This window comes from Pedobacter sp. CFBP9032 (assembly GCF_034045265.1).
Classification (GTDB): Bacteria; Bacteroidota; Bacteroidia; order Sphingobacteriales; family Sphingobacteriaceae; genus Pedobacter.
On record NZ_JAXCWE010000003.1, the window covers coordinates 288,357 to 346,027 of the forward strand.

The following is a 57,671-nucleotide window of genomic DNA, read 5'->3' on the forward strand; positions in this document are numbered from 1 at the left end:
GCTGGCAGAAAAAACTGCAGATAAACTGGGCGATACGAGTTTGCAGAAAAGTTCGATCTGTAATCACCTCGGGTTAATTTATTTCTATTTACGCAATGATAAGAAAGCCCTGGAGTATTGGACAGAAGCGAGGCGGATTGCCGAAGTTTATCATGACAGCGGTTATTTGCAAACGATTATTGCAAATATTGCCACTGTTTTAATCAGGATGAAAAAAATTGAAGAAGGCATTGAAACGCTGCAGGAAATGGCGCGAAAATACCCTTCAACGGATACTTATATGAAACTTCGGATTCCGTATATTTTATTTAACAGTTACTACGATTTACATCAATATGCGAAAGCATCGCCATATTTTAAGGTGCTGTTAAACTTTCATCAAGAGCTGCCTGATGATGATCCCAATCAAACTTTGCTTTACAGAAGTATCATCAGAAAGCTGATATATGAGCGGAAGTTTGTAATGGCTGATGAGTATTTAAAAGCACATGAAAAGCAAGCTGCTACTCAGGGCAACGTCATTGTGCTTTCTCAGGTACATCGGTTATGGTTTGCAGTAGATTCTGCATTGAACAAGCCATGGTCTGCCATTGCACATTATAAGGAATACAAGCGGTTGGCAGATTCTATATTTTTTAACGATAAAAATAAGCAGCTTTCGGGTTTGGAAATTGAATATCAAACGGAGAAAAAAGATAAAGACATTGCTTTATTGAGTCAGAATAATCAGCTGCAAAAGGTTCGGATTGAGCGTGAAGGGCATGTTCGGTACATTTTTATCGCTGGCCTTTTAGTCGCGATTATTTTTGTGGGATTGATTTATAACCGATACCGCTTAAAGAAACAGAGTAATTTAATTTTGGAGCAAAAGCAGAAGGAAATTAATGCCCAAAATGATTTACTTAAGAAAATTTTAGGCGAAAAGGAGTGGCTTCTTCGGGAAATACATCATCGGGTTAAAAATAATTTACAAATCGTAATCAGTTTGCTGAATACTCAGTCGGCATATTTGGATAATGATGATGCATTGGTCGCCATAAGAAATAGTCAGCACCGCATGCATGCCATGTCGCTCATTCACCAAAGGCTTTATCAATCTGATAATCTGGCAGAAATAGATATGAAATGGTACATCAAAGAGCTGGTAGATTACATGATAGAGTGTTTTAGTACCGATAGAAAAGTACAATTCACACTTGAAACCGAATCCATTAAACTGGATGTTGCTCAGGCCGTTCCACTAGGTTTAATTTTAAACGAGGCCATTAGTAATACCATAAAATATGCTTTCCCTCATGAGAGAAAAGGCACGGTTCATATTTCATTTTTAATGGCTGAAGGTGAAATCTGTGAACTAAAAATAGCAGATAATGGGATAGGCTTGCCAGATGGTTTTGAACCTGAAAATACCAAATCACTGGGAATGAGTTTAATGACAGGTTTAACCGAACAGTTAAACGGCCAGATAAAAATGTGGAATGATAATGGGTTAATCCTTGATGTTCGCTTTAAAAAACACAACGAACTGGCACAAAAATCTACTGATAAATTAAGTTAGTTATACAATAAATAAAATTTAAACGATATGAATAATACTATTTTAGGACTGCACCACATTACCGCAATTGCTGGAAATGCACAGCAGAATTTCGATTTTTATACTAAAACCATGGGTTTACGCCTGGTAAAAAAAACCGTAAATTTTGACGATCCGGAAACCTATCACTTATATTACGGAGATGAAACTGGCTCCGCCGGAACGATTTTGACTTTCTTCCCCTGGGATGGCATTGGGCAAGGGACGGAAGGCGTTGGAATGGCCACAGAAATCGGATACGCTGTACCACAGGGAAGTTTAGATTTCTGGCTCGATAGATTAGGCCAAGCCAACATCAAAACCAAAGATATAGCAGAACGTTTCGGTGAGCAGTTCCTGGCCTTTAAAGATCCGGATGGCTTATCATTGAGTTTAATCGTGCCGAAAGCGGAAGATCTGCGCAAGCCCTGGGAAACGGATGAAATCAAGAACAATACGGCAACAAGGGGTTTCCATAGTACCACTTTAACCCTTCAGAAAATAGAGGAGACCGCTAAAATTTTAACTGATATTTTTGGTTATCGTTTACTGGCGCAAGAGGGAAATCGTTACCGGTTTATTACCGATGCTGTAGAAAATGCATCAATTGTAGATTTGTTGGAAACACCTGCTGGTATTCGCGGTAGAAATGCTTCGGGAACTAATCATCATGTGGCCTTCAGGGTTAAAGATGAAGCCACTCAAATGGAATTCAGGGAGAAAATTTTGAGTAAAAACCTTAACATTACGCCTAAAATAGACAGAGATTATTTCTATTCCCTGTATTTCCGAGAACCCGGAGGCGTACTTTTCGAAATCGCTACAGAAAACCCGGGTTTTACTGTAGACGAACCATTAAACGAATTAGGTACACACTTAATGTTGCCACACCAACACGAGCATTTACGCGAAGGTTTAGATAAAATACTCCCAAAGTTAAGTTAAACAATCATGGCAGAAGTAAAATTAAACATTCAGGAAGGTGAGCCAAGTTCATTTGATCTTTATGACGAAGATGGAAAAGTTGGCGAAATGATTTTCGATATCGAAGGGAAAGATTTAACGGTTTATCATACCGAAATAGCACCTGAAAAGGAAGGTAAAGGTTATGCTAAAATGCTGTTAGATGCGATGGTAGCCTATACCCGTGAAAATGAATTAATGGTTATTCCCATGTGCCCATACGTACACGTGCAGTTTAAGCGGCACGAAGAGCGCTACCGGGATATCTGGAATAAAAGTAACGAAAATTAAAAATTAAGAAAATGCAGGAAATCATAAAATCAGGCAAAAGCCTGGCTGTTGCAGAAAAAGTACTGGTGATGATTCATGGTCGTGGCGGTTCCGCACGCGACATATTATCACTTTCAGCCGATTTGAATGTCGATTCATTCGCATTGGTAGCGCCGCAAGCACCAGGAAATAGCTGGTACCCACAATCGTTTTTATCGCCAAGAGCAGAAAATGAACCATCTTTATCTAATGCTTTAAAATTGATAAAAGATGTGGTTGTGGATTTGGAAAAAGAAGGTTTTTCCAAAGAACAAATTTACTTTTTAGGCTTTTCTCAGGGCGCTTGCCTGGCTTTAGAATTTGCGGCATCGCAGGCTGCGCGCTATGGTGGTGTGGTGGCTTTTACGGGAGGCGTAATTGGTGATCAGGTAGACCATAGAAATTACCATGGCGACTTCGATGGGACACCAATTTTTATCGGGAGCAGCGATCCGGATTTTCATGTTCCGGTAAGCCGGGTAAAGGAAAGTTCCGCTTTGCTGGAAGAAATGGGGGCAAACGTTACTGAAATTATTTATGAAAATATGGGTCATACCATTAGCCGGGCAGAAATAGCACAGGTAAATAAATTAATTTTTAATGATTAAGAAAAACACTAAAAATGGAAAAAGAAACGGCCAGGATTGAAGCTTTTAGTGATGGTGTTTTTGCAATTGCGGTTACTTTACTGGTACTTGAACTTCATGTGCCCGAATTTAACGTGGGCAGAAACCCTGCCACACTTATTAAAACGTTAATCAGTCAATGGCCAGCATATATTGCCTTTGTCATTTCATTTTTTAGTATTTTCATCATTTGGGTTAACCACCACAAAGTATTTAAACAAATCTACAAGCGAAACACAGGGTTAATGTTTGCCAATGGCTTTATCCTTTTCCTGGTTTCGCTTGTTTCCTATCCGAGTGCATTGCTCGCCAGATTTTACCTCAGCGATGCTAAACAATTTTCGGTAACCATTTACACCGGAATTTTTGTTTTGGTTAACATTGCCTTTAATTTATTGTGGCAACAAGCTACGAAAGATAAAAGTTTATTGCGGCCAGGAATCAGCGACCAGGCAATTAAACAACTTCGGAATAATTATTTATATGGTTTTCCAACCTATCTGATTGCCTTTGCCAGTTCTTTTTTCTATCCGGATGCAGCACTTTTGATCTGTATTCTACTTTGGATTTACTGGGCAATCTCCTCCAGGAAAATTAATTTTACATCAGCACCAATTACATAAACAATCAATTAACCAACAAAAAAATGAAACTCAGATCTATTCACAAAAACGTTTTACTACCCGTAATAATGTTGTTTTTTGCTATAAGTGCAATGGCACAGTTTAAAAACTCAGAAGCAGCTAAAAAATTAAATGTACTTCAGCAACAGTTTGTCGATTTACGTTTTGGGATGTTTATCCACTATAATATTCCAACTTATGCCAATGCCGACTGGCCCGACCCTGATGCCTCTCCAAAATTATTTAACCCTAAAAAGTTAGATGCGAACCAATGGGCCAAAGCTGCAAAATCGGCCAATATGAGTTACGGTTGTTTAACCACAAAACACCATAGTGGTTTTTGTATCTGGGATACTAAAAGTACCGATTACAACGTCATGAATAGTCCTTATGGTAAGGATGTAGTGAAGCAGTTTACAGATGCCTTTCGCGCAAACGGATTAAAAGTGATGCTTTATTATTCGATCCTGGATACGCACCACAAGCTTAGGCCAAATCAGATTACGCCAAAACATATTGATATGATTAAGCAGCAAATAACTGAACTGTTAACCAAATATGGTAAAATTGAGGCGTTGATTATTGATGGCTGGGATGCACCATGGTCTAGAATTTCTTATGATGATGTGCCATTTGAAGATATCTACACCTTGATTAAAACCTTACAGCCCGATTGTTTGGTCATGGATTTAAATGGTGCTAAATACCCTGCAGAGGGACTTTATTACACTGATATTAAAACCTATGAAATGGGTGCAGGTCAGCGGATGGATAAGGAAAGTAAAGTAATGCCATCTTTAGCTTGTTTGCCAATTAATACTTCGTGGTTTTGGAAAACAGATTTTCCTACCGTTCCGGTTAGAAAGCCACAAGAAATTGTAGACAACCTCATTAAGCCTTTAAATATGGCAAGTTGTAACTTTATTCTAAATGTTGCCCCCAACCGGGATGGTTTAATTGATGATAATGCGATTGAATCATTAAAAGAAGTTGGCAGGTTATGGAAGAATGAGGGCGCTACAACTCCATTACCACCGCTCGAACTTCCAATAATTTCCAGCAACCTGGCTTTAAAACAGGCTGCAAATTCGACCTGGAGTGATGATATGGATATTATGGATTTTGCAAATGATGACAGTTACAAATCTTCCTGGCGATCTAATAAAGAAGTCCAAAAAAGCTGGTACGAAATTGATTTTAAAAATGAAAAGGGTATTAACATGATTGTTGTTGCCGAACAAAAACCGAACATCGATAGTTATGTACTTGAATATTGGAACGGCATAGAATGGAAGAAGATTGTTGATGGCACAAAGACTGATAAAATAAAAATTCATAGGTTTGACCGCTTGTGGGCGAATAAGGTTCGGATTAGAATAGAACATTCAAAAGATACACCTGCTATAGCCGAATTTCAGGTGTTTAATGAAAGAGGGTCTTAAAAATTATAAATATGTCACGATATAAAATTGCCATACTTGATGATTATCAGGATGTAGCTAAATCATTTGCAGATTGGAATGCGGTAAAAGCGCATGCTGATATCGAAATCTTTGATAATCATCTTCATGAAGAAGATGAAATCATAAAGCGTTTGATGCCTTTTGATATTATCTGCGTGATGCGGGAAAGAACGCCATTAACAGCCGGTTTATTAATGAATCTCCCTAACCTGAAGCTGGTGGTTTCTACCGGAGCCAGAAACCGCTCTATTGATGTAGAAGGCGCTCAAAAATTAGGAATAGAAGTGCAAAATACGGGCTATCTGGGGCACGGCGCTTTAGAACTTACCTGGGCATTATTAATGGCGCTGGCTAAACACATTCCGCAAGAGAATGCCAATTTACGCGCGGGCAGATGGCAGCACATGGTGGGAAACGATTTAAGAGGTAAAACGCTTGGCATATTAGGCCTTGGTAACTTAGGGGGGCAAGTTGCCGCTGTTGCTAAGGCATTTGATATGGATGTGATTGCCTGGAGTGAAAACCTCACGCCAGAAAAAGCCTTAGCAGGTGGAGCCAGGTACGTAGATAAGAAAACCCTTTTTCAGGAGGCAGATTATTTAACAGTTCACATGGTGTTAAGCGATAGGAGTAAGGGAATTGTGGGCGAGGCAGATTTGGCATTAATGAAATCTACAGCCTATTTAATTAATACTTCGCGTGGCCCTCTAGTTGACGAAAAAGCGCTTATAAATGCCTTGCAAAAACATCAAATTGCTGGCGTAGCTTTAGATGTTTTCGATAAGGAACCACTTGATGCAAATCATCCATTCAGAACATTCAAAAATGTTTTGGCTACCCCACATATAGGCTTCGTAACCGAAGATACTTACCGTCTTTTCTTTACCGATACGGTGGAAATTCTATCGAAGTGGTTGCAGGAAAATCCTAAAGAATAAGGTAGATCAATTAATATTTCGCCCTGAGTTTGAAAAATAACTCAGGGCTTTTTTTTGCGCAATCAATTTGTTCGGTTACACTTATAGGCTGGCCAGAAGGGATAATCAATCAACTTATCTAATTTCCAGAGTCCATGTGTTGAATAATTTCGCGAATTTGATCACAATACCATACTTTCCAAGTATTTCACGCAACAAAGGCCACCATAACATCTTCCGTTATTTTTTATAGCTACTGTATTTCGTTTTCAATAATCGCTATTTAGCGAAATATCGCTAATGGAAAAACGCCCGATGTAGCTATTAGATGCATTAAGGCTATTTTATTGAATCTGGCATGTTCTTTGGATTCGCGGGGAGCGCGTGTAAGAATATTCATCCCTAAGAAAGCTGCTTTTTATTATTTCAAATTATCTGAATAAGATGTTTTAAATAGGTAGTTGATTGGGATTAATTATCAAGATTTAATCACCTTTTGTTTCCATTAAAATTATAGAGACAAATCTATTTAAGCAAAGATGAGCGAAAACCAGACAGATTCAGATTCGATTCTAAAGCATTTTGAAGCGCCTGATAAAAAGGAAATTCCTGGATCTTATTTTGAAGATTTAGCTTCCATGCATGCTGAAAATGAAAAATGTTTTAGCTTGTCAGAATTATTTCAAGGTGTATTTTCTAAACTGCATCCCTTATTTTCAATTGATTGTGGTGTACTCGTTCTCTATAACGAAGAAATGAACCACATCACACGGGCTTATCTTGCCGAAGTAAATTCTGGAGAAATTTCCTGTACAGAAACGGTTTCTGATCCGGTAAGTCTTTCACTCATTACCAAACAAATTGCTGAATTTGATTTTCCTGTTCTTAAATCCAGGCAAAACTGGGTCGAAGATTTTGGCGAAAATCACTGCTTAACTAATCATTCAACAGAATATCATTTTCACTGCTACATTCCATTAGAGCGCAACGGCCGAACATTCGGGACTTTTGAACTCCATAACCACGACCGCGAATTAAGTGCAGACGGTTTAACCTTTTGTTGTAACATCGCCGAATTTCTGGCTGGTTTACTCCAGGTGATGGCTGAAAGAGAAACTCCGAAAAATCAGCAAACAGGAGCTAAGGTAAAACGAGGTGGTGATCCGGATATTTCCAAATCACTTGATCAGCTTGTGAATGATTTATCAGGTATTAAAGCGCATGATCAAATCGCAAATTTTATTGAGCGCTATTTTTGCGATGATTTTAATGCCGGTTATTGCAAGCTTTTAATTAAACCACATCCGGATTTTTTAATCAATTTAACATCAATAAATACTGATTTTCAGCTTTTAGATTTAAGTACAAAAGGCGAGCAAATAGCAAAAAAAGAGCAGCTGGATTTATGGAAAAAGATGGAGATAAAATACATCCTAGCCCTTCCGTTAACGCAACAGAAAAAGCTTTTCGGTCAGGTTTTAGTTGGGTTTAAGCAACCTTTAGAAATGAGCCATGAAAAAGCAGAAGTTTTAAAGGCCGTATCAAGCATTATAAGTTGGCCAATAGAACAGCTGCTTGCCGAAGAAAGAATCAAACAGCTACAAATGGAGCTCGCTATCCAGTCAGCACAACTTTCTGCCTATGCCATTCATAAAACCGAAGAGACCGATCAATTTTATACGCACCCTGTTATTGTTGGAAACAGTGTGGAGATGCAGCAAGTTTTTAAATTGCTTGATCTGGTATCGTCATCAGAAACAACGGTGTTAATTTTAGGTGAAACAGGAACAGGAAAAGAACTTATTGCTAAAGCTGTTCATGATGCATCTGGCAGAAAGCAGAAACCAATGATCAAAGTTAACTGCGCAGCTATTCCGCCAAATTTAATTGAATCTGAACTCTTTGGTCACGAACGAGGAAGTTTTACCGGAGCTACAGAAAGGCGGATTGGTAAATTCGAACAAGCCCACAAAGGCACCATTTTTTTAGATGAAATAGGGGAGCTATCATTAGATTTACAGGTTAAATTATTAAGGGTTTTACAAGAAAAAGAACTAGAACGGGTTGGTGGAAAAACAACTATTCCGGTTGATGTGAGGATAATTTCTGCTACAAACCGCAACCTTTTAGAAGAAGTAAATGCAGGAAGATTTAGGCAGGATTTATTTTACAGGTTAAATGTTTTTCCGGTATTATTGCCTCCATTAAGAAACAGAAAGATGGATATACCTGTCTTGGCTCAGCATTTTCTTAACAAGTTCGCTCAGAAATTAAACCGAAAGTTGCAAGGGTTTTCTAAAAAAGCAATTGCCGCTATGGTAGGTTACAGTTGGCCTGGAAATGTGAGAGAATTAGAACATTTAATCGAAAGGCAAATTTTAATCACAACGGGCAACATCATTAAAGAAGTGGAAATTCCGGGTAGTTCAAAGGCAACAACACCAACAACGATGACGGCCGTTAAAACTATTTTCGAAAATGAACGTGATCATATTTTTGCGGTTTTACAATCATGCAATGGCAAAATTTCTGGTCCGAACGGGGCCGCGAGGTTGCTGGGCGTTCCGGCTACAACGCTGAATTCGAAAATTAAAAAATTAGGTTTGGCTAAAAGGCATATGTTCTAGCCCATAGCATTCATTGGTTTTATCTGCTCGTAAATTAGCGAAATAAAGTAATTTATGTTTTTTAATTTTAGCTTAAGGTGTTGGAATACAATTTGTTGTAAGTAGGTATTGTTCTTGCTAAATTAATTATTGTAGGTGGTAACCATTAATTTAATGAGGAGTACTAATCGATTGAGAAATAAGATATGAACAAGCTTAAACTTTACGGCAAACCAGATTCACCTGAAATATATCCAATAAGAGATTTTTTAAAGCGCAGCGTTGTCGATTTCGAGTGGATTGATATTTCTTTTGATCACCTCGGCCGGGGCCAGGGGATTACTTCTTTCAACAATCCTGATAAACATCCCGTTATCGAGTTTCCTGATGGAAAAGTAATTATTAACCCAAGTTTAGCACAAATTGCCTGTAATCTAGGGTGGATTACCCAACCTAAATACACGGAATATGATCTTTCGATTTACGGTGCGGGTCCGGCCGGCTTAAGTGCTGCTGTTTACGCCGCATCTGAGGGTTTAAAAACTATTTTAATTGAGCGCGAGGCTATTGGCGGACAAGCAGGTACCAGTTCTTTAATTGAAAATTATTTAGGCTTTCCAGAGGGAATCTCTGGTGCTAACCTGGCCGAAAGAGCAAGGCAACAGGCTTTAAAGTTTGGTGTCGAGATTTTGCTTTTAAAGGAAGGAATTAAGGGAACTTTTTATGATAATAAAATTCATGTTGATTTTGCCTCTGGCGAAAAATTAGTTGCCAAAACAAATATTTGTGCCACCGGGGTAGAATACGCAAGATTAAATCTTCCTGATGAAATTCAATTTTTTCACAAAGGCGTTTATTATGGTGCAGGTGCAAGCGAGGCGGCTTTCTGTGAAGATAAAGATTTGTATATTGTGGGTGGCGGTAATTCCGCAGGGCAGGCAGCTACCTATTTTTCTGGCTTCGCCAGGCAAGTGTTTATGGTGATCAGAAAAGGGAATCTTTCTGAAACACTTTCCCAGTATCTGATCACCAGGATTGCCAACATTAAAAATATTCATGTGTTGTATTATTCGGAGGTTACCGCACTCCAGGGCGATGATTATTTACAACGGATTAAAATCTTAAACAGCGAAACCGGGGCTGAAAACTGGCACGAAACTTCGAAATTGTTTATCTGCATTGGGGGAAAACCCAATACCGAATGGGCCTCAGAAACGGCCATTTGCAGAGATAGAAACGGTTATCTTTATACGGGGAATGATTTGATAAACCTGGATCAATATAAAATGTGTTGGGAAGCAGACCGTCCTCCTTATCATTTAGAAACCAGTGTGCCGGGTTCTTTTGCCGCAGGCGATGTTAGATTTAATTCTGTTAAAAGAGTGGCATCAGCAGTAGGCGAGGGGGCAATGGCAGTTACACAAGTTCATCAATATTTATCAAAATTATAATTATGGAAAGCACTGGAATTTGTAGCCATATCGCGGCGATAAAAGAATTAAAACTTGCTCAAAAACGAGTTTGTGAGGAATGCATAAGGCTGGGCACCGAGTGGGTTCATCTACGAACCTGTCAAACCTGTGGGCATACTCTATGTTGCGATTCATCTCCGGAGCAGCACATGTCTCATCATTGCAAAGCCGAAATGCATCCGGTTGTTATCTCTTCCGAACCAGGTGAAAGGTGGTTGTACTGTTATCCTGATGATGAAATGGCTGAATATTAATCTGCTAACTTACGGGTTGATGGCTCACCAATCACCCTAAGTTATTTCCCTACTCTATTGTTTTTTAGTTAGTGGATACCAATATGCAGATGAAGTGGTTACTGTGCTTTAGCCCGTCTATTCGAATTCTATATCTTTAACCTATTGGTTGGTATCTCACCAACCACCTTAAGTTATTTCCCTAATCTATTATTTATTAGTTGGTGGATACCAACATGTCGACGAAGCGGTTGCTGGTGCTGGCCAGACTATTCGAATTCAATATTGTTTTCTATATTAGTGTTTTTTCCAACAAGCCGTTTTAATGCCTAATTTAAAAAGCCATACCGATGAAGCGCTGATCACTATGTTAAAAGACGGTGCAGTGTCAGCCTTTGATGAGCTCTATAATCGATACTGGGAAGCATTGCTGGCAAAGGCATTTGATCGGGTAAAAAGCAGGGAAGATGCACAGGAGATTGTTCAGGAGCTTTTTATCAAAATATGGAAGCACAGTCCGCATATAAAACTCCAGTACACTTTCAAAACTTACATCTATGCTGCCCTCAGGTATGAAGTCTATCATTTCATAGGCAAACATCAATTTCGCAAGGACGATATCTCTTTAGAATCGTCAGAACATTTTGAACTTTGGGCACAAGACGATGAGTTTCATTCTATAGAAATGAAAGAATTGCAATCGCAAGTTGATTTAATTGTAGATAGTTTGCCTGAAAAGTGTAAGATTATCTTCAAAATGAGTCGGAATGAAGGTTTAAGTTCAAAGAATATTGCCGATCAGTTGAATTTATCGCCAAGAACAGTAGATACCCAGATTGGAAAAGCACTTCGGGTACTTAAAACAGCGCTTAAAGATCCAAAACTCACCTTTTTTTTATTGTCATCTGGCTTACTGCGGTAAAAAAAATAAATAAATATTATTTATTTTCAGTTTGCGTACGTAATTGCTTAAAAAAGATACTCTATTATATTATGGTAATTAGATATTATTAATAATGGAGGTTCCTGAACACATAAAATCCCTCATTTTAAAATGGCGGAATCAAAACTTATCTAAAGCTGAAAAGGCTGAACTTGATGCCTGGTACGAATCTCCTCTGCCAGAGGAGATTTATATAGATGCGGAGGGACGTGAACAGGTTAAAAACCTTTTACTGAGTAATATTAAAAGCGAACTCGGTCATTCCAGAAAAAAAGCGGTTAAGCTGTTTCCTACATGGATCAAAATAGCCGCTGCTGTCCTGCTCTTTATGGGAATCAGTTTCCTATGCTATCAATATTTTGAAGGCGTAAACAGCCCGGTAGTGATCCATACCGTTCAAAGCAAGGCGCAGATTAGAAGAATTATCCTTCCAGACAGTAGTATTGTATGGTTGAAGAAAAACAGCCGCCTCTCTTACCCGGAAACTTTTGGAACCCGCTCCCGTGAGGTAAAGCTAACAGGAGAAGCTTTATTCGAAATCGCCCATAATAAGCATTGGCCTTTCAAAATCCGCTCGGGTAATTATACCACTACCGTACTTGGCACTAGTTTTAACCTCAAAACCGGAGCAGAGGATAAAGATTTTTCCATTACCGTTCTAACCGGAAAAGTAGAAGTGGTTAGGAAAGACCAGTCTTTAGGACCACAAAAAATTCTGGTTGCGGCTCACCATTCTTTTCATGGAACTGCCCAAAAAGCAGAGTCTTTTAATTCTGAAACTAACGACACCAAAATTACTCAGCTCCTGGAAGGTACTCAGTATGATATGTCATTTTCAAAAGTACCTTTCGAAGAAATAATGGAACGCTTTGAAGAAAAATTTGATGTGAAGTTTGAAGGTTATACCGGGGAATACAATGCTTGTTTGATTACTGCAGATCTGACCAATCTTCCTTTGGAAAAGTCGCTTCAATTACTTTGCCTTTCTATCAATGCTACCTACAAAATCGACCAGCATAAAATTAAACTAACGGGAGGAGGCTGTTTTTGATGAAGATATAGATCTACTTCCTATAACTAAGATCGGAGGTGCGCTAACACCCCCGATTTACGGTTTTAAATTTTTCATTTCTCAATATTTAAACCTTTCAAATGTATAAAAAATATTTGACATGGGATTTCCATGTCTTACTGAACCAAAGTGCCCAAGACTGTGTTAACCTACACTTCAGGGGGATAAAAACAATACAGATTTGTATCATCGCTGTCCTGTTATTCGCAGGTAATTATGCGCACGCCCAATCTGCAAATGAACCAAAAATTGATATTTCTTTTGTCAATTCTTCCCTGGAAGAATCTATCAGGCTTCTTGAATCCAAGACCAAGATTAAATTTATTTACAATGAGGCGCTACTAAACAAATCGAAAAAGCTTAACCGTAATTTTAAAGATAAAGCTGTAAGTGAAATACTGGCTCAAATTTTAAGTGAGTATAGCATTGACTATGAAATGGTAGACAATGAGTATATAATTTTAAAAAGTATTCCACGTAAACCATTAACAGATAAGCAAGACCGGACAGCACAAAAAATAAACACGACCGGATTTTTGCAGTATGGAACGGTAACTGATGAAGCTGGCAATAAACTTCCCGGCGTATCAGTTAAACTTAACAATGCACCAAATGTTGCCACTACCGATCGGGAGGGCATGTTTCAGATTGGAATTCCAAAGGATGAAACGATTCTTATCTTTTCTTATGTAGGATATAAAAATGTCCAGCACCGCGCATCAAGAACCCAGGAACTTGAGCTGACTATGGAGCCCGATCCGGGCCGGTTGGATGAGGTAAATGTAATTGGTTACGGAACCTCCTCAAAAAGAACAAGTACTGGCTCAGAAATGGGTGTTTCTGCAGATGATTTATTTAATACACCCGCAGTTAACCCGGCATCTGCACTTCAGGGAAGGGTAGCTGGTGTATATGTTCAGCAGGGCAATGGACTGCCTGGAAGCCCCATGAATTTTACCATTAGGGGTACAAATTCTTTGGCAGGGAGAAATAATCCACTCTTTATTGTAGATGGTGTACCTTATCTGGCAGAGGCCGTCAACGCACAGTCAGGAAACTCACTTCATGCAGCAAACGGAGCAACTAGTCCGCTCAATAGCCTCAATCCGGCAGATATTGAAAGCATTAATGTGCTTAAAGATGCCGATGCGACCGCTATTTACGGATCACGCGGTGCAAATGGAGTGGTATTAATTACGACTAAAAAAGGCAAAGCCGGAAAAACTAGCCTCGAAGGCGCTGTTAAACATGGTGTATCTGAAGTGAATCATTTTGTGAAAACACTTAGCACAGCGGAGTACCTGGCTATACGCAGAAAGGGTTATGAAAATACTGGCGATGATCCGGTAACGGATCAAGCTTATGACCTTACTAATTGGGATCAGAATGGTTATACCGATTTTCAAAAGCTCCTTATCGGGAACAGTGCGAAGATGACAGATGCCAACTTGGCCTTAAGCGGTGGCGATGAACGCACCAACTTCCGCCTGAGTGGTACTTTTCTTGATCAGGGAAATGTGTTTACCAATCAACAGGGCTACCAACGATCTGCTGCCAACCTCAACATTGGTCATAAAACCTTAGATCAAAAATTTGAAATCAGCCTTTCTGCGATTTACAGTGCTGAAAAAAATACGGTCTCGGTACTAGATCAGACTTCGGCTGCCTATAGCTTGCCACCAAATTATCCCCTTTACAATGCTGACGGAAGCTTTTACTGGAGTGGTATCGATTTTGGGATTCCTCGAAACCCCCTGGCACAGTTAAATCAGAGACAAAAAAATATTTCGACGAGCTTGATTACCAATTTAGTGATGAGCTATAATATTATGCAGGGCCTGACATTCAAGACATCACTAGGTTTTAACCGTTCTGATATGGATCAGTCCAGATTTTATCCAATGTCATCAATGGACCCTGGGGTAGTTTTTAATGAATCTAGAAGTATATTTGCTTATGATGTAACCACCAATTACATTGTAGAGCCGCAATTAACCTATACTAAAAATATAGCAAAAGGGCAGCTGAATGCATTGATTGGTGGAACCTGGCAATCCCAAAAATCTAAACAGCCGTTTTATACCTTGGCTAATGCCTTTCCTTCTGATGACTTTTTAGAAGATTTAAGATCTGCCAGAGATGTAAGTACCAGTAGCAGCTCAAGCCAATATAAATATGTATCTGTCTTCGGTCGCCTGAATTACAATTGGGAAAGTAAATACATCTTAAACCTGAACTTTAGAAGGGATGGATCTTCAAGGTTCGGCCTGGACTCCAGGTATGGTAACTTCGGATCTGCTGGTGCTGCATGGGTATTCTCTGAAGAAAGTTTTGCCAAAAATAGCAGCTTTTTAAGTTTTGGGAAACTGCGGGGCAGTTATGGAATTGTAGGTAGCGATCAGATTGGGGATTATCAATATCTGGATTCTTATGTATCAGTTCCATATGTGTATAACGGCGTAAGTGGCCTTGATGCAATTCGTATTGCCAACCAGAATTATCGCTGGGAAGAAACCAAAAAACTGGAAGCCGCAATAGATCTGGGCTTTTTCAAGGATAGGTTGTCGTTATCAGTTGCTTTCTATCGAAACATTACTGGCAACCAGTTGGTGAATTTCCCTTTAAGTATCCAAACAGGCTTTACCAGCTATCAGGCAAATCTTCCGGCAAAAGTTGAAAACAAAGGTTGGGAATTTACCCTGAATTCACAGAATATCAAAAGCAAAAATTTCAGTTGGTCTACCAATTTTAATATTTCGCTAAACCAAAATAAATTAAAGGAATTTCCAGATATCGAAAAAACTTCTTACTATTCTCAGTATCAAATCGGCAGACCTTTAAATAGCTTTTATGCATTTCAATACACGGGCTTTAATCCTCAAACGGGTTTGCCTACAGTTGCAGACCTGAACGGAAACGGGTCCGTGAACTTCGGTTTTATAGATACCGGACGTGGCGACCGTTATTTTGCCGGCGCTATCCAGCCGAAATATTATGGTGGCTTTTCAAATACGGTAAGCTACAAGAAAATAACGCTGGATTTCTTGTTTCAGTTTGTTAAGCAAAAAGGCAGGAATATTTTGTCGCAGTCCTTTTATCCTCCAGGTTACCTGTACAACAGTGCAGCTGAACCAATTTTAGCCTATATCAATGCAGGATTGCCAACACAGCCTCAGGTAACCAGCAGTTTTAATGATGCATATGAAGCCTATTCTGATTATATCAGCTCTGATGCTATATTAACAGATGCTTCTTTCATCAGGCTAAAAAATGTAAATCTGTCTTATGACTTTGATGGTAACTGGCTAAAGCGCATTAAGCTACAGCGGCTGAGGATTCAACTTCAGGCACAAAATTTATTTACGATAACCAATTATCTGGGCTTTGATCCTGAATCGCAGGGGGTAAACCTTCCTCCGTTAAGAACAGTTGTTGGTGCACTTCAATTTACCTTTTAATAGATGAGCAATGAATAATATAGCAAAAATTTTAACTATGGCTTGCTTTCTGGCCTTTGGACTGGCCAATTCGGGTTGTAAAAAAATACTCAATATCGATGCACCCGTAAATGAACGGCCTACTTCAGTTGTATTTTCCTCACCTGAAACAGCTAAAGCCGCATTGTCTGGTGCTTATAGTAACATTTCTTCCTCTCAAGCCTATGGGGTAAATATGACGTTGGCAAACGCGATTGCTGCGGATGAAATCCGTGCAGTTGCAGCACCTGCACGTTATGCACCCTTGTTTAATAATTCTTACAATGCCATTGCAGGTTCATTAACTACAGATATATGGAATGATTCGTACGTTTCGATTTACCGTTTTAATGCGATAATTGAAGGGCTGAACAACAACGCTGCCATTAGCGAATCTGTTTCAAGACAATTGATGGCAGAAGCGAAAGCGATGCGTGCATACCTGTATATGCAACTGGTTGCGCTTTATGGAGATGTTCCATTAGTGATTACTACAAATGTAGAAATAACTGCAACGCTTCCCCGAACTGCTGCAACCTCAGTTTATGCCCAGGTTATTCAGGATTTGACCGAAGCGAAGGCTGCTTTGAGTGATGCTTATCCATCCAATTCAGGCACAAGCAACAGGCAGCAGGTAAACAAGGCTGCAGCAACAGCCATGTTGGCAAAAGCCTATTTAGCAACAGGTAACTGGCAGGAGGCTTCGAGAAATGCATCTGAAGTTATTGCCAACACCAGCTTATACCAATTGCTGCCCGGAAATCGATTAGCTGATATTTTCCTGGCTAATTCAACAGAGGCTATTTTGCAATTGGGATCTGCACTAAATGCAACCAGTGGTTACACGAACGAAGGGCAAAACCTGCAAAGCGGACCTTTTGCTTCAGCATCTCCGTTTAGTTTAACGCAAAGTTTGCTCTCGGCATTTGAGGCGGGGGATCTTCGTCGGGATGCATGGGTAAGAACAGTTACCATACGTGGAATTACAGCTTATGAACCCTATAAATATCGCAATGTGGATACCGATGCTGCCACTGCAGCCGGACGTGCTGAATTGCCAACCTTACTTCGTTTAGCTGATATGTATCTTATTCGTGCAGAGGCCAGCCTCGCGCTCGGTAATGCGCAAGCTGCCCTGGATGATGTGAACCTGATTCGCCGCCGTGCCGGATTAACAACACCTTTAACAACATCAGTTAATGTTGCCCTGGCCATAGAACATGAACGGCAGATTGAACTATTTTGCGAACAAGGTGACCGTTGGTTAACACTCAAAAGAACCGGTCGGATAAATGCAGTAATGTCTGCGGCTAAGCCAAATACCTGGCGTCCATTTGCGCAGTTTTTTCCACTACCGCAAACCGCAATTGATTCAAATCCAAATTTGATTCAGAACCAGGGATATTAATCATTCACGACTGAGGCTGATACTGCTGAATTTTCAGGGTATCAGCCCAGTAAAAGCACTATAAATTGATGGATAACAGTATAGTAAAAATCAGCAATCTTTGGCATCGCTATGGAACCTCCTGGGCAATCAAGGATATCAATTTCGAAATTAGCGAACTTGGTGTAATGGGCCTTCTCGGATCAAATGGTGCAGGCAAATCCACTACCATGAATATTATGTGTGGCGTACTAAACCAAACCGAAGGCCAGGTTGAAATTGGGGGCTTTAATATGAACCAGCAACCCATAGCGGCGAAGAAGCTAATCGGCTTTCTGCCGCAGAACGCACCACTCTATATGGAGTTAACCGTGCAAGAATACCTTACGCAATGTGCCTACCTGAGACTTATTGATGGTAAAAAAGTATCAGCTTCAGTTGATAAGGCAATGGCGAAATGTGGGGTATCACATTTTAAGAACCGATTAATTTCCAATCTTTCTGGTGGATATAAACAACGAGTGGGGATTGCACAAGCCATCATTCACGAACCAAAGCTTGTGGTACTGGATGAACCCACAAATGGCCTAGATCCGAACCAGATTTTTGAGGTGCGTAAATTAATTAAGGAAATTGGCGAAGAAAAAGCTGTAATCTTTTCATCCCATATCCTTTCAGAAATTCAGGCTACCTGTACCCAGGTAAAGATGATTGAAAATGGCATAATGGTATTTTCTGATACCATGGATGCCTTTAACGATTACATAGAGCCTGATACCCTGGTGATGTCGCTCATAAATCCGCCGGTAATCGAGATTATAGAAGCTTTAGAAGGCGTGAAAAAAGTTGAGGCCATTAATGCTACAAAATTCCGGGTTCACTTTACCCCCGGAGATGAAATTAGTGAGCGCCTGATTGAGATCAGCGGCAGGCACGGATGGCGGATGCGGGAGATCACGTTAGAGAAAAGTTCTCTCGACCAGATTTTTGCACAACTTTCTAATAAATAATTATTCAAAAAAAGCTGTTGGCGACCAAAAATCATATACCCTTCCTGCTTTTTTATCCTAAAGAAAATAATAATGAAAAACATATTAAGGATTGCCCGTATTGAGCTAAGCCTGCTATTTTATTCTCCCGTTGCCTGGATTGTATTAATAGTTTTTGTGGTACAGGCCGGATGGCAATATACCTCACTGATTGAACGAATGGAAACGGCGCAGCAGATGGGGCAGGTAATGGATGACCTCACCAGTACAGTTTTTACCGGATTTTTCTCTCTTTTTCCAAAAATGCAAGAGTACCTCTATTTGTATATTCCCCTTTTAACCATGGGGTTGATTAGTAGAGAAATACACAGTGGATCCATAAAGCTTTTGTATTCTTCTCCAATCCGTATGATTGATATTGTGGCTGGAAAATATCTGGCTATGATTACCTACTGTTTTGTGCTGATGAGCGTTTTGCTGGGCACAGGTTTGATCTCTCTTTTTACCATTGATCACGTTGATCTCCTGTTTGTACTCTCCGGGACGATAGGCCTGTTTCTACTTACTTGTGCCTATTCTGCAATTGGTTTATTCATGTCTAGTTTAACCAGTTACCAGGTTGTTGCAGCCATTAGTACACTTGTTGTATTGGCTGCACTTAATTTTGTTGGTGGGCTTTGGCAGGATATAGATTTCGTTCGCGATATCACTTATTTCCTTTCCATCTCCGGCAGGGCAGAAGAATCAATAAATGGGCTGATAGGATCCAATGATATCCTTTACTTTATAATTGTGATTTTGCTTTTTCTGGGGCTCACAATACTTAAGCTCCAGTTTGAACGCAGAACCATATCTTTTTTGGGTAAATTCTTGCGCTATACCTTGTTCATTTCTGTAATGTTGCTGGCAGGCTATATAAGCGCAATGCCACAGTTTATGGGCTATGTAGATATGACCCGGAACAACAGGCGGACACTAACAGATTCCAGTAAAAAGGTGATTAATAAGTTTACTGAACCAGTGCTGATTACCACTTATGTAAATCTTTTGGATGAAAATTATTTTCTCGGCCTTCCTTCTTATCAAAACGATGATAAAAAGCACTTTGATATGTATTCCAGGTTTATGCCCTATATGAAATTTGAATATATTTTATATTGGGATCATTCGCAGAATGAGCGGTTATACCAGGAGAATCCAGGATTGAATGATGAACAAATAGCCATGAAAATGGCAAAGATTACCGGAATAGATTTTGAAAAATTTCTTCGCCCTGAACAGATTAAAAATATTATTGATTTAAAGCCAGAACGGAACAGGTTAGTCAGGGTAATCTCTTATAAAAATAAGAAGGTAACCCTTAGAATGTTTGATGATTTATTCAAGAACCCTGCAGAAAAAGAAATTACTGCCGCGTTGAAAAGATTAATTGTTAATGCGCCCAAAATCGGTTTTGTAGATAGCCATGCAGAACGTAGTATCAACCGGTCTGGAGATAAGGATTACCAGATCGCCACTAATGAAATTTCCTTCCGGTACTCACTAATTAACCAGGGCTTTGAGGTAAACACCATAAAGTTAGACCAGCCTGCACTTAAAAAGAAAGTTGATGTCTTGGTTATCTCCGATCCAAAAATTAAATATGATGCACAGGAACTGGAAAATCTTGCCACTTACATTAAAGATGGAGGTAATTTGATGTTAGCCGTAGAGCCTGGGAACGGAGCAGTTGCAAACCCGATACTATCCCTCACCGGAGCATCAATAGGGGAAGGCATGCTGGTTCAGAAAAGTAAAGATTATGAGCCATCTTTTGTAATCAGTGGTCTATCGGGTAAAAACTGGAAACAATTAATGCCCGCCAGCAGCTTTATAAAACTAGACAGTCCGTTTGTGATTACACCAACGGCCACACCTATTAAAATTGATTCATCAACAATCTTCGATGCACTTCCGGTTTTGGTTACCCAGGCTGCGAATACCTGGCAGATTAATGGCTACGAAATAGATCCATCTGCTGAACTGAAAGATGCCAGGCAAAATCAGGATAAAAAATCATATCCTGTTGCATTTGCCCTCCGCAGGAAGCACCAAAATAGTGAGCAGCGTATTCTTTTGATCGGAGACGCCGATTTTATGAGCAATAAGGAAATGTCCAGATCCAAGCCAAAAGCCATTAATTTTTCTTTCGTAACCGAATTGTTCGGGTGGTTTAGTCATGGACAATTTCCGATAGATACCACGCGCGAGGAGCCGATAGACAATAAAATCCTGTTAAATAGTACGCAGGTGGCCTGGATGCGATGGACCTTTCTAGGATTTCTCCCTGCGCTGATCGCTTTGACGGTATCCTGGATGTTAATCAGAAGAAAAAGGCGTTAATAAAACCTTAAATATGAAAATAACAAACGGGCTGCTTTTAGGCCTGACGATGATAATTTCCTTAACCTCCCGAGCGCAACAATCGCCCTTAAATAATGATCCTTCAGTTAAGACAGGTATTTTAGGGAACGGATTTCGCTATTATATTAAGCAAAATCAGGAGCCTGCAAAACGGGCTACTATTTACCTGGCTAATAAAGTTGGATCAATACTTGAAAGCGCTGAAGAACAAGGGATAGCTCATTTTATTGAGCATATGAATTTTAATGGAACCAGGCACTTTCCTAAAAATGAGCTTATTGGTTACCTCGAGCGTTCTGGCGTAAAGTTTGGCGCAGACCTTAATGCGTTTACCTCATATGATGAAACTATCTATCAACTCCCAATTCCTACAGATAGCGCTGCGCTTTGGAAAAACGGTCTGCAGATTATGCGCGACTGGGCCGCCGATGCCACTATAGATGAAGAAGCATTTAATCAGGAACGTGGCGTAATACTGGAAGAGAAAAGACAACGTAGCGATGCGGCGAGCAGAATGGCGCAGCAATATCAGCCTCTTCTTTTTGATCAGTCTTTATATGCAGAACGAATGCCTATCGGAAAAACTGCAGTGATTCTGCATGCTCCTGTAGACCTGGCCAGGAATTTCTATAAAAGGTGGTATAGACCCGATTTACAAGCTTTGATTATTGTTGGTGATATTGACGTGGAGGAAGTAGAAAAGCAGGTTATTCATTTGTTTTCTGATTTGAAACCGCCTGTGCCGCTGGTTCCCCGCCAGCAACAAACGGTAACACTGAAAAATTCAAAAGACTTTATGAAGCTGACCGACCCGGAACTTGGACAATATTATTTCCGGTTTTACTTTAAACGTTCAGCCCTGTCTATGAAAACCAATGAAGATTTTAGGGAAAGTTTGGTGAGGCAATTAACCAATATGCTATTTCAAAATAGGATGAAGGAAATCTTTAACAGCGAAAAACCCCCTTACTTGCAAGCCAGTGGCGGAATCAGTCCGCTGATTGCAAATGTAGATGTACTGGGGCTGGCTGTTTCCTTAGATCCCGAAAAACTAAAGGCAGGCTTTGATGCTTTCTGGCAAGAAGTGACACAGATGAAGCGGTTTGGCTTTACTCCTGAAGAGTTACAATCTGTAAAAGAACGACTCACTGGCTCAATGGAACTTCAAATGGCTGAAAAAAATAAAGTTAAATCTTCCAATTATGCGGATGAATACGTTGATCATTTTATTAAAGGCGATGCTTTCCTAAGTGTGGAAGATCGGAGTAGGCTGTTTAATAAGTACATCGACAGTATCACAGAACAGGAAACGCAACAGTACCTGGGCACATTCTTAGGGAGTGAAAGCAGTACCATATTGGTTTTCGGTCCGGAAAAAGGAAAGGCTTTGTTGCCCGATCAGCAACAACTGAAAGATTGGATGGATACCGCTGAAAAATTAGCCGTAAAGCCTTATAAATCGGAGGTTGTTGCTTCTGCTTTGTTAAAAGCTATTCCTTCAGGTGGCAAAATAATTAAAGAAGAGCAGATAAGGGAAGCAGGTGTTTATCATTGGAAGTTAGCTAACGGCGTAGCTATTTATGCCAAACCAACTGAATTCAAAAACAGTGAAGTGGTATTCTCCGGATTTAGCAAAGGAGGGAGTTCACTTTATAATCAGGCAGATTATTATTCTGCAAAATATGCAACTACTTTTATTGTAAACAGTGGCTTGGGCGACTTTAACGCCAATCAGCTGGATCATATTTTAAATAAAAAGGCTGTTAATGTTATTCCATACATCTCCTCTGCAACGGAAGGCTTTACAGGTTATAGTGCATCCAAAGATTTATCAACCGCGCTGGAAATGGTTCATTTGTACATGAGTGCACCCCGGTTGGATACTGCACGGTTTAACAAGATTATTGAGCAATCAAAATCTGCCTTTAGAAATCGAAGCCCGAATGCAGAACGAGACTTTACAGATACCATTACGTATGTGCTCTCCAATTATCATCCACGCCGTAAGCCAGTTTCCATTACTGATTTCGATCAGATTAATCCGGTAAAAGTTAAATCTATATTTTTAGAACGATTTGCTAATCCTGCAGATTTTACATTTGTTTTTACAGGAAATTTTAAGGTAGATTCCTTAAAAATGTATACCCAGCGTTATTTGGGTTCTCTTCCACAAAAAGGGAAAATAGAGGCGCCGAAAGATTTACAGATTCGGGTTCCTCAAGGATACCTCCGGAAAGATTTAACCGGAGATAAATCCAATAAAGCAACTGTGCAAATGGTCATCAGCGGAATGTATAAGTATTCGGGGAAAGCAAATCTGTATTTAGAATTGTTGAAGGCTACGTTGCAACTCCGGCTCACTACCCGGTTAAGGGAAGTAGAAGGAGGCACCTATTCTCCAAGTGTATATCTGACTAAGGATAAATGGCCGGTTAATTTCTACTCGCTATCCATCTCTTTTGAATGTGATCCATTAAGAATGGAGATGCTAATCAAGGCGGCAAATGACGAATTTGATAACTTAGCCAAAAGTGGTGTTTCAAACGAAGAACTACAGAAATTTATTATGGAACAAACCAGGGCAAACGAACTGGATTTAAGATCTAACCAGTTTTGGACAAGCTATCTGGAAAATAGCCTTCAAGAAAAGGAACCCCTGGGCAGTATATTCAGTTATCCGGGCGAATTATTAAAAATCAATACGAACGAAAGTAAGGTGTATAGCCAGCAATTTTTGGTTAGGAAAAATGAGATTATCTTTACCCTGCAACCATAGTAATTGGGTTTAGTTACAGGAAATTCCGATATCTGTTGGTGTTTTACCAACAGAAAAATTCATGCCTTTAGCTCCCATGATATTAGCAGATTAATGAGGAAAAGTTTTGGATGATTGAAGCATCACCAACCCGTGGGTTAGGTTAATAATCTTTACGAAACTTAGTTTAAATGAAAAACGGGACCTAATCCGAAGATTAGTTCCCGTTTAATCTAAATTAACGCTCTCGATTATATAAACGGGAGAAATGAGGAATTGTTTTATTTATTAAAAATATTTTTATTTAAAGTTCGTTTTTTTTAAAATTATTGATGATTAAATAGAACTTGTCTATTATCTAATTTATTGATATTTAGGTTTTTAATTAATGAGTTGAGGATGGTACAGCGCATTAAATAAATATTTTTCATGTTTAATTTTATTGCTGAAAAGCGCACTTTTTTTCCATCTATTGGGCATGGCAACCGTGTGATTAAGGTTTAATTTCATTAGGCATTGCCGCACCTTTAACAAAAGCATCGGCGTTTGCGAAGGTAATCTCGGCAATTTGCTGCATGGCTTCCCGGGTAAAAAAGCCCTGGTGAGCGGTAATCAGTACATTTGGAAAAGAGATGAGGCGGGTAATTAGATCATCCTGGATAACCTCCCCGGAAAGATCCTGAAAAAACAACCCCGATTCCTGTTCATATACGTCAAGCCCGAGATAACCAAGTTGCCCCGATTTTAAGGCCTGGATTACGTCTGGTGTATTTATAAGTGCGCCCCTGCTGGTATTGATGAGCATAGCACCTTTTTTAAAAAACTTTAAAGTTTGCGCATTAATCATGTGAAATGAATGATCGGAGAGGGGGCAGTGCAGGGAAACGATTTCTGCGTCACGAAGTGTATCTTCAAGACTGGCATAGCTTAATCCTTCTGCAATAAGATTTTGGTCTGGATAAGGATCAAAGGCTACAACATGGCAACCAAAACCTTTAAGAATTTTATAAAATGCTTTACCAATATTTCCAGTGCCAATCAGTGCAACCTTGCAACCATTTAAATTAAATCCCATTAACGACTCCAGCGAAAAATTACCTTCCCTGATTCTGTTGTAGGCCTTATGGGTTTTACGATTTAAAGTAAGAATCATGGCTAAAGTATGCTCGGCAACTGCTTCCGGAGAATAAGCCGGAACCCTCAAAATACGTATGCCTACTTCCTCTGCGGCCTCAAGGTCTATATTGTTAAACCCAGCGCAACGTAAGAGTATCAACGTTACACCATTATCTTTTAACTTATCCAGCACTTTTGCGTTAGCCTTATCGTTTACGAATAAGCAAACTGCATCGAAGCCCTTCGTTAAGCCTACGTTTTCAAAATTTAAGGCTTGTTCAAAATAGACAAGCTCATGGCCGGTATTATATTTTTCTAAAAATTCTTGATCATACACACAAGTACTAAAAACAGCAATTTCCATAGGGAGGATAGGTTTGATGTAAGGTAGTCATTATAAGCGTGTAGATAAAGATTATCTAAAATCATATTTTGAGAAGGTCGTTTTAGCTGGTTTAAAGATATACTTTGCATGGGTGCTTACTGAGGTAATTGCTTCAAGAATCTACCAATAAGTTATGAAGAGAATTAGCCTGCTAAAAATATTTGAAATAAGTTTTAAATTAATTTCAATGTATCTATATTTTTACTAAATTGTGCCTACCAAATTAAATATCGTTTTAACTAGCGAATCAACAACTATTGCCAATTTTAATCTTTAATTACTGCTCTAATTGATGAATAACTAAATCAATTACAGAAAGAACAAAATTTTGAATAATTAGGTAAAACGTTTTATGGTTTTTATGCATAAACCTCAGATTACCTCCTTATAAATGAGATTGCTTTACCATCATCTTAAATAGATTAAAAAGAATTATCAACTAAACAAACCAATAAATGTATGAAAATGAGGAAAATTTATTCTACTATCGGTGCCATAGAAATAACATTTTCTAGCATGAACAGAAGCGTACTAAAACTCGCACTCCTGGGAGTTGCCGCGCTGGGCTTACAAAATACCGCTAACGCCGGGGGCTTGGTAACAAACAAAAATGTTATTCGAAACCGGTTCACTGCTGTAGATAACCTGAATAGTTTCAATCGGAAATTTGCTAAACCCATCACTGGATTGGTAACCGATGATACCGGAATCCCGCTTCCTGGTGCTACCGTTGTAGTTAAAGGTACTAATGTTAAATCCCTTACCGGGGCTGATGGTAAGTTTACCTTAAACATTCCGGATGATGCTACTACGCTGGTGGTTTCGTACGTTGGAATGGAATCTCAGGAAGTAAATATCACCAATTTAAGTACGGTAACCGTCAAGCTGAAATCATTCGGTAATTTATCTGAAGTAGTGGTAACCGCTTTGGGCGTTAAAAGGGAGAAGAAGGCACTAACCTTTGCTGCACAACAAATTGGCGGCGCAGAACTTACCAAAGCTGGAAGCCCTAATTTTATGGAAGCTTTAAGTGGTAAGGCAGCCGGTATTGATATTGGAATTAGTAATTCTGGTGTGGGTGGTTCCACTAAAACAGTACTTAGGGGTTCTAAATCAATTGCCGGAAGTAGTGAAGCGCTTTTTGTAATTGATGGTGTTCCGGTAGTAAATAATAAGGGCGGGCAGCCTGGTTCTTACGGAGGAACGGATAGTGGTGATGGTCTTTCCGCACTAAATCAAGATGATTTTGAATCGGTTACAATTTTAAGAGGGGCAAACGGAGCCATTTTGTATGGTAGTCAGGGTGCAAATGGGGTAATTTTAATTAACACCAAAAAAGGCCAGGCCGGAAAAATTGCTATTGCTTTAAATTCTACAACAAATTTTAGCAGTGCCGCAACGATGCCAGATTTTCAGTTTAATTACGGAGCTGTTGGTGGAAATGATAGAAGCTGGTCTAAAACAAAAGGAGATTATCAGAATAATTACATCGATGATTTTTTCCAAACAGGTGTAAACACAATTAATACTGTATCTGTATCTGGCGGAAATGAAAGAACAACTACTTATTTTTCTTATGGAAATAATTACGCAACAGGTATTGTACCCACCAGTACTTATAACAAGCATAATGTAACCTTAAGTCAGGAAACAAAATTATTTGATGATAAGCTTACCTTGAGTGGAAATGTGAGGTTTTCTTATGAAAGGTCGAAAAATCGTCCTGGTGCAGGTTACTACAATAACCCATTAACAGGCTTATATCTATTTGCACGGGAAAGAAACTTTGAGGATTATAAAACGAATTATCAGATTTTCGATGCCACCCGAAATTTAAACAGGCAAAACTGGTATTCTTCGGAAGAAAAACAAAACAACCCTTATTGGGAATTAAATAACGACCCCAAACTAACGACTAGTAGCAGGGTAATCGCTACGGCAAAAGCATCTTATGCCTTTTTACCACATTTTAAGTTTGATGTACGTGGAAATATAGATTATAACGATAGACTGTTGGATTATCGTTATGCTGCAGGCGGTAATTCTGTAAGTGTAAGTACTAATGGAACCTGGAATTATACCAAGTATAATGATAAAGCCCTATATGGTGATGCGATTTTAAGCTATGATAATAGTTTTGGGAAATTCAGTTTAAACAGTGTGTTGGGCGCCAGCATCCAGGATTATACCTTTAATGATGGAATGACTTTTGGCAATGGAACCATACCTCTTCAGTACCCTAACTTTTTTAGTTTTGCCAACCTGCCCTATAATTTAGTGGTTAACCAAACCTATAGCAGGGTACAAAAACAGGGGTTGTTTGCAAATGCCTCGCTAGGGTTTAAGGATATGCTTTATTTAGATTTGTCTGGTCGTAATGACTATGCCTCTACACTAGCCACTACCGGAAACGACTCTTATTTTTACTACTCAGCTGGATTATCGGCCATCATAAGCCAGATGATCACGTTACCTAAAGAAATAAGTTTCTTAAAATTAAGGGCATCAACTTCTAAAGTTGGTAATGAGGTACCTTATAATATTGTAAACCCTGGCAATACCATAGGTGGTGCAGGCGGGCCAGATGGCATAGGTGGCATTAATAGAAATACACAAACTCCTTTTGCTACGTTGGTGCCCGAAAAAGTAATCAGTAATGAGGTTGGTTTAGAAACCCGTTTTTTAAACGACAGATTAAATCTTGATATTACCTATTATAAAAATACAAGTACCAATCAATTTTTATCTTTAACCGCTCCTTCTGGTTCTGGTTATACCTTTTATTATATAAATGCAGGTAAAGTAACCAACCAGGGTTTTGAGCTGACGTTGGGTGGAGACCCTATAAAAAATGATAGTTTTAAGTGGAACTCCACAGTGAATTTATCGCAGAATAAAAATAAAATTGTACAGCTTATTGCTGAAAACCCGGAATACCAGGTCGGTAGTAATGATGAAGGTTTTAATTCGATTATTAAATCTGGTGGTTCTTTTAACGATTTATATATTTTTAAGCTGGCCCGTAACGCAAATGGACAAATAATATTGGATGCAGATGGAAAGCCAACCAGAACCGCTAATCAGGAATATGTTGGAAATCTAAATCCTAATTTTATCACAGGCTGGAATAATACCTTTACTTATAAAGACTTTAGCTTGAGTGCATTGGTAACAGCTAAGTTTGGTGGGGTAGCCTTCTCTAAAACAGAAGCATTCTTAGATTCATACGGCGTAAGTAAAAGAACAGGAGATATTCGCGATGCAGGACCAACGATGCCAATAAATGCCATTCAGGGAAATACGGCCGTTACTTCAATAGATCCGGAAGTGTATTATAATGTAGTAGGAGATAGAAATGGGATTATGGAACCTTATGTGTTCTCCAGAACCAATGTTCGTTTAGCGCAGGTATCATTAGCTTACAATATACCAATTAAAGGTTCGGCCATTAAGTCAGCCTCTGTTTCCTTGATAGGTCGCAACTTGTTCTTCTTCTATAAAAAAGCGCCATTTGATCCAGAGCAAGCCATGAGTACAAGCAACAGCAACCAGGCAAATGATGTTTTCGCAGTTCCTGCTACCCGTTCTTACGGTTTTAATCTTAAGTTGAACTTTTAATATCTTAAAGTGATGAAAAAAATATGTTTAGTGGTGCTTGCCTTGATTTTATTCAATTCCTGCACCAAGAATTTCGAAGAGATAAATACCAATCCCAATCAAATAACAGATAAATTGTTAGAGCAGGATTTTAATTTAGTAGGTTCTTCTTTTTCAGTGATGTTATTTAACCTGATGGGACACCAAATTGAAGAAGATTTGTGTTATGATAACTGGATGGGCTACATGGGTACGCCAACACCTTATGTTGGGAATGTAAATAATACAACTTATTACCTCCGTTGGATTGATGCTTACTGGAACCGTATCTATGGTAGTGTAATGTCTCCATCTAAACAAGTAATCGAACTGGCTCAGGAAAAAAACTTACCCTTGTTTGGCGATTGGGCCAAGTTGGTTAGAATTTTAGCTATTTCTAAATTAACAGCTTTACATGGCCCCGTAATTTATGCCAACTATGGCACTGCGGGTTTGGGTTCAATTAAATACGATAAAGAATCTGATTTATATAATAACATGTTTGCACAGTTAGATCAGATCGAAACAAATTTTAAAGCGAACCCAACCTATACTGGGTTCACTAAATTTGACCCGAGTTATAAAGGTGATATAGCTGCCTGGTTAAAATTAATCAATTCCGTGCGTTTTCGTTTGGCCATGCGAATCGTTAAGGTTAGTCCAACTGTAGCTAAAACACAAGGCGAAAAAGCTTTAGCAGATGCAGCTGGCCTAATTAGTACCAATGCTGAAAATTTCCTGATCCCTTTAAATGGAAATGTGATGCCGGTTTCTATGATTAGTTTTGATTGGAACGATACCCGTATGGGCGCAACTATGGAATCTTTCCTGGTGGGTTTAAAAGATGGACGTATAGCTAAATATTTTAATGAAGTGAGTGATGCATCATTAGTAACTGACCATCCTACCTATAAATATAAGGGGATTCGCAGCGGAGCATTTTTAAATGCCAAAGATGACAGGGTTCCGTTTTCTACAGTGAATGCAGATTTTAAATCGGTACAAAGAAGAAGAGGCTTCACTGCATCAGAAATAGCTTTTCTGAAAGCTGAAGCTGCCTTAAGAGGATGGGCCAATGCAGGCGATGCTAAAACCAATTATGAAAATGGCGTACGGCTTTCGTTTGCAGACTGGGGTGCAGCAGGTGTTGATGCATACCTCGCAGATGCCACAAGCAAACCCATCAACTATATTGATCCAAAAGATAGCAGAAATAGTTTTACCGCGCTTTCTACCGTTACAGTTGCCTGGAATGCTGGTGATTCCAATGAACTGAAACTGGAAAAAATTATTACACAAAAATACATCGCTACTTTTACCAACACTTTAGAAGCATGGGTAGATTTCAGAAGAACAGGTTATCCTAAAATTCCGCATGTAGCTAAAAATGACAGTAGCCCGGATTGGGGAGTTGTTGCTGCTGATCAATGGATAAAACGACTGGTATTTGTACCTGCAGAACGAACCGGGAATACTGCAGCAGTTGCAGAAGCGGCTACTTTTTTAAACTCCGGGAAAGATGATATTGCTTCACGGTTATGGTGGGATACAACCACAACCAGTAATTTCTAAGAGGCTGTTTACTTACGAAATTTCAAAAGCCTGTGCGCTGAGGAATTTTGTAAGTTTTGGTGACAGTACATCAAACTTTCGAAGTATTATTTTAACAACAAAGTCCACCAAAACTTCGCAAGTTGATCTTTCATTGATCAAATAGTTTCTAAAACATGATCAATATTTTTAAAATGGCTGCCTATCTGGCGGCCATTTTTGTATCGTTAGCGCCAAACTGCAAGGGCGAGAGCAAAGGGGTAATTTTGATAGAATATTAATAATTGATTTACCCGATTTTTTATATCTTATCGCACAATCGTTCTACATACAACAATTGTAGTTTACAAAAACAAAATTCAAGCAACATCATGAAGTTCCTCAAAAGTTTATCATTGTTTATATTTGGTATCTGTTTTCTGGTCTTAACGGTTAATGCCCAGCAATCGGCAAAACCCTATAAGAATGCTAAACTGGCTATACCCATCAGGGTAAAAGACTTAATCTCCAGAATGACACTGGAAGAAAAAATCGGACAGCTTAACGTGTTGTTAGGGTGGGAGATGTACGATAAAAAGGAAACAATAAGTCCTTCTGATCAGTTCAAAAACGCCATCCAAAAGCAGCATATTGGCATGCTCTGGGCCACTTTACGGGCTGATCCCTGGACAAAAAAAACTTTGGAAAATGGACTTGATCCTTACTTCGCTTCGTTGGCAACCAATGCGCTCCAGAAATGGAATCTTGAAAACAGCCGGTTACAAATTCCTTTATTCTTCGCAGAAGAATGTCCGCATGGACATATGGCTATTGGAGCAACGGTTTTTCCTACCGCTATAGGGCAAGGTAGCACCTGGAATCCGGAGTTAATTCAACAAATGGGAAGTGTGATTGCAAAGGAAACCCGGTTACAGGGCGGCCACATTGGTTATGGGCCGGTGATAGATTTGGCTCGGGAATTAAGATGGTCCAGGGTAGAAGAAACCTATGGTGAAGATACCTACCTCACCAGCAAAATGGGGGTGGCAATGGTTCAGGGATTTCAAAATGCCAATCTTAAAAGCGGAGAAAACATCATCGCTACGCTTAAACATTTTATAGCCTATGGCGTACCGGAGGGTGGGCATAACGGAGGTTTCGTAAACTTAGGGAAAAGAGAATTGCTTCAAAGTTATCTCCCGCCTTTTAAAGCTACGGTGAAGGCTGGTGTCGGTTCTATCATGACGGCTTATAACTCCATTGATGGCGTGCCAAACAGCAGCAATTCGGCCTTGCTTAAAACCTTACTGCGGAACAATTGGGGATTTAAGGGGCTGGTTGTTTCAGATCTTTATAGCATTAACGGGCTTAGGGATATCGACCATCTGGCACCTACTTATACCGAAGCTGCGGCACTGGCAATGAATGCAGGCATAGATGTAGATTTAGGTGGAGTGGTTTTTTCTGAACCTTTAATTGCTGCAGTTAAGTCTGGTAAGGTAAAAATGGAACGAATAGATGAAGCTGTAACGCGTGTGCTTACTAAAAAGTTTGAAATGGGGCTGTTTGAAAATCCATATACAGACCCTGTACTGGCCCGTACCGTTGTGAATAATGAGGCGGCGGTTAAACTCGCAAAACAGGTGGCCTCAGAATCTATTATTTTACTCAAAAACCAAAATCAGACACTCCCTTTAAGTAAACAATTAAAAAGCATTGCAGTGATTGGGCCAAACGCAGATAATCTATACAATCAATTGGGCGATTATACTGCTACGCAGAAACGAGAAAACATTGTTACGGTTTTAGACGGGATTAAAAATAAATTTCCTAAAGATGTGATCATCAATTACGTTAAAGGTTGCGGCATTAGAGATACCAACAATACTAATATTAATGAGGCAGTTCTTGCCGCACAACAATCTGAAGTTACCGTGGTCGTGTTGGGTGGTTCTAGTGCAAGGGATTTTAAAACATCATACCTGGAAACCGGGGCAGCGGCTATAGACCAGAAAAACACAGGTGATATTGAAAGTGGCGAAGGTTTTGACCGCGAATCACTGGCACTTATGGGTAAACAGCTGGAATTGCTTAAAGCCATAGTTAAAACCGGTAAGCCAGTAGTATTGGTGTTAATTCAAGGCAGGCCGCTCCATCTCAACTGGCCGGCAGAAAATGTGCCTGCTATACTCAATGCATGGTATCCGGGGGAGCAAGGTGGCAATGCCATTGCGGATGTACTCTTTGGCGATTATAATCCGGCAGGCAGATTACCCGTTTCTGTGCCCAGATCTGTGGGGCAGTTGCCGGTTTATTACAGCTACCAGAATTCTTCGAGGCATGATTATGTAGAAGGAACAGCAAAATCTCTTTTTCCATTTGGATATGGCTTAAGCTACACTAATTTCAGTTATGCAGACCTAAGGGTTTCAAAAGCGGAAGATCAGGATCAACTTTCGGTAATGGTAACTTTAAAGGTAAAAAATACAGGCCAAAAAGATGGAGATGAAGTGGTTCAATTATATGTTAAGGATGAAATCAGTTCGGTGGTGGTGCCGAATAAATTGTTGAAACAGTTTAAACGGATTCATTTGAAAGCAGGAGCGGAAAGGTCTGTTCAGTTTAAGCTAACGGCTGAAGATTTTGCACTGTTCAATTCAGATAACCAACAAGTTGCAGAGAAGGGGCGCTTTCAGCTTTTGATTGGTGGAACTTCTGACCATTTTGAATTAAAAGGTACAGTAACGCTAACTGCTGATCACTTGATTAAATAAAATAGTTGGATGTTTTTATCGTTTATTATCCTCGGCGTTTCCTGGGTTTTGATCCCGAAAGGGAAGCATATTGAAAAATTCATTTGAAGCACTTTCAAATTGGTCAACTTACGAAGTTTAGGTGGGGGATGCGGTAGGAAAAATCGTTAGTCTCTTATAGTTTTGAATCATTAAAACTTTCGAAGTCTTTTAGTGTATTTATTTGTTACTATAGTGAAACCGACATTGAAAAATGTAACACTGGAACGTTGTTAACAGGCATTAAGGATGGCTTAAGCATATGAAAATCAGGATAACTATTGTTTAAATAAATTATAATTAATATTTGATTAATTATTGTTTTACGATAATTAATGGTATAATTGCAGTAATTAATACAAAATGCATGAATACTGTTCGATTTGTTGCCAGAATACTTTTAGCCCTGAGCAGGGTTTTAGCTTTAGGATATGCGCTGTCTTTTTTGCTCTCGCTAATTGCCTTGTCTACCGGATGGTCCCTGAATCTTATCGAGGGGGATCAGCGCTTTGAGATTTTTTATCCTTTCACCCGTGTTCCTTATCTGTTAGGTATGTATAATCGGGATTATATCTTGATGTTTTTGCTGTTGTTGGGGCTTTATACGCTCTTCTTTTTTCTGGTGGGGAATGTATTTAAAGTCTTCACGCTTCCTAAACTGTTCACGGCTTATGGTATCCGACAGCTGAAAAGGTTTTATCTCGGAAATCTGGTGCTGCCCATAAGTTCAGCCTTTGCAATTTCCCTGTTTTACGGCATCGAATCTCCCATGGTGGTTCTGGTGATTTTACACATGCTGCTGGGGGTGTTTACCTATTTTATGGCAGCTATTTTTAAGGAAGGTTTTGTATTGCAAAATGAAAATGATCTGATTCTTTAATTATGGCGATTGTTGTAAATGTAGATGTGATGCTGGCCAAAAGGAAGATGCAGAGCAAAGAACTGGCCGAGCTGCTGGGGATGACCCAGGCCAATATGTCCGTATTAAAAACTGGCAAGGCAAAGGGCATTCGCTTTGATACGCTCCAGGCAATCTGCAAGGCGTTGGATTGCCAGCCTGGCGATGTGTTGGAGTATGTAGCGGATTAGCATTTTTTAGCTGTTTATGATAAATTATTAAACCCTCGGCAAGATGGGAGGGCCACCCTTTTGCCCAAAAATTATAAAAATATGAATTCACTTATTATCAAAGATTTAACCAAGACCTATAAAAATGGTGTCAAGGCTTTGGATGGTTTGTCGCTGGAAATTGGTAATGGCATGTTTGGTCTGCTCGGTCCAAATGGGGCAGGAAAGTCATCGTTAATGAAAACTCTTGCCGGCTTGCAACAGGTAGACAGGGGCGAGGTCTATTTTAACGGCACCAGCACTTTGGATGACCCCGGATCAGTAAAAAAATACCTCGGTTTTTTGCCGCAGGACTTCGGGGTTTATCCAAAAGTTTCTGCTTACGATCTGTTGACCCATATTGCCACACTTAAAGGATTGGCGGATGGATCAGAGCGGAAAGAGCAGGTATTGGCCTTACTACAGCAAACTAATCTTTATGCACAGCGGAATAAGGAAGTGCACACTTTTTCCGGAGGAATGCGGCAACGTTTTGGGGTGGCCCAGGCATTGCTTGGAAATCCTCAACTTATTATTGTGGATGAGCCTACCGCTGGCCTTGATCCTGAGGAGCGCAACCGCTTTAATAATCTGCTCAGTGAAATAGGAGAGGAAAAGATCGTAATCCTGTCTACTCATTTAGTGGAAGATGTAAAGAACCTTTGTACCCAAATGGCCGTGATGAGAAATGGGAGAATCATCGCACAGGGAAAGCCAGTTGATTTTATCTCAGGTATGGCTGGTAAACTCTGGCAGAAAACTATTCCAAAGGTACAAAGAGCTATTTACGAGCAAGACTTTGATCTCATTTCTGCCCATTTAAGTATGGGGGAGCTTCTCATTCATACTTATGCAGATAAAGATCCCGGTCATGGATTTGAACCAGCCAAAGTAGATTTAGAGGATGTGTATTTTCATTTGCTTCACTCCACAAATTAGTCCATGATAGCTTTACTGAAATTTGAATTAGGCGCTTTTTTGAAGCGAACCGGCATTTATATTGTCTTTTTCTTATTATTTGCACTGGGATTTTTTATCGGTATTAAATTATCTTTAAGCCCAGGCGGCGAGATTTACCTCAATTCTCCCTATGCCATCGCCAATATGATTGGCTTGTTGAGTTTGTGCAACATCTTTATCACTACGCTGTTTGCTGCGCAGGTTCTTTTTAAAGAACACGATTCCGGATTCAGCCTAATCCTGTATGCCACATCCATAACCAGGCTGGAGTACCTGTTGAGCCGTTTCTTTACCGTGCTGCTATTGAGTCTGCTTTGTTTCAGCCTGCTCATATTCGGGTATTTGTCAGGGCATTTGGCTGATACGGATCGTGCATCTTACCAGGCATTTAATCTTTGGTATTACCTTCAGCCTGTTTTAATATTGGGTTTCCCGAATCTCTTACTCTGTGCCGCACTGGTTAGCTCAGTTGCCTGGAGCTTACACAGTAAGCTGATGGTATATTTAGCAGGTCTCTTTATCTACATCATTTATCTGGTGATGTTAACATATTCTGGTTCGCCCATGATGGCTTCCAGTCTACCGCAATCCGAAGAAGCCCTCAGGCTTTCCGCTCAACTAGATCCCTTTGGCCTCTCGGCATTTTATGAGCAGACTAACTTATGGACGGTGGCGAAGAAAAATAATGCGGTGTTTAGCTTAAGTGGAGATATGCTGTTGAATAGAATTGGCTATCTGTTTCTATCATTAATGATTTTATCATTAGTCTTCCTGCGCTTCCGGCTGAGGATTAAGCAAAATGGAGATCAGCGAAAGAAGGGAGTTGAGGATCAGGCAACAACTTTAAATTTTCCTTACCAACAGTTGATCGGCTACCCACACGGATGGAAATATGGTTATCAAAGCCTGAAAAGTCTGGTGAACATGGAATTCAATGTACTGGTGAAAAGTATTCCTTTTGTGCTGATTTCCCTTGGACTGGTATTTTATTTATCCATGGAATTTTATGGAAGCATAGATCAGGGTATTCGCTTGCCTCAGCAATATGCAACCAGCGCCTTAATGGTCAATCGCATTCTGTTTAATTTGCCGGGGATTTTGATATTGGTTATCTTATTTTATGCGCATGAACTTTACTGGAAGAGCAAGAATGCAAGGTTTGATCTGATAGAATGCAGTACACCTGCTCCACCAATCCTGCTGCTGATTTCCAAATGGATCTCGCTTTCCATCATGGTTATTTTGCTAACCACTATCATTATCATCACTGGCATCGCTTTTCAGGTACTGTTTAATTATGCCAGGATAGACTGGCAAATCTATTTTACCCTGTATTGGCTGATTGATGTTCCACTAGTGATTTGTATTGGAATAACCTTGCTCTTGCAAAAGATGATCAACTTAAGCTGGATCGGCTTACTCATCAGCAGTATTTTTATATTAGTCCTGGCTACTTCTTTTGGTAAAACCTTGGGAATAACCAATCCTTTATTGCGCTTTATAGCACCCTACACCGCCAGGTATAGTGAGATGAATGGATGGGATAACTATATGGTCAGTTTCTCTTGGAGAATACTTTTTGGAATTAGCCTGGTGAGTTTAATATGGATGGTTAAGGCTTTTAACTTAAACAGATTATCACCAAAAAAGCTGTTTAGTTTAAGTATCCCTTTACTAGTGATGTTGTTCAGCGGAATTTATTTCTACAGGAAAAGCCCAAAGATTAGTGTTGCTCAGGAAATGGAAAAGCTCGAAAATTACGAGCGAAGCTATCGTAAATTCAGAGATATTGCTCAGCCGGTGATCACCAGTGTAAAGACCAGAATCGACCTTTATCCAGTTGAAAATACTTATCAGGTTTCCGGAATTTATGTTTTAAAGAATAAGGACAAGCTGCCCATCACTCGTTTACTGCTAAATTTTCATGAGGCGATCCAGGTAGAGAATATTGTCTGCCAGACTGGTGTCAGAAGCGAAGTTTTAAGTAAAAAAAATGGATTGGTTCAACTTCAGCAACCGATGATGCCTGGTGATAGTGCCATTTTTTCCTTTTCTTTTAGATCTGGATGGAATGGTTTCATGGGGCATGAGTCTTTTAACGCAATTGTTAGAAACGGGACATTCTTACGCATTAGTAATTATTTTCCGAGATTTGGTTATCAACCGGATAAAGAAATTAGTAATGCTGCTGAGCGGAGAAAAAGGAATTTGCCAAAGCCTACACCACTAATAAAACTCGAGGCACAGAGGAGACAGAATGAATTTATTGATCTGGATATGACAGTTTCTGTACCCACAGGTCAAACGGTGATAGGTGTAGGTGACCTGGCCAGGCAATGGAAATCGAAGGATCGTAATTATTTTAATTACCAATCATCAGAACCAATCCCTTTTAGATTTGGCCTTTCTGCTGCGGCTTATAAGTTAACGCAGATGCGCTTTAAGGGAATAAATATAGAGGTTTATTATGACGAGCATCATTTTGAGAATGTGCAACACCTGATCAGAAATGCCGCCAGGGCACTAGACTATTGCGAGGATAATTTTGGGCCATATCCATATAAGACCATTCGCTTTGCAGAAGTATCTTCTTTCACAGATGGCTTCGCCGGAACTGCCTATCCGGCTACTGTATTTATGACGGAGCACCTGATTTTTCATAATAATCTACAGACTGATCGTGGCCAGGATGTGATTAATGAACTTGCCGCACATGAACTATCCCATCAATGGTGGGGAAATGCACAGCTGGCGCCAGCTGAGCGGGAGGGTTCGAAGCTATTAACCGAAACGCTTGCCATGTACACGGAGTTGGTTCTGGCTAATCGGTATCTCGGCATTGATGCCATGAGGGCTAAAGTTAAAATCCACGAGCAGATTTATCTGAGTGAACGTGGTTTCGGGAAAGAGGTGCCGCTATTTAGGGCAAGGCCAGAAGATACCCATCTGTATTATTCAAAGGGATTGGTGGTAATGGCTAAATTAAGGGAATTAATAGGTGAAACAAGGATCAATTTAGCATTAAGAAACCTTTTAAAGGAACATGCTTATCCAAATCTGCCACCAATTTCTACTGATTTGTTGACGGAGTTGCATCGGGTAAGTGATGTTTCGCTTCATCGTAAAATTGATAAGTTGTTTGGTCGCTGATGTGTTAGTAACATTATAGTTAAGTTTCCTGCTATAACCTTAATGCTTCTAAATGAAGCGAATGTTAGGGGGCATTTTGAATTTAGAAAAATTTAATGAAATGTGATTTCAATGATTTATTTGTTTAAATTGCATTAAATAATCTATTATAAACATTAAACATCAGTAATGGCAACAGGTACAGTAAAATTCTTCAATGAATCAAAAGGTTTTGGTTTTATCGTTGAAGATGGTAGTAAAAAAGAAATTTTCGTTCACGTTTCAGGTTTGAAGAATGATATCAGAGAAGGTGACGTAGTAAACTTCGAAGTACAACAAGGAAAAAAAGGTGAAAATGCAGTGAATGTTACGATAGCGTAAGCATTTCATTAATCTTTAAAATGCAGGTAATTACATTTTGCCTGCATTTTTTGTTTCTGGCTTGATGTTAATTCATCTTGAAATAAATGGCATAGTTCATACTATTCAAACCACTGCTAACCAGCCTCGGACTTACGATAGAAATGTTGAAGCAGTTAACAGAGAAGGGAATGAAGCGTTTTTCGATACTTTTAGAAAAAGTAGAAAACAGCCTGATCAAAATGCAGCAAATTATGCATGACCTCACTGATATCCCGCCAGGAGGAGCCTCGCTGTAAGGCCAAAGAAGAACTGCTTAGTTTCGAGCATATTTTCGAAGATGTGAGGCTAACGTTTGCACCTCAAATCAAAGAATCTAATGCAAAGATTAACTTGATATCAGTTTACCTTACTGAATCTATGGTGTTAAAAATGAAGTGTTAACGGGTAGGTGTAATACAAAGGTTGAGCCCTTACCCAACTCGCTCTCCAGCGAAATGATACCACCATGCCGGGTAACAATCTCGTGCGCTAAAAATAATCCAATTCCGAAACCACTAAAGAATTTTTCATTCCGCCCATCAACTCTGTAGAAGCGTTCAAAGATCTTATTCTGGTCACTTTTATTTATCCCTATTCCATAATCCCGTATGGCAATTTGAGCCTGATTACTAACCAGTGAAACATCAATATCAACCATCTTATTTTCAGGCGAATACTTTATGGCATTGGAGATTAGATTAATCAGCACCTGACTAATTCTATCTCTATCCGCATTGATCATGATTTGATCACCTGTGGTTAAATTAATCACATATTGCTGATGGCTTAACCGGAAATCCTCAACCACCTCGTTAACAAGTTTATCAATAGCAAAACGCTCTAACCTTAAGTCCATTCTTCCTGCATCAAGCCTGCTCAAATCAAGCATGTCTCCGATTAATGATGTCAATTGTACGATTAGATTATCTATCCTTAAAAAGGAGGAGTTAAGCTTTTGTATGGAAGGTGTTGAAGCTTCTTTATTCAGTAACCGTAAAGCCAATTGTACATGGCCCTTAATAGAGGTAACGGGCGTTTTGAGTTCATGACTCAGCATACTCACGAAATCAGTTTTACGCTGTTCTTCTTCTTTTATCTCCTGAATATTTGTTGTAGATCCTACCCACATTTTCAAATCACCCTGTTCATTATAGGTTGGAGAAGCAACATGTAAATGCCAGATGTATTCTCCGTCTCTGTTTTTAAAACGCATTTCTGAAACATGGGCTACATGGTTAATTGCTGCATGTTCAAGCCCTTTTTGCAGGCCGGCAATGTCATCGGGATGCATCATGTGGTAAAAACCAAAATCTCGAAGATCTTCAAAACTCATTCCTGCAAAATCCAGCCAGTGTTGATTAAAGAAAGTAACTTTTCCATTTGGCAGGGCATTAGAAATCTTTGCCGGTACAAGATCTGCAAGGTTCCGGAAATGTTGCTCACTTTCTTCAATTGATTTTCTGGCTTTTACCTGCTCAGTAATATCTGCTGCTACAATCAGGATGTCAGAGACTACACCATCTAGTCCTGTAACCGGCTGATAAACCACATTGAAGAAAATCTCTTTCATTTCTCCATCATGCTCCAGAATTGCACTGATCTCATTTGCATAAAATGGGGTATTCGTGGTAAACACATTATCCAGAATATCCTGAAATGGTTGTCCATCCAGTTCAGGAATTGCCACAGATAGTGGGAGGCCAATTATGTCCGCAGTTTTGCCCCATACCTCTAATATCTTATGGTTCGCCGTTTCTACTATTAATCCTCTTCCATGTAAAACGCCAATCGCCACTGGTGCTTCTTCAATAAAATATTTAAAACGCGCCTCACTTTTTGCCAGTTTATTATTAGCAATAGATAGGGAATCGTTCAAAATACCTAACTCTTTTGTATATTTTTCTAAAAGCTTCCTGGATTTAACCTTGTCTGTGACTTCAAATGACATCACCAATACCCCGTTCCAATTTCCAAAAGCATCTTGTAATGGTTGGTAAGTATAGTCTACAAATGTTTCCCGTATGGAGCCATCAGGCATTGTGAAAAGCACCGGACTTTCTTTAATATCAATAATTTCGCCCGTTTCCATTACTCTTCGCAATTGGCCGGCAAATGGTTGATTAGCCAGATCTGGTAAAATATCGAGGAATTTTTTACCTATTACTTCATCCCTGGTTCTGTTCCAGTAATTTAAATTACTATCATTGATCATCTCCACAATGAGATCATAGCCACGGATTACCACTACCGATGCGGGTAGCATATTTAAGATCTGTTTCAGGTTCCCATTTGCTTCACTCAACAGATTTCTTGAAATCTGTAATTTTTCATTGGTTGCATTAAGTTGTTCATTTATGTTTTCTGCAGAATTGTTTAAGGATTTTAGTTCTTCCGATAACCTGAGCTTTTCCAATTGAGATTCCCTATGCGCTGTCACATCACGGGTGGTGCCTGAAATGGCGGTCACTTTTCCTTCAGCATCAAATACTGGTGTGAGAATGTAATCGTATGTCCGGTTTCCAAGGGTTGAATGTGGGAAATCTACTTCTCCACGAATGGATTGACCATTAGCTATAATCTGATCTAATTCCTTTTCATGCATCTGGGCATGCCAGGGTTCATATCCATTTTCAAGTAGTGTTTTACCAATAGATTCATCCCAGCTTTTTCCCCACATCTCCAGTAGGGCTCTATTTGCATAAGTGAAACGATAATTAAGGTCGAATACATAAATTAAATCAGGGGTATTCGAGGTAACCGTTTCATAAAGTCGCTGATGCTTTTCTGCAGATTCTTTTGCTGCCTGAAGTGCCAGTTCTGTATTTTTGCGATCTGTAATGTCTGCAGCCGCACCAAACCATTCCATAATTTCACCCGAATCTCCGAATATAGGTACAGCTCTGGAAAGTGTCCAGCCAGTACTGCCATCTACCCGTAAAACCCGATGTTCAAGCTCAAATTTCTTTTTCTCCTCAATGGATTTTGCAATAGCTGAATTCACGATCTCCATATCTTCGGGATGAATATTTTTTTCTTTCCACCCGGTGATAGGGGATGAGGTACTTTTCAAAAATCCTCGCCCATCTATTTCATACATTAACTCCCAATCTGGGCTCAAACGGTAAACAACATCAGAAATCGCAGATACAAGTGCATGAAAGCGCTTATGGTTGGTATCTATTTCGCTCATATATTGGGAAAGTGATGATTTTGCAAAAAAAAAACTCTGCAAAATTAATAAAAATAATATTTTATGATGTGGGATTTATACTGAAGCCTATAGCGTATTTGTTACTTTTAATACTTGGACCTGATGTTGGATTAGCGCGTCGAAATTTAAATAGCGGTAGCGCAAGGGCTCAATTTGCTTTTACATAAAGATTTATTTTAGGAGCCGTTCGCGCTACCTTGGGTTGTGGGAAAATTTGAACGTTCGTGCAAAAATTTCAACGGCTTCTCCTTCCATCATCTCCTAGGCCGGAGAGCAGAGTGGCAATAGCAGGATGAGAATTAGGATGCAGACTTAGATTTAGAACAAGAAAGGCGATCGCTATCACTACCCAGCAAGGCCAAACCACCGTTTCTTCGTTCTGCTCTTAGACCGGCATGGTCAATTTTTTGGGATGGCACTGACCCAGCCCAGCTACTGACTTGGATAAAAAAATTGCGAGTCGGCAGTTTTGTTTCTTTTGCTGTCAAAAGAAAAAAGGCCCGTCCGGTCAGGACACGATAAGATGCTTTAAACCCGAAGCGTAAAAGACATTTTTTTACAGCATTCATCTATCGGCTGGTGTCATCACTTGCAGTAAACTTTTTCCGCTGCGCTGCCTTGCCTCGGCTAGCCGCCGAAGGGCTCTCTTCTTTTTCTTGACAAAAAGAAGCAAAACTCAAGGCTTGGATCTGATGTCGGATTAGCGCGTCGAAATTTAAATGGCGGTAGCGCAAGGGCTCGATTTTCTTTAAATAAAGATTTTTTTGAGGAGCCGTTCGAGCTACCTTGGGTTGTGGGAAGATTTGAAAGGAGGTGTAAAAATTTCAACCGCTTCTCCTTCCATCATCTCCTAGGCCGGATAGCAGGGTGGCAATAGCATGATGAGAATTAGGATGCGTACACTTAGATTTATAAGTGGTAGAAGCTTTAACGTTTTCTCCTTCCATCATTTCCTCGGTCGGATAGCAGGGTGGCCATAGCAAGATGAGAATTAGGATGCAGACTTAGATTAATAACAAGAATGGCGATCGCTATCACTACCCAACAAGGCCAAACCACTGTTTCTTCGTTCTGCTCTTAGACCGGCATGGTCAATTTTTTGGGATGGCACTGACCTAGCCTATCTACTGACTTGGATAAAAAAATTGCGAGCCGGCAGTTTTGTTTCTCTTGCTGTCAAAAGAAAAAAGGCCCGTCCGGCCAGGACACAATAAAATCCTTTTTAACCCGAAGAGTAAAAGACATTTTTTTGCAGCATTATATATAAGTTGGTGTCATCACCTGCCGTAAAGTTTCCCGCTGCGCTGCCTTACCTCGGCTGGCCGCCGAAGGGCTATTTTCTTTTCCTTGATGAAAAGAAACAAAAATCAAGGCTTGGATCTGATGTCGGATTAGCGCGTTGAAATTTAAATGGCGGTAGCGCAAGGGCTCAATTTGCTTTGTAATAAAGATTTATTATAGGAGCCGTTCGCGCTACCTTGGGTTGTGGGGAGATTTGAATGGAGGTGTAAAAATTTCAACGGCTTCTCCTTCCAACATCTCCTATGCCGGATAGCAGGACGGCAATAGCATGATGAGAAAGCAGGATGCAGACTTAGATTTAGAACAAGAATGGCGATCGCTATCACTACCCAGCAAGGCCAAACCACCGCTTCTTCGTTCTGCTCTTAGACCGGCATGGTCAATTTTTTGGGATGGCACTGACCTAGCCTATCTACTGACTTAGATAAAAAAATTGCGAGCCGGCAGTTTTGTTTCTCTTGCTGTCAAAAGAAAAAAGGCCCGTCCGGCTAGGACACGATAGATCCTTTTAAACTCAAAGCATAAAAGACACTTTTTTGTACCATTCATCTATCGGCTGGTGTCAACACCTGCCGAAAACTTTTCCCACTACGCAGCCTTGCCTCGGCTAGCCGCCGAAGGGCTATTTTCTTTTCCTTGATGAAAAGAAACAAAAATCAAGGCTTGGATCTGATGTCGGATTAGCGCGTTGAAATTTAAATGGCGGTAGCGCAAGGGCTCGATTTGCTTTGTAATAAAGATTTATTATAGGAGCCGTTCGCGCTACCTTGGGTTGTGGGGAGATTTGAACGGAGGTGTAAAAATTTCAACGGCTTCTCCTTCCATCATTTCCTAGGCCGGATAGCAGGGGGGCCATAGCACGATGAGAATTAGGATGTGTACTTAGATTTATAATAATAATGGCCATCGCTATCACTACCCAATAAGGCCAAACCACCGTTTCTTCGTTCTGCTCTTAGACCGGCATGGTCAATTTTTTGGGATGGCACTGACCAAGCCTACTCACTAACTTTAACAGAAAAATTGCGAGCCGGCAGTTTTGTTTCTTTTGCTGTCAAAAGAAAAAAGGCCCGTCCGGTCAGGAAAAAACAGAATCCTTTTAAACCCGAAGCGTAAAAGAAATTTTTTTGTAGCATTCATCTATCGGCTGATGCCAGCATCTACCGAAACTTTTCCCGCTACGCAGTCTTGCCACGGCTAGCCGCCGAAGGCTTCTTTCTACCTTTTTCTTGATAAAACAAGTCCCTTCTTCCTCTGGACAACGTTCATAATAATGCCTTTAATAATGTTTGCCAATGTACAAAGTGACAAATCTTATTACTATAATGCTTACATTTTACTATTTCGGATTGCAAACGGTGACTAATTTCACCGAGTAATTAGGATTTAATGGTTCATTAGTTTGTGCCAACCTTTGTGAACCCGTATTAGCGGGACAAGCAATATCTCCTGCGGCATCATAAACTAATTTCGTTCCTGAAACGACTAATTCTTTCGGCACATATACCTGTACCTTAGTAACAGAGTAACCTGAAGGAAAATAGCGTAAATAATATCCATCAGGGTGTTTCGTCCAGATACCGCTTGGCACATCTGCTCTTGGCGGTGCCATCCCAGCAACTATAGCATACTTTTCCATATCTGCGTATGTGTAATTACCCGAGGAAACCAATTGTCTGATATTATTTTCAGCTTCAAAAACTGCCCTTATGCCAGAAGGTAACTGATCTTTAGCTTTTTGCATCACATCAAATGGAAGCACCCCTAGAGCACCGCCTTCCAGCATGGTTATCTGTTGTGGACTTAGTAATTTCATGGCAGTAACTTTCACCTGTCCGTTATAATTAGCAAACCTGGTACGCGCAATAATGGTCCATAGCAATGCCTGGATATCATGCTGTTCTACCTCCGAATGTTTTTCTGCACTTTTGATTATGGCAATCACAACTTCTTCTTTTGAACCTAATACTGGCGCAAACATGTAGCCATCACCTTTAGCAGGTGCAAAAGTTCCCGCCATCAGGCAATAACTTTTATTGGTCATTTCGTAAAGTCCTTCACAAAGTAAATAGCCACCCTCCGGATTTTTCGGTAATAAATATAATGGTTGTGCTTTTAAGGTAGCTTTAAAATCAGGCATCATTTCCCCCTCACGATTCACATCTTCAAAGCTTGTGGTAATTGCACCAGGCTGTTTTAAAAATTTATCGACGCCAAGTGCCTTTGCACCCTGAGCTGTACCAACTTTTAAAAGTTTGTCTTTAAGTCCACCAAACTGCGCATGGGTATTATTGATGCTGGCAAAAAATATAGACAGTGCAAAACAGATGATTTTAGCGTTTTTCATTAATAATCAAAATTTAAATAGGTTGTACAAACTTAAAATATTAACTGTTAATTTCTTATTAATTATTTCAAGGACTATTTAATCATGAATTTTCAGCTTCAAAAACATTAATTTATCAATATTTCGAAATTTTATTTTGTGAATTGAAAATAAATTCTCACATTTGAAATATTATTTGGCGACAAGCTTAATAAAAGTCAATCTAATCGGATTGATTTATAAAGAAGTGGCGAGAGACTGGCTCTATGACCCACTGGCAACCCTCAGAAAGAGAAGGTGCCAAATCCTGACCAACTAACATGGTGTTGTTTGGTGATATAAATTAAAAAGATGAATACAATAAATCTTCAATCGCAGGGCGAAACGAGTCTTCAACTCAAGCAAATAGATATCTCTTCTATTCCGTTTATTTGTTGCGATATGCAGGTAATTACTTGTATGTGCTGTTGCATATAGTAATTTAAAAAACTTCCTCATTTGTTTATTTTCAAACTGGAAGGTCCTGGTTATTCAGGATACGCCCCTAGCCTGGAATTTCTTCTTTCTAAAGCTTGAAAATCTAAGTTCAATTTATTCATTAACAGTTAACTACTCATTCAATTTTAAATTATGTCAGCTTCCTATAAATTTGAAACCCTTCAGTTGCATGCCGGTCAGGAAATAGACCCTACAACTGGTTCACGTGCAGTTCCAATCTATCAAACCACTTCTTATGGTTTTAAAAATGCAGAACATGGTGCGAACCTTTTTGCATTGAAAGAATTCGGCAACATCTACACCCGCCTGATGAACCCGACCACAGATGTATTTGAAAAAAGGATTGCAGCGTTAGAAGGCGGTGTTGCTGCATTGGCAGTTGCGTCCGGGCAGGCGGCGCAATTTATAGCGCTTCATAATATTTTGGAAGCAGGTGATCACATTGTTTCATCCTCGCATGTTTATGGCGGAACCTACAACCAGTTTAAGGTTGCTTTTAAACGCCTAGGCATTCAGGTTGATTTTGTTAATCCGGATGTTCCTGAAGAATTTGAACAAAGCATTAAAGAAAATACCAAAGCAATCTATTTAGAAACTATAGGAAACCCTTCTTTTAGCGTTCCTGATTTCGAAAAGATTGCTGCTATTGCGAAGAAATATGATATCCCCTTTATTGTTGATAATACCTTTGGTGCTGGTGGGTATTTATTTAAACCACTAGAGCATGGTGCGAACATCGTAGTAGAATCTGCAACTAAATGGATTGGAGGCCATGGTACCAGTATCGGTGGCGTTATCGTAGATGGTGGAAGTTACAACTGGGGAAATGGCAAATTCACGCAATTTACAGAACCCTCTGAAGGCTATCACGGATTGGTTTTTAATGATGTATTCGGTATTGGCGGGCCTTTCGGAAATATTCAATTCATCATCCGTGCCCGTGTAGAAGGCTTGAGAGATTTAGGGCCGGCACTTTCCCCTTTCAATTCATTTCTTCTATTGCAAGGATTAGAAACCTTATCGCTTCGCGTGCAACGCCATGTAGATAATGCTTTGGAGCTGGCCACGTGGCTGGAAAATCATTCATTGGTAAAGGAAGTTCATTATCCTGGTTTAGCCAGCAGCCCTTATCACAATCTGGCAAAAAAGTACTTAAGTAATGGTTTTGGTGGTGTATTGTCTTTTGAACTAAACGGAACTAAAGAAAATGCAAGTCAGCTCATTGATAGCTTAAAATTGGTTTCTCACCTGGCTAATGTTGGTGATGCGAAGACGCTGATTATTCAGCCTTCAGCCACTACGCATCAGCAGTTAAGTGGTGAGGCGCAATTAGCTGCAGGAGTAAAACCAAATGCCGTAAGAGTTTCAGTTGGCATTGAACATATTGATGATATTAAAGCTGATTTTGAGCAAGCTTTCGCTGCCATAAACGCAGAGAATATCCATGCATAAGTGGCAAAGAATTTAAGCTTTTTTTAACGACAGTACATTACAACATGCAAAACAGTATAGACAATAGCAATTCAGCGCATTTCGCGGCAACCTATCATCATCATAAATCATTCAAATTAGAAAGCGGAAAAAAGATTCAAAATCTTCAGGTTGCTTATCAAACCTATGGAAAGCTTAATGCCAGCAAAAGTAATGTGATTTGGGTATGCCATGCCCTAACCGCTAATGCAGATGTTTTTGAATGGTGGGAAGGTTTATTTGGGCCGAATGCCTTGTTTAATCCGGAAGATCATTATATCGTATGTGCAAATGTTTTAGGTTCTAATTATGGCACCACAAATCCGTTAAGTACAAACCCGACGACTGGTTTATCGTATTACCTGTCTTTTCCCCAGTTTACCATTCGCGATTTTGTATCTGCACACCAGTTGCTGGCCAATCACTTAGGAATTGAATCTATTAAATTGCTAATTGGCGGTTCTTTAGGCGGTCAGCAAGCAGTAGAATGGGGAATTATTGAACCATCACGTATTGAGAATTTAATTCTCGTAGCTACAAATGCGGTACATTCTCCCTGGGGAATAGCCTTTAACGAAAGTCAACGTTTGGCAATTGCTACAGATAGAACTTTTTTTGCCAATCAGCCTAACGGCGGAAGTAAAGGTTTAAAAACTGCAAGAAGCATTGCACTTTTGAGTTATAGAACCTACAATGCTTATGGCAATACACAGGTGGAAAGTGTAAATGATAAGACAGATCATTTTAGGGCCTCATCCTATCAGAATTACCAGGGTGAAAAGTTGATCAATCGTTTCAACGCTTATAGTTATTATTATCTAACTAAAGCGATGGATAGCCATAATGTTGGTCGCAATAGAAATAGTATTGCAGAAGCATTACAGCTAATCACTGCAAATACATTGGTAATCGGAATTGAAAACGATTTTCTGTTTCCATTATCGGAACAAAAATTCCTGGCAGACCAAATTAACAATGCAAAATTTGCTGCTATTCACTCCGAATATGGTCATGATGGTTTTTTAATTGAAACGAATGCTTTAACAAATATTATCGGAACATTTATCAAAGAAAGCAGAGATAAAAAGATCATCAAGTTGCAGCATACTGCTTAAAGGGAAAGCTGAAAGGCAAAAGCTAAAAGTGTAAAAGCTTAAAGACCAATGATGAAAACTTAAGCAAACAGAAAATAATGTAAAAACAAATTTAGTAGTGGACAGCTTTTGACTGCTTGGTTTAGATACCGAATACTCGATACTAGCTACTTGATACCAGCTACTCGATACTCGATACTCGATACTTGATACTCGATACTTAATACTTAATACTTAATACCAGCCACCCAATATCACTACCTAACACCGCTACTTGATACTATAAAAATATGAGTAAGAATTTAAAAATTGGATTATTTGGTTTCGGCGTTGTCGGACAAGGATTATTGGATATCATTCAAAGTCAGAATCTGAATCTGGAAATTATAAAAATCGCTATAAAAGACCCGAAGAAAAAACGTACGCTTAACAAAGATTTATTTACTACAGATCGGAATGAAATCCTCAATAATTCGGAAATAAATACCATTGTCGAGTTGATTAATGATGCGGATGCGGCTTACGAAATTGTAACTACCGCATTGAAAAATGGCAAGAATGTCGTTTCTGCGAACAAAAAAATGATCGCCACACACTTAAAGGAGTTAGTAGATCTTCAACAAGAGCATGGCACTTCTTTGCTTTATGAAGGTGCGGTTTGTGGAAGTATTCCAATCATCAGAAATTTGGAAGAATACTATGATAACGAACTTTTCCATGCTTTAAGCGGAATCTTTAATGGCTCATCGAATTACATATTATCAAAAATATTTAATGAGAACCAAAGCTATCATGCCGCGTTAAAAGAAGCACAAGACTTGGGTTTTGCAGAAACAGACCCTATTCTTGACGTTGGAGGTTATGATCCAAAATATAAACTTTCTATCGCTACAGCTCATGCCTATGGGTTATTCGTTAACCCTGATGCCATTTTAAACATTGGAATTCAGAATCTTTCTGCAAACGACATCAAATATGCCCGTGAGAAGAATTTCAAAATCAAATTGGTACCTACTGCGAGAAAGGTAAACAAAACTGACATTGTTACCTATGTACTGCCCAAGCTCGTGGCGAAAGATGATTTCCTGTATAATGTAGAAAATGAGTACAATGCCGTTACTGTTCAGGCCGCTTTCGCCGATAAGCAATTCTTTTTTGGCAAAGGTGCAGGCGGGCATCCAACAGGCGCAGCAGTATTATCAGATATTGCAGCATTACGTTATGATTATCGTTATGAATACAAAAAATATCATTCAGAGAATGGCGTAAAACATACCGAAGATATTTTACTTGAAGTTTACCTACGCTATGCAGATGAAGATTTGATTACACTATTAGCATTTGATGGGATTAGTGAACGTTATTCTGCAAGTAATTTTAAGTATGTTATTGGTACCGTTAAATTACAAAACCTCATTAAAAACCGTGATCTACTGTTAGATGCTGATGTGTTTATTGCTTACACCGGGAGACAGATTTATAAACAAGAACAGGTTGCAGAAAATGTTTTTGCTGAAGAACTGGCTTCCCTATAAGATTTTTTTAAAGTTAATTTTTTTTATTTGTTTTGTTGTTAAGCAAAAGGTCGGAGCGATTCCGACCTTTTTGTGCTTTAGCTCATGGCTTTATTTTTAAGTATTTCTCTATAATGACGCGATCAATATTGGCTTCTACTACCTTCTCTACTCCTTTTTGAATCAAAGTATCTTTGTCAAGAGCTATTTTAAAGTTGAAAGTTTTACCCTCCCATTTTTTGTCTTTATAAAAATCAAGATGTTCGGTATAGTCGTCATCACTTAAAGTATAACTTCCTCCACCTGCATCAAAGTTAGTGGTATCTTTAGGATTGCTGCTATGCCTTAAAAAGGCAAAATGCGATCCGTTGATTATCTTGATCATTTTAACATCACCATCATAATTGGTAACCTGCGTTTTACCTTTTTCTATTGTGGTGGCGGAAATCAGCTGCCAACTCCCCTCCAGGTTAAGGCTAGCATTCTTTTGCTTTTCATTTGAGCAGGACAATACCGAAAGCGTTACAAATGCCAGTAAATAATTTATTCTCATACTTTAGAAATTTGGTTTAACATTCAGTCGTTATCCTCTGCCTGCCATCTGCATCAATTTATGCGCGAGTTCTTTCCCTAAATAACCATCAATAATGGCATGTACAACATACAAAATTGGTGTCATTAAAATAGCCACAAGGAATTTGTAAGTGTAGTTTACCAATCCAATAGCGGCCACCATTTGCCAACTATAATGATATTGTGGATTGAGGTAAAAGGCAATAAAGATTACCACAAAACTATCAATTAACTGCGATACCAAAGTGGAGCCTGTGGCACGTAACCACAGGGCTTTTTCTCCCGTTACCCGTTTAATGCGGTGAAAAATTACTACATCTGCCAATTGCCCCACAATGAAAGCGACAATGGAGCCTACAATAATCCACATGCCCTGACCGAATATACCGGCAAACGCATTGTTCATATTTAGGTCTTCACCGTTGATATTTTGGTGTACCCAAAAATCGGCAGCACTCAAATGCATGGAACCCCAAACCACCAAGAATGCAAACGCGATTAGAATAGACGTTAAAATGGAAAGGAAGCGAACCTGCTTTACACCGAAGTACTCGTTAATGATATCAGTCATGATGAAAATAATCGGCCAGGTCAACACACCTGCAGACATCACAAATGAGAGATTCTTTACGCCTAATAAATTGATATCGAACTTTTTTATCCCCAACGTTTCCTCGACACTGAATAGTTTAACGCCAATAAATTCAGATAGTATCGCATTTGCCACGAAAAAACATCCTAAGACAAGGAGTAATCGGCTTTCTTTGGTTTTAAAAGTCATAGTTTATAAATCTAGAGATAATTCAAATCAGAATGATAATTTCTGCTATTAATTTTTAAAGGATTTATCTTTTTACAAAAATTGGTTTAAAAAAGTAGGTTAAGAAAATAAATCTGCCAATCTTTGCGCCTCGGAAACTAATCATTATGGCTAAGCAAAACAAATTCTCTCTCATCCTTATTTTAGGTTCCTTAGCAGCGCTTGGACCATTCTCTATTGACATGTATTTGCCAGGCTTTGTGGATATTGCAAAAGACTTAAAAACAAACGAATCATCAGTAGCACTTTCGCTATCTGCATTTTTCATTGGAATCTCAGCTGGTCAATTACTATATGGCCCGCTTTTAGATAAATTTGGCCGGAAAAAACCATTATACTTTGGCTTGGCACTTTATATTTTTTCCTCCTTCCTATGTCTGTTAGTTACAGATGTAAATCAACTCATCGTTTTGCGTTTCGTTCAGGCAATTGGAAGTTGCGCCACTGCGGTAGCTTCTATCGCGATGGTCCGAGATTTGTTTACGGTAGAAGAAAGTCCTAAAGTTTTTGCCTCGCTAATGTTAGTCATTGCTGTTTCGCCAATGCTTGCACCTACAGCAGGTGGCTATCTTATCTCTGCACTTGGATGGCAATATGTATTTGTCTTTCTGGGGCTTATGGCCATATTAATCTTTCTTGCATCTATATTTAAGTTACCGGAAAGCTATAAGCCAGATCCAAATTATTCTCTTAAACCCAAACCAATTTTAAATAGCTTTTTTACGGTTTTAAAAGCGCCTCAATTTTCTACCTATGCCTTAATCAGTTCCATTACTTTTTCTGGATTATTCGCTTATGTTTCTTCATCCCCTACGGTTTTTATGAAAATTTATGAAGTAAGTAAAACTGGCTATGGATGGATTTTTGCATTGTTATCGGTTGCTTTTATTGGATCAAGCCAATTAAACAGTCTAATATTGAGATGGTTTAGTAGTAAAAAAATTGTAACATGGGCATTAGTGGCGCAATGCATATTCAGCATTATTTTCTTAATTTTTGCCTTAAATGATTGGCTTAATCTTTATTTAACATTGGGCTTTATTGCCTTGTTTTTATCCTGTTTAGGGTTCATTAATCCAAATGCGGCGGCACTGGCACTGGCTCCGTTTAGTAAAAATGCAGGAAGTGCCTCTGCACTAATGGGTGCACTCCAAATGGGATTGGGTGCCTTGGCATCGGTGATGGTGAGTTTATTTAGCGAACATTCCGTAATCCCTATGCCACTTGTAATGACCGTAGCTGCATTAATTGCCATGGCTTGCCTGTTAGTTGGCCAGAAGCTGATTAAAACAGAAGTTGAAGCATCGGCTGATACTGCAATAGTAGCACATTAACCCTAACTTCAGGATTGCAAAGCTGGATTTTTTCTATGTCATATTCGTTTCTAACGAATGATAAGGTCAATAAATACTTGATTTGAAAACATTGATAATAAGGTGTTTAATCGCATGATGTAAAGCGACTAGCTAAAAAGTAACTAATCTTCTAAGCTTTTTTTGCTATTTTCGCTTATAACATGTTAAATATACAATCAAAACTTCCTGGCATAAGTACCACTATTTTTTCAGTGATGTCTAAGCTTGCCGCGGAATACAATGCCATTAATTTATCGCAGGGTTTCCCTGATTATTCTGCTGACCCAAAATTGGTTGAATTGGTTAATAAAGCCATGAAAGATGGTTTTAATCAATATGCACCAATGCCTGGCAATCAACTTCTAAAGGAAACCATTGCCCAAAAAGTAAAAAATCTTTACAACGTAAAATACGATCCTGATACTGAAATTACGGTTACTGCTGGTGGAACTCAAGCTATTTTTACCGCGTTGGCAGCCATAATTAATTCAGGAGATGAAGTGATCATTTTTGAACCTGCTTACGATTGTTATGCGCCAACCATCAGATTATTTGGTGGAATAGTTAAAACATACGAACTCGCACCACCAGAATACGAAATTGATTGGGATATGGTAAAAAAACTTTTTACCTCCAGTACACGGATGATTATTTTGAACTCTCCGCAAAACCCAACTGGCAGTATTTTATCAAAAGAGGACATGAAATCGCTGATCAAATTGATTAGCGGTACCGATATTTTGATTTTGAGCGATGAAGTTTATGAACACCTGATCTATGATGATCAAAAGCACAACAGTGTGATGCTTTTCCCTGATTTAAGAGAGAGAAGTTTTATTATCGCATCTTTCGGGAAGCTTTTGCATGCTACCGGATGGAAGCTGGGGTATTGCCTGGCACCAGAACTATTGACCAAGGAATTTAGAAAAGTACATCAATTTAATGTATTTAGTGTAAATAGCCCTATGCAACAGGCTATTGCACAGTATATTCAGGAACCTTCGAATTATAATGACATTGGGAGTTTTTTTCAGCAAAAGCGCGATTATTTTAGAAGCCTGTTGAAGGAAAGCCGTTTTAAATTACTTCCTTGCCATGGCTCATATTTTCAATGTGTAAGTTATAATGACATCAGTGATGAAAAAGACACCGATTTTAGCGAGCGGCTGATCAGGGAGTTTGGTGTCGCCAGTATTCCGGTATCCGCTTTTTATCAAAAAGGAACGGATCATAAAATTATTCGTTTCTGTTTCGCTAAAGAAAACACCACATTGGCTTTAGCGGCAGAAAAACTAACAAATGTTTAATATTGCAAACCAAATAATATGGAAGCACCTATTTACACTCAAATAGAAAACCTGAAAGTAACCATCTTTCAGGCTTATTTATTTTGGGAAAATATAGAAAAAAATCTGGTAAACCTTGCCCTCCGCTTATCTATGGGCGTTAGGGAGAAAACAGATTTAATTATCTTGCCTGAAATGTTTAACAGTGGTTTCAGTATGAATGCTGAAGCCCTGGCTGAAGAAATGGGTGGGCCTACAATGCAATGGATGCAGAAAATGGCTGGTTTATACAATTGCATTGTAACAGGAAGCCTGATTGTTAAGGAAAACGGCCAATATTACAACCGCCTGGTGTGGATGAATAAGGATGGCCAACATCAACATTATGATAAACGCCATTTATTTGGCATGGGAGACGAAGATGATAATTTCAGTGCTGGTGAAAGCAAACTGATTGTAGAGTTAAAGGGCTGGAAAATTCGTCTTGCTGTTTGTTATGATTTACGCTTTCCCGTTTGGTTGCGTAATGTAAATGAGGAGTATGATATTTTGCTAATCGTTGCCAGCTGGCCAGATCGCCGAACTGCACACTGGAAAGCACTCATTCCAGCACGTGCGATTGAAAACCAGAGCTATGTGATTGGTGTAAATCGTGTAGGACACGATGGCAATCAGGTTTATCATGGTGGCCATTCTATGGTTATCGATCCCTATGGCAGCACCGTTTACTATAAGCCTGAAGATGAAGACATGTACACCGTAACAATAAATTATGAAGAGCTGGTCAAAATCAGACGCCAGTTTCCTTTCTTAAAAGATGCAGATCAATTTACTATCCTCTAAACCTAAATATAACTAAGCTTAAATGTTTAACCGACGAAAATTTATAAAAGCCTCTGCCCTTTCTGCAGGCTTATTGGCTCTTGATAAAACCAGCATGGCTGATGTCATTCCTGCTAAATTACAACCTGCTAAAAATTTACCGATTGTTATATCCACTTGGGATTTTGGGATTGCAGCAAACGCAGATGCCTGGAAAGTGCTTTCAAAGGGCGGACGTTCTTTAGATGCTGTAGAGCAAGGAGTTTGGGTACCGGAGGCGGATGAAAAAAATCAAACAGTTGGTTACGGTGGCCTGCCAGACAGAGATGGTAAAGTAACACTTGATGCCTGCATAATGGATGAATTGGGAAATTGTGGTGCTGTATTAGCACTGGAGCATATCAAACATCCAATTTCTGTTGCCCGTAAAGTAATGGAAAAAACGCCTCACGTAATGTTAGCCGGAGATGGTGCCTTACAATTTGCGCTGGAACAAGGCTTTAAAAAGGAAAATTTACTGACGCCATCCAGCGAAAAGGCATGGAAAGATTGGTTAAAAACAGCCAAATATGATCCGGTAATGAACATCGAAAATAAGCTTTATGATAAAGCTGCACCTCAAAAGCTGCCTGGAAATCAATATAACCATGATACTATCGGGATGCTCGCGATCGATGAGAGGGGGAATATTTCTGGTGCATGTACCACCAGCGGAATGGCCTATAAACTCCATGGTAGAATTGGTGATAGTCCGATTATTGGTGCTGGTTTGTATGTAGATAATGAAGTAGGTGGTGCCACCTCAACTGGTGTAGGCGAAGAAGTAATTCGTAACGTCGGATCGTTTTTGGTAGTCGAACTGATGAGGCAGGGCTATGCCCCGGAGGCAGCCTGCAAAGAAGCTGTAATGCGGATAATTAAAAAGAAGCCGGAAACGGCAAAAAATATTCAGGTAGGTTTCCTCGCCATAAATAAAAAAGGCGAGTATGGTGCTTACGCCATTCAACAAGGCTTTAGTTTTGCGGTTTGCAATGCAGAAAAGCAAGATTTGTTAATTAAAGGAAAAAGCTATTATTAGTGCATGGGTTTACTATCTAAAATTTTCGGCAAAAAGAACGTAGCAGAACGCAAGGGCGAACCGACAATGATTTATGTGCCAGATGAAGACGAAAGAATGAATTGGGCTATTGAAAAAGCCAATCTAACGCTTTGGTATTTTGAAGAAAGCTTAATCCAGCCGAAGCCCGGTCAGTCGTATTTCTCTATCAAGGTTCGCATTATAGATGGCGAAATTGGAGAGCATATCTGGCTTACCGAACCCAGTTTTGATGAATATGGAAATCTCTTCGGCATTGTAGGTAACGTACCTGTTGATGTAAAAACAGTTAAGGTTGATCAAAAAATCGGGGTAGATAGAAATTATATCTCCGACTGGATGATTATCGAACAAGGTAGATTAATAGGTGGTTACACCATAAGAGCGATCAGAGATGGTATTCCTGATGCAGATAAGGCTCAGTTTGATGAGAGTATTGGAATTTATATTGATGAAGGAGTAGATCACTTTAAAGTAGACCTTGAAACGCCTGAAGGTGCAATCTTATCATTGGAAAAAGCCTATAGTAACGAAAACCTGGATGCAGCGCTAAGTTGTAAAGATTTTCATGAAGAAGCAAAAGTCATGCTGATGGCAATGAAAATGGATTTCGACGAAGAAATTATTTCAAGTACAGCTGAGGTGCTTGAACTCTCTTTCATCAATAACCTCACAGAACACGGCTTTCCAACATTTGCCGATTTGCAAAATGCATTTTCGGTGCGGGAGAAAATTGATGAAACCCATTATGTCATTACCGAAGTGTGCTGGTTTCCAGACGGCGGTATTTCCATTCAGAAATTAAACACTTATAAATCCGCTTCAGGATGGAAAGTTCTTGGTCCGGTTAATGAAGAAGAATAACGAATATGTCGGGTATTTTAGAAGTATGTGCTAACTCCTATGCATCTGCATTGGCTGCACAAAATGGTGGAGCCAAGAGAGTAGAATTTTGCGATAATTTAGCAGAAGGTGGCACTACACCGAGCTACGGTCAGATCGCTTTAGCTAAAAGAAATTTAACTATAGAAATTTGGCCGATCATTCGTCCGCGAGGAGGCGATTTTTTATATTCTGATATGGAATTCAACTTAATGATTGAAGACATAAAGGCTTGTGGATCATTACAGTGTGAAGGAATCGTAATTGGAATCCTTAATGCTGATGGTAGCATTGATATAGAACGATGTAAAACATTAATCGAACTGGCTAAGCCTATGCCAGTGGCTTTCCACAGAGCCTTTGATATGAGCAATGATATGGAAAAGGCCCTCGAAGATTTAATTGAACTGGGTATTGTTCGGGTACTATCTTCCGGTGGGGCAACTTCCGCTTTCTCGGGAATGGAGCAGTTAGCCAAATTGGTTAAACAGGCGGATGGAAGAATAACCATTATGCCTGGCGCTGGTATAAATGCCGGAAATATTAAAGAAC

At 39.5% G+C, this 57,671-nt stretch carries 39 protein-coding genes and 1 riboswitch (2 of these 40 cut by a window edge); of the genes, 34 read left to right on the forward strand and 5 right to left on the reverse strand.

Annotation, left to right across the window (positions count from 1 at the left end):
• From SOM16_RS07840 to SOM16_RS07920, 17 genes are all read left to right on the forward strand, one after another.
• Window positions 1-1,558: the 3' portion of a histidine kinase dimerization/phosphoacceptor domain -containing protein gene (locus SOM16_RS07840; protein WP_320463440.1), read on the forward strand. It extends 743 nt beyond the left edge of the window; only the last 1,558 of its 2,301 coding nucleotides appear in the window; its start codon lies beyond the left edge, outside the window; its stop codon occupies window positions 1,556-1,558.
• A 27-nt stretch (window positions 1,559-1,585) separates the two neighbouring features.
• On the forward strand, window positions 1,586-2,521 hold the full coding sequence (locus tag SOM16_RS07845; protein ID WP_320463441.1) for a ring-cleaving dioxygenase: 936 nt from the start codon (window positions 1,586-1,588) through the stop codon (window positions 2,519-2,521).
• Window positions 2,522-2,527: 6 nt separating this feature from the next.
• The gene (locus tag SOM16_RS07850; RefSeq protein WP_320463442.1) at window positions 2,528-2,830 is read left to right on the forward strand and encodes a GNAT family N-acetyltransferase; all 303 of its coding nucleotides are present in this window, start codon (window positions 2,528-2,530) and stop codon (window positions 2,828-2,830) included.
• Between the two features lie 11 nt (window positions 2,831-2,841).
• Window positions 2,842-3,456, forward strand: a complete 615-nt coding sequence (locus tag SOM16_RS07855; RefSeq protein WP_320463443.1) for an alpha/beta hydrolase — start codon at window positions 2,842-2,844, stop codon at window positions 3,454-3,456.
• A 14-nt stretch (window positions 3,457-3,470) separates the two neighbouring features.
• The gene (locus SOM16_RS07860) at window positions 3,471-4,097 is read left to right on the forward strand and encodes a TMEM175 family protein (protein WP_320463444.1); all 627 of its coding nucleotides are present in this window, start codon (window positions 3,471-3,473) and stop codon (window positions 4,095-4,097) included.
• Between the two features lie 23 nt (window positions 4,098-4,120).
• Window positions 4,121-5,539 carry an alpha-L-fucosidase gene (locus SOM16_RS07865; protein ID WP_320463445.1) on the forward strand — a complete coding sequence of 473 codons (1,419 nt, stop codon included), beginning with the start codon at window positions 4,121-4,123 and terminating at the stop codon, window positions 5,537-5,539.
• An 11-nt stretch (window positions 5,540-5,550) separates the two neighbouring features.
• Entirely contained in the window at window positions 5,551-6,498 is a 948-nt protein-coding gene (locus SOM16_RS07870) for a D-2-hydroxyacid dehydrogenase family protein (protein ID WP_320463446.1), read from the forward strand.
• A 518-nt stretch (window positions 6,499-7,016) separates the two neighbouring features.
• On the forward strand, window positions 7,017-9,104 hold the full coding sequence (locus SOM16_RS07875; RefSeq protein ID WP_320463447.1) for a sigma-54-dependent Fis family transcriptional regulator: 2,088 nt from the start codon (window positions 7,017-7,019) through the stop codon (window positions 9,102-9,104).
• A gap of 185 nt (window positions 9,105-9,289) precedes the next feature.
• A complete protein-coding gene (locus tag SOM16_RS07880; protein ID WP_320463448.1) occupies window positions 9,290-10,534 on the forward strand; it encodes an FAD-dependent oxidoreductase in 1,245 nt (414 codons plus the stop codon).
• Window positions 10,535-10,536: 2 nt separating this feature from the next.
• Window positions 10,537-10,809: a UBP-type zinc finger domain-containing protein gene (locus SOM16_RS07885; RefSeq protein WP_320463449.1), complete on the forward strand. Its 273-nt coding sequence runs from the start codon at window positions 10,537-10,539 to the stop codon at window positions 10,807-10,809.
• Window positions 10,810-11,113: 304 nt separating this feature from the next.
• Window positions 11,114-11,710: an RNA polymerase sigma-70 factor gene (locus SOM16_RS07890; protein ID WP_320463450.1), complete on the forward strand. Its 597-nt coding sequence runs from the start codon at window positions 11,114-11,116 to the stop codon at window positions 11,708-11,710.
• A gap of 94 nt (window positions 11,711-11,804) precedes the next feature.
• Window positions 11,805-12,782, forward strand: a complete 978-nt coding sequence (locus SOM16_RS07895; RefSeq protein WP_320463451.1) for a FecR family protein — start codon at window positions 11,805-11,807, stop codon at window positions 12,780-12,782.
• Window positions 12,783-12,883: 101 nt separating this feature from the next.
• Entirely contained in the window at window positions 12,884-16,261 is a 3,378-nt protein-coding gene (locus SOM16_RS07900) for a SusC/RagA family TonB-linked outer membrane protein (protein ID WP_320463452.1), read from the forward strand.
• Between the two features lie 10 nt (window positions 16,262-16,271).
• Window positions 16,272-17,687 (forward strand): RagB/SusD family nutrient uptake outer membrane protein, encoded by a 1,416-nt coding sequence (locus SOM16_RS07905; RefSeq protein WP_320463453.1) that lies wholly within the window; start codon window positions 16,272-16,274, stop codon window positions 17,685-17,687.
• A gap of 68 nt (window positions 17,688-17,755) precedes the next feature.
• The gene (locus tag SOM16_RS07910; RefSeq protein ID WP_320463454.1) at window positions 17,756-18,676 is read left to right on the forward strand and encodes an ABC transporter ATP-binding protein; all 921 of its coding nucleotides are present in this window, start codon (window positions 17,756-17,758) and stop codon (window positions 18,674-18,676) included.
• A gap of 72 nt (window positions 18,677-18,748) precedes the next feature.
• On the forward strand, window positions 18,749-21,037 hold the full coding sequence (locus SOM16_RS07915) for a Gldg family protein (protein WP_320463455.1): 2,289 nt from the start codon (window positions 18,749-18,751) through the stop codon (window positions 21,035-21,037).
• 13 nt (window positions 21,038-21,050) lie between these two features.
• On the forward strand, window positions 21,051-23,834 hold the full coding sequence (locus SOM16_RS07920) for a M16 family metallopeptidase (RefSeq protein WP_320463456.1): 2,784 nt from the start codon (window positions 21,051-21,053) through the stop codon (window positions 23,832-23,834).
• A 472-nt stretch (window positions 23,835-24,306) separates the two neighbouring features.
• Here the strand turns inward: SOM16_RS07920 and SOM16_RS07925 are convergent, their stop codons facing one another.
• Window positions 24,307-25,293 (reverse strand): 2-hydroxyacid dehydrogenase, encoded by a 987-nt coding sequence (locus tag SOM16_RS07925; RefSeq protein WP_320463457.1) that lies wholly within the window; start codon window positions 25,291-25,293, stop codon window positions 24,307-24,309.
• Between the two features lie 537 nt (window positions 25,294-25,830).
• Between SOM16_RS07925 and SOM16_RS07930 the strand changes: the two genes are divergently transcribed.
• From SOM16_RS07930 to SOM16_RS07965, 8 genes are all read left to right on the forward strand, one after another.
• Window positions 25,831-28,932: a SusC/RagA family TonB-linked outer membrane protein gene (locus SOM16_RS07930; protein WP_320463458.1), complete on the forward strand. Its 3,102-nt coding sequence runs from the start codon at window positions 25,831-25,833 to the stop codon at window positions 28,930-28,932.
• A gap of 12 nt (window positions 28,933-28,944) precedes the next feature.
• Complete coding sequence (locus tag SOM16_RS07935; RefSeq protein ID WP_320463459.1) at window positions 28,945-30,522, forward strand: SusD/RagB family nutrient-binding outer membrane lipoprotein; 1,578 nt, start codon at window positions 28,945-28,947, stop codon at window positions 30,520-30,522.
• Window positions 30,523-30,872: 350 nt separating this feature from the next.
• Window positions 30,873-33,254 carry a glycoside hydrolase family 3 N-terminal domain-containing protein gene (locus SOM16_RS07940; protein WP_320463460.1) on the forward strand — a complete coding sequence of 794 codons (2,382 nt, stop codon included), beginning with the start codon at window positions 30,873-30,875 and terminating at the stop codon, window positions 33,252-33,254.
• Window positions 33,255-33,639: 385 nt separating this feature from the next.
• On the forward strand, window positions 33,640-34,152 hold the full coding sequence (locus SOM16_RS07945) for a hypothetical protein (protein ID WP_320463461.1): 513 nt from the start codon (window positions 33,640-33,642) through the stop codon (window positions 34,150-34,152).
• A gap of 2 nt (window positions 34,153-34,154) precedes the next feature.
• Entirely contained in the window at window positions 34,155-34,361 is a 207-nt protein-coding gene (locus tag SOM16_RS07950; RefSeq protein WP_320463462.1) for a helix-turn-helix transcriptional regulator, read from the forward strand.
• 81 nt (window positions 34,362-34,442) lie between these two features.
• The gene (locus tag SOM16_RS07955; RefSeq protein ID WP_320463463.1) at window positions 34,443-35,318 is read left to right on the forward strand and encodes an ABC transporter ATP-binding protein; all 876 of its coding nucleotides are present in this window, start codon (window positions 34,443-34,445) and stop codon (window positions 35,316-35,318) included.
• Window positions 35,319-35,321: 3 nt separating this feature from the next.
• Complete coding sequence (locus tag SOM16_RS07960; RefSeq protein ID WP_320463464.1) at window positions 35,322-38,489, forward strand: M1 family aminopeptidase; 3,168 nt, start codon at window positions 35,322-35,324, stop codon at window positions 38,487-38,489.
• A 168-nt stretch (window positions 38,490-38,657) separates the two neighbouring features.
• Window positions 38,658-38,849 carry a cold shock domain-containing protein gene (locus SOM16_RS07965; protein WP_320463465.1) on the forward strand — a complete coding sequence of 64 codons (192 nt, stop codon included), beginning with the start codon at window positions 38,658-38,660 and terminating at the stop codon, window positions 38,847-38,849.
• Window positions 38,850-39,246: 397 nt separating this feature from the next.
• Here SOM16_RS07965 and SOM16_RS07970 read toward each other — a convergent pair whose 3' ends face one another.
• Together SOM16_RS07970 and SOM16_RS07975 are read right to left on the reverse strand one after the other, a co-directional pair.
• Window positions 39,247-42,060, reverse strand: a complete 2,814-nt coding sequence (locus tag SOM16_RS07970; RefSeq protein ID WP_320463466.1) for a PAS domain S-box protein — start codon at window positions 42,058-42,060, stop codon at window positions 39,247-39,249.
• 2,662 nt (window positions 42,061-44,722) lie between these two features.
• Entirely contained in the window at window positions 44,723-45,730 is a 1,008-nt protein-coding gene (locus SOM16_RS07975) for a hypothetical protein (RefSeq protein ID WP_320463467.1), read from the reverse strand.
• A gap of 213 nt (window positions 45,731-45,943) precedes the next feature.
• Window positions 45,944-46,054: riboswitch (SAM riboswitch) on the forward strand.
• Window positions 46,055-46,339: 285 nt separating this feature from the next.
• Between SOM16_RS07975 and SOM16_RS07980 the strand changes: the two genes are divergently transcribed.
• From SOM16_RS07980 to SOM16_RS07990, 3 genes are all read left to right on the forward strand, one after another.
• Complete coding sequence (locus SOM16_RS07980; protein ID WP_320463468.1) at window positions 46,340-47,659, forward strand: O-acetylhomoserine aminocarboxypropyltransferase/cysteine synthase; 1,320 nt, start codon at window positions 46,340-46,342, stop codon at window positions 47,657-47,659.
• A 44-nt stretch (window positions 47,660-47,703) separates the two neighbouring features.
• Complete coding sequence (locus SOM16_RS07985; RefSeq protein WP_320463469.1) at window positions 47,704-48,792, forward strand: homoserine O-acetyltransferase family protein; 1,089 nt, start codon at window positions 47,704-47,706, stop codon at window positions 48,790-48,792.
• Between the two features lie 269 nt (window positions 48,793-49,061).
• Window positions 49,062-50,306: a homoserine dehydrogenase gene (locus tag SOM16_RS07990; protein WP_320463470.1), complete on the forward strand. Its 1,245-nt coding sequence runs from the start codon at window positions 49,062-49,064 to the stop codon at window positions 50,304-50,306.
• A gap of 82 nt (window positions 50,307-50,388) precedes the next feature.
• On the opposite strand, the gene SOM16_RS07995 is transcribed toward SOM16_RS07990, so the two are convergent.
• Together SOM16_RS07995 and SOM16_RS08000 are read right to left on the reverse strand one after the other, a co-directional pair.
• Complete coding sequence (locus SOM16_RS07995; RefSeq protein ID WP_320463471.1) at window positions 50,389-50,838, reverse strand: hypothetical protein; 450 nt, start codon at window positions 50,836-50,838, stop codon at window positions 50,389-50,391.
• Window positions 50,839-50,868: 30 nt separating this feature from the next.
• Entirely contained in the window at window positions 50,869-51,639 is a 771-nt protein-coding gene (locus SOM16_RS08000) for a queuosine precursor transporter (RefSeq protein WP_320463472.1), read from the reverse strand.
• 146 nt (window positions 51,640-51,785) lie between these two features.
• Between SOM16_RS08000 and SOM16_RS08005 the strand changes: the two genes are divergently transcribed.
• The 6 genes from SOM16_RS08005 to SOM16_RS08030 form a co-directional block, all read left to right on the forward strand.
• Entirely contained in the window at window positions 51,786-53,012 is a 1,227-nt protein-coding gene (locus SOM16_RS08005) for a multidrug effflux MFS transporter (protein WP_320463473.1), read from the forward strand.
• A gap of 182 nt (window positions 53,013-53,194) precedes the next feature.
• Window positions 53,195-54,340: a methionine aminotransferase gene (locus SOM16_RS08010; protein WP_320463474.1), complete on the forward strand. Its 1,146-nt coding sequence runs from the start codon at window positions 53,195-53,197 to the stop codon at window positions 54,338-54,340.
• Window positions 54,341-54,358: 18 nt separating this feature from the next.
• Complete coding sequence (locus SOM16_RS08015; RefSeq protein WP_320463475.1) at window positions 54,359-55,162, forward strand: nitrilase family protein; 804 nt, start codon at window positions 54,359-54,361, stop codon at window positions 55,160-55,162.
• A 22-nt stretch (window positions 55,163-55,184) separates the two neighbouring features.
• Complete coding sequence (locus tag SOM16_RS08020; RefSeq protein WP_320463476.1) at window positions 55,185-56,219, forward strand: N(4)-(beta-N-acetylglucosaminyl)-L-asparaginase; 1,035 nt, start codon at window positions 55,185-55,187, stop codon at window positions 56,217-56,219.
• A 3-nt stretch (window positions 56,220-56,222) separates the two neighbouring features.
• Window positions 56,223-57,101 carry a YegJ family protein gene (locus SOM16_RS08025; RefSeq protein ID WP_320463477.1) on the forward strand — a complete coding sequence of 293 codons (879 nt, stop codon included), beginning with the start codon at window positions 56,223-56,225 and terminating at the stop codon, window positions 57,099-57,101.
• Window positions 57,102-57,106: 5 nt separating this feature from the next.
• Window positions 57,107-57,671, forward strand: partial view of a copper homeostasis protein CutC gene (locus SOM16_RS08030; protein WP_320463478.1) — the 5' portion only. It continues 176 nt past the right edge of the window; only the first 565 of its 741 coding nucleotides appear in the window; it begins with the start codon at window positions 57,107-57,109; its stop codon lies beyond the right edge, outside the window.

Coding starts and splice junctions, on each gene's coding strand:
- SOM16_RS07850 (WP_320463442.1), top strand. CDS start 2,528: ATGGCAGAAGTAAAATTAAACATTCAGGAAGGTGAGCCAAGTTCATTT.
- SOM16_RS08005 (WP_320463473.1), top strand. CDS start 51,786: ATGGCTAAGCAAAACAAATTCTCTCTCATCCTTATTTTAGGTTCCTTA.
- SOM16_RS07975 (WP_320463467.1), bottom strand. CDS start 45,730: ATGAAAAACGCTAAAATCATCTGTTTTGCACTGTCTATATTTTTTGCC.
- SOM16_RS08025 (WP_320463477.1), top strand. CDS start 56,223: ATGGGTTTACTATCTAAAATTTTCGGCAAAAAGAACGTAGCAGAACGC.
- SOM16_RS08000 (WP_320463472.1), bottom strand. CDS start 51,639: ATGACTTTTAAAACCAAAGAAAGCCGATTACTCCTTGTCTTAGGATGT.
- SOM16_RS07970 (WP_320463466.1), bottom strand. CDS start 42,060: ATGAGCGAAATAGATACCAACCATAAGCGCTTTCATGCACTTGTATCT.
- SOM16_RS07865 (WP_320463445.1), top strand. CDS start 4,121: ATGAAACTCAGATCTATTCACAAAAACGTTTTACTACCCGTAATAATG.
- SOM16_RS07895 (WP_320463451.1), top strand. CDS start 11,805: ATGGAGGTTCCTGAACACATAAAATCCCTCATTTTAAAATGGCGGAAT.
- SOM16_RS07935 (WP_320463459.1), top strand. CDS start 28,945: ATGAAAAAAATATGTTTAGTGGTGCTTGCCTTGATTTTATTCAATTCC.
- SOM16_RS07945 (WP_320463461.1), top strand. CDS start 33,640: ATGAATACTGTTCGATTTGTTGCCAGAATACTTTTAGCCCTGAGCAGG.
- SOM16_RS07880 (WP_320463448.1), top strand. CDS start 9,290: ATGAACAAGCTTAAACTTTACGGCAAACCAGATTCACCTGAAATATAT.
- SOM16_RS08020 (WP_320463476.1), top strand. CDS start 55,185: ATGTTTAACCGACGAAAATTTATAAAAGCCTCTGCCCTTTCTGCAGGC.
- SOM16_RS07960 (WP_320463464.1), top strand. CDS start 35,322: ATGATAGCTTTACTGAAATTTGAATTAGGCGCTTTTTTGAAGCGAACC.
- SOM16_RS07995 (WP_320463471.1), bottom strand. CDS start 50,838: ATGAGAATAAATTATTTACTGGCATTTGTAACGCTTTCGGTATTGTCC.
- SOM16_RS08010 (WP_320463474.1), top strand. CDS start 53,195: ATGTTAAATATACAATCAAAACTTCCTGGCATAAGTACCACTATTTTT.
- SOM16_RS07980 (WP_320463468.1), top strand. CDS start 46,340: ATGTCAGCTTCCTATAAATTTGAAACCCTTCAGTTGCATGCCGGTCAG.
- SOM16_RS07890 (WP_320463450.1), top strand. CDS start 11,114: ATGCCTAATTTAAAAAGCCATACCGATGAAGCGCTGATCACTATGTTA.
- SOM16_RS07870 (WP_320463446.1), top strand. CDS start 5,551: ATGTCACGATATAAAATTGCCATACTTGATGATTATCAGGATGTAGCT.
- SOM16_RS07915 (WP_320463455.1), top strand. CDS start 18,749: ATGAAAAACATATTAAGGATTGCCCGTATTGAGCTAAGCCTGCTATTT.
- SOM16_RS07990 (WP_320463470.1), top strand. CDS start 49,062: ATGAGTAAGAATTTAAAAATTGGATTATTTGGTTTCGGCGTTGTCGGA.
- SOM16_RS07985 (WP_320463469.1), top strand. CDS start 47,704: ATGCAAAACAGTATAGACAATAGCAATTCAGCGCATTTCGCGGCAACC.
- SOM16_RS08015 (WP_320463475.1), top strand. CDS start 54,359: ATGGAAGCACCTATTTACACTCAAATAGAAAACCTGAAAGTAACCATC.
- SOM16_RS07860 (WP_320463444.1), top strand. CDS start 3,471: ATGGAAAAAGAAACGGCCAGGATTGAAGCTTTTAGTGATGGTGTTTTT.
- SOM16_RS07925 (WP_320463457.1), bottom strand. CDS start 25,293: ATGGAAATTGCTGTTTTTAGTACTTGTGTGTATGATCAAGAATTTTTA.
- SOM16_RS07885 (WP_320463449.1), top strand. CDS start 10,537: ATGGAAAGCACTGGAATTTGTAGCCATATCGCGGCGATAAAAGAATTA.
- SOM16_RS07965 (WP_320463465.1), top strand. CDS start 38,658: ATGGCAACAGGTACAGTAAAATTCTTCAATGAATCAAAAGGTTTTGGT.
- SOM16_RS07955 (WP_320463463.1), top strand. CDS start 34,443: ATGAATTCACTTATTATCAAAGATTTAACCAAGACCTATAAAAATGGT.
- SOM16_RS07950 (WP_320463462.1), top strand. CDS start 34,155: ATGGCGATTGTTGTAAATGTAGATGTGATGCTGGCCAAAAGGAAGATG.
- SOM16_RS07930 (WP_320463458.1), top strand. CDS start 25,831: ATGAACAGAAGCGTACTAAAACTCGCACTCCTGGGAGTTGCCGCGCTG.
- SOM16_RS07910 (WP_320463454.1), top strand. CDS start 17,756: ATGGATAACAGTATAGTAAAAATCAGCAATCTTTGGCATCGCTATGGA.
- SOM16_RS07855 (WP_320463443.1), top strand. CDS start 2,842: ATGCAGGAAATCATAAAATCAGGCAAAAGCCTGGCTGTTGCAGAAAAA.
- SOM16_RS07845 (WP_320463441.1), top strand. CDS start 1,586: ATGAATAATACTATTTTAGGACTGCACCACATTACCGCAATTGCTGGA.
- SOM16_RS07920 (WP_320463456.1), top strand. CDS start 21,051: ATGAAAATAACAAACGGGCTGCTTTTAGGCCTGACGATGATAATTTCC.
- SOM16_RS07905 (WP_320463453.1), top strand. CDS start 16,272: ATGAATAATATAGCAAAAATTTTAACTATGGCTTGCTTTCTGGCCTTT.
- SOM16_RS07875 (WP_320463447.1), top strand. CDS start 7,017: ATGAGCGAAAACCAGACAGATTCAGATTCGATTCTAAAGCATTTTGAA.
- SOM16_RS07940 (WP_320463460.1), top strand. CDS start 30,873: ATGAAGTTCCTCAAAAGTTTATCATTGTTTATATTTGGTATCTGTTTT.
- SOM16_RS07900 (WP_320463452.1), top strand. CDS start 12,884: ATGTATAAAAAATATTTGACATGGGATTTCCATGTCTTACTGAACCAA.